Origin of the sequence: Pseudomonas caspiana, from assembly GCF_002158995.1 — a bacterium.
In the GTDB taxonomy this organism is placed as follows: domain Bacteria; phylum Pseudomonadota; class Gammaproteobacteria; order Pseudomonadales; family Pseudomonadaceae; genus Aquipseudomonas; species Aquipseudomonas caspiana.
Genome location: NZ_LOHF01000001.1, coordinates 326,370 through 384,040, shown reverse-complemented (window position 1 = coordinate 384,040; position 57,671 = coordinate 326,370). Strand labels below are relative to the sequence as shown.

53 protein-coding genes and 2 pseudogenes (1 of these 55 only partly in view) are annotated in these 57,671 nt (G+C 54.5%); 19 read left to right on the top strand and 36 right to left on the bottom strand.

Annotation, left to right across the window (positions count from 1 at the left end; all coding sequences use genetic code 11):
* The 5 genes from AUC60_RS01705 to AUC60_RS01685 all read left to right on the top strand — a co-directional run.
* Nucleotides 1–807 carry the 3' portion of a hydroxypyruvate isomerase family protein gene (locus tag AUC60_RS01705; RefSeq protein ID WP_087264347.1) on the top strand. Its footprint begins 15 nt before the window's first position, so only the last 807 of its 822 coding nucleotides appear in the window; its start codon lies beyond the left edge, outside the window; its stop codon occupies nucleotides 805–807.
* 2 nt (nucleotides 808–809) lie between these two features.
* A complete protein-coding gene (locus AUC60_RS01700) occupies nucleotides 810–1,817 on the top strand; it encodes an SMP-30/gluconolactonase/LRE family protein (protein WP_087264345.1) in 1,008 nt (335 codons plus the stop codon).
* 47 nt (nucleotides 1,818–1,864) lie between these two features.
* Nucleotides 1,865–3,196: an MFS transporter gene (locus tag AUC60_RS01695; protein ID WP_087264343.1), complete on the top strand. Its 1,332-nt coding sequence runs from the start codon at nucleotides 1,865–1,867 to the stop codon at nucleotides 3,194–3,196.
* Nucleotides 3,197–3,390: 194 nt separating this feature from the next.
* The gene (locus AUC60_RS01690; RefSeq protein WP_087264341.1) at nucleotides 3,391–4,698 is read left to right on the top strand and encodes an MFS transporter; all 1,308 of its coding nucleotides are present in this window, start codon (nucleotides 3,391–3,393) and stop codon (nucleotides 4,696–4,698) included.
* 132 nt (nucleotides 4,699–4,830) lie between these two features.
* Complete coding sequence (locus AUC60_RS01685; RefSeq protein WP_087264339.1) at nucleotides 4,831–5,358, top strand: cupin domain-containing protein; 528 nt, start codon at nucleotides 4,831–4,833, stop codon at nucleotides 5,356–5,358.
* 326 nt (nucleotides 5,359–5,684) lie between these two features.
* Here AUC60_RS01685 and AUC60_RS01680 read toward each other — a convergent pair.
* Both AUC60_RS01680 and AUC60_RS01675 read right to left on the bottom strand, forming a co-directional pair.
* A pseudogene (locus AUC60_RS01680) lies at nucleotides 5,685–6,884 on the bottom strand (MFS transporter); the annotation flags it as partial.
* 174 nt (nucleotides 6,885–7,058) lie between these two features.
* A complete protein-coding gene (locus AUC60_RS01675) occupies nucleotides 7,059–7,265 on the bottom strand; it encodes an RraA family protein (protein ID WP_087264337.1) in 207 nt (68 codons plus the stop codon).
* A gap of 75 nt (nucleotides 7,266–7,340) precedes the next feature.
* Between AUC60_RS01675 and AUC60_RS01670 the strand changes: the two genes are divergently transcribed.
* The 3 genes from AUC60_RS01670 (at nucleotide 7,341) to AUC60_RS01655 (ending at nucleotide 9,333) form a co-directional block, all read left to right on the top strand.
* The gene (locus tag AUC60_RS01670) at nucleotides 7,341–7,793 is read left to right on the top strand and encodes a hypothetical protein (RefSeq protein WP_087264335.1); all 453 of its coding nucleotides are present in this window, start codon (nucleotides 7,341–7,343) and stop codon (nucleotides 7,791–7,793) included.
* A 524-nt stretch (nucleotides 7,794–8,317) separates the two neighbouring features.
* Entirely contained in the window at nucleotides 8,318–8,593 is a 276-nt protein-coding gene (locus AUC60_RS01660) for a hypothetical protein (protein WP_087264331.1), read from the top strand.
* Entirely contained in the window at nucleotides 8,590–9,333 is a 744-nt protein-coding gene (locus AUC60_RS01655) for a Fic/DOC family protein (RefSeq protein ID WP_087264330.1), read from the top strand. The genes AUC60_RS01660 and AUC60_RS01655 overlap by 4 nt, the downstream gene beginning before the upstream one ends.
* A 419-nt stretch (nucleotides 9,334–9,752) precedes the next feature.
* Here AUC60_RS01655 and AUC60_RS01650 read toward each other — a convergent pair whose 3' ends face one another.
* The 4 genes from AUC60_RS01650 to AUC60_RS01630 form a co-directional block, all read right to left on the bottom strand.
* Nucleotides 9,753–10,397 (bottom strand): HAD family hydrolase, encoded by a 645-nt coding sequence (locus tag AUC60_RS01650; RefSeq protein ID WP_087264328.1) that lies wholly within the window; start codon nucleotides 10,395–10,397, stop codon nucleotides 9,753–9,755.
* A gap of 98 nt (nucleotides 10,398–10,495) precedes the next feature.
* Entirely contained in the window at nucleotides 10,496–10,885 is a 390-nt protein-coding gene (locus AUC60_RS01645) for a DUF6957 family protein (RefSeq protein WP_087264327.1), read from the bottom strand.
* Between the two features lie 191 nt (nucleotides 10,886–11,076).
* Entirely contained in the window at nucleotides 11,077–11,361 is a 285-nt protein-coding gene (locus AUC60_RS01640) for a hypothetical protein (RefSeq protein WP_238599495.1), read from the bottom strand.
* Between the two features lie 333 nt (nucleotides 11,362–11,694).
* Nucleotides 11,695–12,423 carry a metallophosphoesterase gene (locus tag AUC60_RS01630; protein WP_087264323.1) on the bottom strand — a complete coding sequence of 243 codons (729 nt, stop codon included), beginning with the start codon at nucleotides 12,421–12,423 and terminating at the stop codon, nucleotides 11,695–11,697.
* 401 nt (nucleotides 12,424–12,824) lie between these two features.
* Here AUC60_RS01630 and AUC60_RS01625 point away from each other — a divergent pair, with 401 nt between their 5' ends.
* Entirely contained in the window at nucleotides 12,825–13,283 is a 459-nt protein-coding gene (locus AUC60_RS01625) for a helix-turn-helix domain-containing protein (RefSeq protein WP_144443200.1), read from the top strand.
* A 116-nt stretch (nucleotides 13,284–13,399) separates the two neighbouring features.
* On the opposite strand, the gene AUC60_RS01620 is transcribed toward AUC60_RS01625, so the two are convergent.
* Nucleotides 13,400–13,684, bottom strand: coding sequence for a hypothetical protein (locus AUC60_RS01620; RefSeq protein ID WP_087264319.1), 285 nt, complete (start codon nucleotides 13,682–13,684; stop codon nucleotides 13,400–13,402).
* A gap of 345 nt (nucleotides 13,685–14,029) precedes the next feature.
* Nucleotides 14,030–14,344 carry a cupin domain-containing protein gene (locus AUC60_RS01610; RefSeq protein ID WP_158099089.1) on the bottom strand — a complete coding sequence of 105 codons (315 nt, stop codon included), beginning with the start codon at nucleotides 14,342–14,344 and terminating at the stop codon, nucleotides 14,030–14,032.
* 342 nt (nucleotides 14,345–14,686) lie between these two features.
* Here AUC60_RS01610 and AUC60_RS01605 point away from each other — a divergent pair, with 342 nt between their 5' ends.
* Together AUC60_RS01605 and AUC60_RS01600 are read left to right on the top strand one after the other, a co-directional pair.
* The gene (locus tag AUC60_RS01605; protein WP_087264314.1) at nucleotides 14,687–15,142 is read left to right on the top strand and encodes a MarR family winged helix-turn-helix transcriptional regulator; all 456 of its coding nucleotides are present in this window, start codon (nucleotides 14,687–14,689) and stop codon (nucleotides 15,140–15,142) included.
* Between the two features lie 684 nt (nucleotides 15,143–15,826).
* Entirely contained in the window at nucleotides 15,827–16,195 is a 369-nt protein-coding gene (locus AUC60_RS01600; RefSeq protein ID WP_238599494.1) for a DUF7693 family protein, read from the top strand.
* A gap of 193 nt (nucleotides 16,196–16,388) precedes the next feature.
* Here the strand turns inward: AUC60_RS01600 and AUC60_RS01595 are convergent, their stop codons facing one another.
* From AUC60_RS01595 to AUC60_RS01555, 9 genes are all read right to left on the bottom strand, one after another.
* Nucleotides 16,389–17,486, bottom strand: a complete 1,098-nt coding sequence (locus tag AUC60_RS01595) for a YiiX/YebB-like N1pC/P60 family cysteine hydrolase (protein ID WP_158099088.1) — start codon at nucleotides 17,484–17,486, stop codon at nucleotides 16,389–16,391.
* Between the two features lie 66 nt (nucleotides 17,487–17,552).
* Nucleotides 17,553–18,026 (bottom strand): hypothetical protein, encoded by a 474-nt coding sequence (locus AUC60_RS01590; RefSeq protein ID WP_238599493.1) that lies wholly within the window; start codon nucleotides 18,024–18,026, stop codon nucleotides 17,553–17,555.
* A gap of 424 nt (nucleotides 18,027–18,450) precedes the next feature.
* Complete coding sequence (locus tag AUC60_RS01585; RefSeq protein ID WP_087264310.1) at nucleotides 18,451–18,963, bottom strand: hypothetical protein; 513 nt, start codon at nucleotides 18,961–18,963, stop codon at nucleotides 18,451–18,453.
* A gap of 59 nt (nucleotides 18,964–19,022) precedes the next feature.
* Complete coding sequence (locus AUC60_RS27525; protein ID WP_144443198.1) at nucleotides 19,023–20,084, bottom strand: TniQ family protein; 1,062 nt, start codon at nucleotides 20,082–20,084, stop codon at nucleotides 19,023–19,025.
* Nucleotides 20,085–20,101: 17 nt separating this feature from the next.
* Nucleotides 20,102–20,833 carry a P-loop NTPase family protein gene (locus tag AUC60_RS01575; protein ID WP_087264307.1) on the bottom strand — a complete coding sequence of 244 codons (732 nt, stop codon included), beginning with the start codon at nucleotides 20,831–20,833 and terminating at the stop codon, nucleotides 20,102–20,104.
* Entirely contained in the window at nucleotides 20,830–21,702 is an 873-nt protein-coding gene (locus AUC60_RS01570) for a TniB family NTP-binding protein (protein ID WP_087264491.1), read from the bottom strand. The genes AUC60_RS01575 and AUC60_RS01570 overlap by 4 nt, the downstream gene beginning before the upstream one ends.
* A gap of 2 nt (nucleotides 21,703–21,704) precedes the next feature.
* Complete coding sequence (locus tag AUC60_RS01565; protein WP_087264305.1) at nucleotides 21,705–23,534, bottom strand: Mu transposase C-terminal domain-containing protein; 1,830 nt, start codon at nucleotides 23,532–23,534, stop codon at nucleotides 21,705–21,707.
* Nucleotides 23,535–24,714: 1,180 nt separating this feature from the next.
* Nucleotides 24,715–26,115: an MFS transporter gene (locus AUC60_RS01560; protein WP_087264303.1), complete on the bottom strand. Its 1,401-nt coding sequence runs from the start codon at nucleotides 26,113–26,115 to the stop codon at nucleotides 24,715–24,717.
* 526 nt (nucleotides 26,116–26,641) lie between these two features.
* Nucleotides 26,642–27,391, bottom strand: a complete 750-nt coding sequence (locus AUC60_RS01555) for an SDR family NAD(P)-dependent oxidoreductase (protein WP_087264301.1) — start codon at nucleotides 27,389–27,391, stop codon at nucleotides 26,642–26,644.
* A 97-nt stretch (nucleotides 27,392–27,488) separates the two neighbouring features.
* On the opposite strand from AUC60_RS01555, the gene AUC60_RS01550 reads away from it, so the two are divergent.
* A complete protein-coding gene (locus AUC60_RS01550) occupies nucleotides 27,489–27,863 on the top strand; it encodes a winged helix-turn-helix transcriptional regulator (protein WP_087264299.1) in 375 nt (124 codons plus the stop codon).
* 187 nt (nucleotides 27,864–28,050) lie between these two features.
* Here AUC60_RS01550 and AUC60_RS01545 read toward each other — a convergent pair whose 3' ends face one another.
* The 9 genes from AUC60_RS01545 to AUC60_RS01505 form a co-directional block, all read right to left on the bottom strand.
* Entirely contained in the window at nucleotides 28,051–29,676 is a 1,626-nt protein-coding gene (locus tag AUC60_RS01545) for a methyl-accepting chemotaxis protein (protein WP_087264298.1), read from the bottom strand.
* Nucleotides 29,677–30,066: 390 nt separating this feature from the next.
* Nucleotides 30,067–31,218 (bottom strand): acetylornithine deacetylase, encoded by a 1,152-nt coding sequence (gene argE / locus AUC60_RS01540; RefSeq protein ID WP_087264296.1) that lies wholly within the window; start codon nucleotides 31,216–31,218, stop codon nucleotides 30,067–30,069.
* A complete protein-coding gene (locus AUC60_RS01535; protein WP_087264294.1) occupies nucleotides 31,215–31,892 on the bottom strand; it encodes a DUF1028 domain-containing protein in 678 nt (225 codons plus the stop codon). The genes argE and AUC60_RS01535 overlap by 4 nt, the downstream gene beginning before the upstream one ends.
* Nucleotides 31,893–31,903: 11 nt before the next feature.
* A complete protein-coding gene (locus tag AUC60_RS01530; RefSeq protein WP_087264292.1) occupies nucleotides 31,904–32,320 on the bottom strand; it encodes a RidA family protein in 417 nt (138 codons plus the stop codon).
* 52 nt (nucleotides 32,321–32,372) lie between these two features.
* The gene (locus AUC60_RS01525; protein ID WP_087264290.1) at nucleotides 32,373–33,668 is read right to left on the bottom strand and encodes a flavin-containing monooxygenase; all 1,296 of its coding nucleotides are present in this window, start codon (nucleotides 33,666–33,668) and stop codon (nucleotides 32,373–32,375) included.
* Nucleotides 33,669–33,794: 126 nt separating this feature from the next.
* On the bottom strand, nucleotides 33,795–34,526 hold the full coding sequence (locus tag AUC60_RS01520) for a class II aldolase and adducin N-terminal domain-containing protein (protein WP_087264288.1): 732 nt from the start codon (nucleotides 34,524–34,526) through the stop codon (nucleotides 33,795–33,797).
* An 82-nt stretch (nucleotides 34,527–34,608) separates the two neighbouring features.
* Nucleotides 34,609–35,442, bottom strand: coding sequence for an ABC transporter substrate-binding protein (locus AUC60_RS01515; protein ID WP_087264286.1), 834 nt, complete (start codon nucleotides 35,440–35,442; stop codon nucleotides 34,609–34,611).
* 49 nt (nucleotides 35,443–35,491) lie between these two features.
* Nucleotides 35,492–36,364: a phytanoyl-CoA dioxygenase family protein gene (locus AUC60_RS01510; protein WP_087264284.1), complete on the bottom strand. Its 873-nt coding sequence runs from the start codon at nucleotides 36,362–36,364 to the stop codon at nucleotides 35,492–35,494.
* A 33-nt stretch (nucleotides 36,365–36,397) separates the two neighbouring features.
* A complete protein-coding gene (locus tag AUC60_RS01505) occupies nucleotides 36,398–37,918 on the bottom strand; it encodes an amino acid ABC transporter permease/ATP-binding protein (RefSeq protein ID WP_087264283.1) in 1,521 nt (506 codons plus the stop codon).
* A gap of 540 nt (nucleotides 37,919–38,458) precedes the next feature.
* Between AUC60_RS01505 and AUC60_RS01500 the strand changes: the two genes are divergently transcribed.
* Complete coding sequence (locus tag AUC60_RS01500; RefSeq protein ID WP_238599502.1) at nucleotides 38,459–39,361, top strand: LysR family transcriptional regulator; 903 nt, start codon at nucleotides 38,459–38,461, stop codon at nucleotides 39,359–39,361.
* 112 nt (nucleotides 39,362–39,473) lie between these two features.
* Here AUC60_RS01500 and AUC60_RS28375 read toward each other — a convergent pair whose 3' ends face one another.
* Nucleotides 39,474–40,202 carry a methyl-accepting chemotaxis protein gene (locus AUC60_RS28375; protein ID WP_420800717.1) on the bottom strand — a complete coding sequence of 243 codons (729 nt, stop codon included), beginning with the start codon at nucleotides 40,200–40,202 and terminating at the stop codon, nucleotides 39,474–39,476.
* A gap of 129 nt (nucleotides 40,203–40,331) precedes the next feature.
* Nucleotides 40,332–41,099, bottom strand: a pseudogene (locus tag AUC60_RS28370) (MCP four helix bundle domain-containing protein); the annotation flags it as partial.
* 755 nt (nucleotides 41,100–41,854) lie between these two features.
* Between AUC60_RS28370 and AUC60_RS01490 the strand changes: the two are divergent.
* A complete protein-coding gene (locus AUC60_RS01490; RefSeq protein ID WP_087264280.1) occupies nucleotides 41,855–42,532 on the top strand; it encodes a DUF3313 domain-containing protein in 678 nt (225 codons plus the stop codon).
* 160 nt (nucleotides 42,533–42,692) lie between these two features.
* Here AUC60_RS01490 and AUC60_RS01485 read toward each other — a convergent pair whose 3' ends face one another.
* Together AUC60_RS01485 and AUC60_RS01480 are read right to left on the bottom strand one after the other, a co-directional pair.
* Nucleotides 42,693–43,637 (bottom strand): LysR family transcriptional regulator, encoded by a 945-nt coding sequence (locus tag AUC60_RS01485; protein WP_087264278.1) that lies wholly within the window; start codon nucleotides 43,635–43,637, stop codon nucleotides 42,693–42,695.
* A 181-nt stretch (nucleotides 43,638–43,818) separates the two neighbouring features.
* The gene (locus AUC60_RS01480; RefSeq protein ID WP_238599492.1) at nucleotides 43,819–44,508 is read right to left on the bottom strand and encodes a GntR family transcriptional regulator; all 690 of its coding nucleotides are present in this window, start codon (nucleotides 44,506–44,508) and stop codon (nucleotides 43,819–43,821) included.
* A 322-nt stretch (nucleotides 44,509–44,830) separates the two neighbouring features.
* Between AUC60_RS01480 and AUC60_RS01475 the strand changes: the two genes are divergently transcribed.
* The 3 genes from AUC60_RS01475 to AUC60_RS01465 all read left to right on the top strand — a co-directional run bounded on the left by AUC60_RS01475 (nucleotide 44,831) and on the right by AUC60_RS01465 (nucleotide 48,286).
* Nucleotides 44,831–45,508: a DUF2848 domain-containing protein gene (locus AUC60_RS01475; RefSeq protein ID WP_087264274.1), complete on the top strand. Its 678-nt coding sequence runs from the start codon at nucleotides 44,831–44,833 to the stop codon at nucleotides 45,506–45,508.
* A 5-nt stretch (nucleotides 45,509–45,513) separates the two neighbouring features.
* Nucleotides 45,514–46,854: an amidase gene (locus AUC60_RS01470; RefSeq protein WP_087264272.1), complete on the top strand. Its 1,341-nt coding sequence runs from the start codon at nucleotides 45,514–45,516 to the stop codon at nucleotides 46,852–46,854.
* 100 nt (nucleotides 46,855–46,954) lie between these two features.
* The gene (locus AUC60_RS01465) at nucleotides 46,955–48,286 is read left to right on the top strand and encodes an MFS transporter (RefSeq protein WP_087264271.1); all 1,332 of its coding nucleotides are present in this window, start codon (nucleotides 46,955–46,957) and stop codon (nucleotides 48,284–48,286) included.
* A 461-nt stretch (nucleotides 48,287–48,747) separates the two neighbouring features.
* Here AUC60_RS01465 and AUC60_RS01460 read toward each other — a convergent pair whose 3' ends face one another.
* Complete coding sequence (locus tag AUC60_RS01460) at nucleotides 48,748–50,085, bottom strand: MFS transporter (RefSeq protein ID WP_087264269.1); 1,338 nt, start codon at nucleotides 50,083–50,085, stop codon at nucleotides 48,748–48,750.
* Between the two features lie 177 nt (nucleotides 50,086–50,262).
* Entirely contained in the window at nucleotides 50,263–51,168 is a 906-nt protein-coding gene (locus AUC60_RS01455) for a LysR family transcriptional regulator (protein ID WP_087264268.1), read from the bottom strand.
* A gap of 87 nt (nucleotides 51,169–51,255) precedes the next feature.
* Between AUC60_RS01455 and AUC60_RS01450 the strand changes: the two genes are divergently transcribed.
* Nucleotides 51,256–51,651 carry a carboxymuconolactone decarboxylase family protein gene (locus AUC60_RS01450; RefSeq protein WP_087264266.1) on the top strand — a complete coding sequence of 132 codons (396 nt, stop codon included), beginning with the start codon at nucleotides 51,256–51,258 and terminating at the stop codon, nucleotides 51,649–51,651.
* Nucleotides 51,652–51,739: 88 nt separating this feature from the next.
* Here the strand turns inward: AUC60_RS01450 and AUC60_RS01445 are convergent, their stop codons facing one another.
* The gene (locus AUC60_RS01445; protein WP_087264265.1) at nucleotides 51,740–53,047 is read right to left on the bottom strand and encodes a dicarboxylate/amino acid:cation symporter; all 1,308 of its coding nucleotides are present in this window, start codon (nucleotides 53,045–53,047) and stop codon (nucleotides 51,740–51,742) included.
* 93 nt (nucleotides 53,048–53,140) lie between these two features.
* Nucleotides 53,141–54,196 (bottom strand): tartrate dehydrogenase, encoded by a 1,056-nt coding sequence (locus AUC60_RS01440; protein WP_087264264.1) that lies wholly within the window; start codon nucleotides 54,194–54,196, stop codon nucleotides 53,141–53,143.
* Nucleotides 54,197–54,333: 137 nt separating this feature from the next.
* On the opposite strand from AUC60_RS01440, the gene AUC60_RS01435 reads away from it, so the two are divergent.
* On the top strand, nucleotides 54,334–55,242 hold the full coding sequence (locus AUC60_RS01435) for a LysR family transcriptional regulator (protein ID WP_087264262.1): 909 nt from the start codon (nucleotides 54,334–54,336) through the stop codon (nucleotides 55,240–55,242).
* Here AUC60_RS01435 and AUC60_RS01430 read toward each other — a convergent pair.
* Together AUC60_RS01430 and AUC60_RS01425 are read right to left on the bottom strand one after the other, a co-directional pair.
* Complete coding sequence (locus AUC60_RS01430) at nucleotides 55,239–56,381, bottom strand: glycerate kinase (RefSeq protein ID WP_087264260.1); 1,143 nt, start codon at nucleotides 56,379–56,381, stop codon at nucleotides 55,239–55,241. The two genes, AUC60_RS01435 and AUC60_RS01430, sit on opposite strands and share 4 nt — an antisense overlap.
* 111 nt (nucleotides 56,382–56,492) lie before the next feature.
* Nucleotides 56,493–57,593, bottom strand: coding sequence for a sugar diacid recognition domain-containing protein (locus tag AUC60_RS01425; RefSeq protein ID WP_087264258.1), 1,101 nt, complete (start codon nucleotides 57,591–57,593; stop codon nucleotides 56,493–56,495).
* Nucleotides 57,594–57,671 lie beyond the last annotated feature (78 nt).

Genomic DNA, 57,671 nt, shown 5'->3' with positions numbered 1-57,671 from the left:
CAACTGAGACTCTCAGCAAACCTGTCAATTTTGTTCCAGGATTTGGAGCTCGAAAAACGTTTTGGCGCCGCCGCCAACCTGGGATTTGAGGCCATCGAGTTATGGTTTCCCTACGAACTGCCTTTGCATCGGGTAGGTGAGTTGATCGAACAGCATTCGCTGATATGCGTTGGCCTGAACACACCTGCTGGCGATGTAGATGCTGGTGAATGGGGATTAGCCGTAGATCCAAAGCGGCGGGGAGCTTTCCAAGACAGCGTAGGAAAGGCGCTTGAATACGCAGAAGTGATGCGCTGCCCTCAAATCCATGTGATGGCGGGCCATGTCCTGGCTGAAGTCACGAAGGAGAAAGCGTGGGCGTGCTACATCGAAAACATCGCGTTTGCGGCCCATGCGGCTGCAGCCATTGAAAAAACAGTGATGATTGAGCCACTGAATATCCTCGACCGACCAACCTACTTGCTCAATACCCAAGCCCAGGCACGTGAGGTAATTGAGAGGCTTGGGTTACCAAACATCAAGATCATGTTGGATCTCTTCCATCTCCAACGCGGTGAAGGAAATCTGATCGAGAACATGCTGCTGAGCCTGCCTTACGCGGCGCATGTACAGATCGCAGATAACCCAGGGAGGCATGAGCCTGGCACGGGGGAAATCAACTTCGATGCAGTGTTCAAGGCGCTGCTCAGTGCGGGCTATCGGGGTTGGATAGGGTGCGAATACTCCCCTACTGCCTCAACTCAAGGGAGCCTGGCTTGGTCGACGCATAGCGGCCAACTGAAGTCCCTGAAGTCTGCGGGAGAATGAACATGCAGTATCCGATGAGTAAAGAGTTCGCGGTTTCATTCGAGGATCTGCAGACCGTCGCGGACGGACTGAACCGGCCTGAGTGCTTGCTCGCCCTAGATAACGGCACTCTGATTGCGGCCCATGGAGGCGCCGGTTACTCCGTAATCTCCGGCCAAGGCAAAGTCGAGCATGTACTGATCAAAAGCCATGCTGAGCGAACCTTCCTCCCGAACGGCATTGCTTTGGCCGAAACGGGTGAAATTATGTTTGCCGATTTGGGGAAGGATGAGGGAGGTCTCTTTGCCATCTCCCACAACGGTGAGGTGAAGCCTGTACTCACACTTTTGAATGGCCAACCTCTCCCACCAAGTAACTACTTGGTGAATGATGCTGACGGGCGGCTGTGGTTCACAGTCAGCACAAGACTGAAACCACGTACAGCTGCGTGGAATCATCGAGTAGCCGATGGTTACATTGGAGTCATTGACACTCTCGGTGCACGCATCGTAGCCGACGGAATCGGCTACACCAATGAGATTGCCTTCTCACCGTGCGGCCAATGGATGTACGTCAATGAGACGTATAACCAGAAAACCAGTCGATTCCCTTTGTACAACGGCGGTCGACTAGGGCCTAAGGAAGTCGTGATCCAGTTTGATGGTGCAGATTTTCCGGACGGACTCACCTTCGATGAGTGTGGCGGGCTGTGGATCACCTGCATTGGTAGCAACCGGCTCCTGGTGCTACGCCCCGATGACGGGTCACTGCAAGTGATTCTAGAGGACACTGACCAAGACTACGTTCGGAGGCTAGCTGCAAAAGTGCTGGAAGGCACCTTGGGCGCCGTGGACATGAGCACCGCCGGCAGATCTCGACTGGGGAACATATCCAGCCTCGCGTTCGGCGGGCCAGATCGAAAGACTGCTTACTTAGGATGCCTGCTGAATAGATCAGTCAAAGCATTTACTTCCCCAGTCGCCGGACTTGCCCCCATTCACTGGAAAAGACGAATAAACACAGGCTGTTGACTCACATTTTTGAGCGTAACAATAAAAATTAGACGCGGAGATACATCATGCAAGAGCCAAGTGTTTCCTCAGAAGAGAAACGTCCAGTATCAGCTGCAGTGGGAAGGACTCTTTCCAAAGGAGGACGAAGCCGTTGGAGTCGGGTAGGCGTTCTGATTTTCATTAGCTACTTCATCGCCTTTGCTGATCGGTCGAACATCGGAGTAGCTGCCCCACAAATGGCACATGACTTAGACCTAAGTATTCGCCTAGTCGGTGCACTATTGTCTGCTTTTTTCTGTGGTTACATTCTCACACAAATACCAGGGGGATGGCTTGCCCAGAGAGTCGGCCCGGTGAAGGTGGTTGCAGGTGCCATGATTTTGACCGGAATCAGCGCGTGTCTGACCGGGCTGGTAACAAAATATGAAGCGCTGATTGCAGTCCGCGTGCTGATGGGTATCGCTGAGGGCGTGATCTGGCCCTCATTCGCGGTACTTTTTATACGGTGGTTCCCTGGAAATGAGAGAGGGCGAGCAGTCAGTGTTGCTCAATATGCGCTGCCAATGTCGTCTGTATTCATTGCGCCACTATCTGGATGGATGGTGGATACTATGAGCTGGCAACATATGTTCGTATTACAAGGAATACCTGCCATCGCTATCGGTGTAATTTTCATGCTGCTAGTCACGGACGATCCTGCATTTGATAAGCGTATCGGAGAAGAAGAACGCGCCTATATTCTGAAAACTCGCGATCAAGGCACCAGTAACAATGCTCGCTTTGTGGATGTATTAAAGCGCCCCACGGTCTGGCTGTTGGGGCTTGCCTCCCATTGCTGGATCATGGGCATTTTTAGCTTTGGTCTTTGGATGCCTTCGTTGATCAAGCAATACACAGCTCATGGCTACTCGACGGCTGGTATCTTGACTGCTATTCCATTCATCTTCGGCGCGATAGCTATGTACTTGAACGCAAGGTTTTCAGACAAGACCCGTCATTCCAAAGGTTGGTTCGTAGCGATACCCATTACGATTGCGGGGCTGGCGTTGTTCGCCCAGCATTATGGCCCTGATACGCTTGGATGGGCATTGCTTACATTCTCTATCGCGGGAGCGGGGCTGTATTCAGGTGCAGGGACTTGGTGGAATTGGGCCATTAGCATGTTTCCCAAAAATCAAGCAGGCCCCGCCATTGGTTTGATGAACATATTCGCAAGTCTGGGTGGCATTATCGGCCCGTTCGCCGTGGCTATCCTTGCTGAAGGAGGGTCTCCAGCCAGCAGCTTTTACCTGTTGGGCTACTCACTGTTTATTGCGACGGGACTTATTCTGGTGCTGATCAAGTCGAATACGACTTCGGATGTCGCCCGTGTACATCCAGCACATCAAATAAACTAAGAACCGGACACGAACTGTCGAAAGTAAATTAAACAACAGCAACAGGCATCGTTCTATCCGAATAACCACGCATAAGTCTTATTGCAAAATGGCGCAAGCATGCACCTATTTGCCATAAGCCTCCGTGCGCGGTGTGCGCGCAAATTCAGGCAATATTATTGCAGCCTAAATACGTACCCTGCAGGAGTCAGCACATGACTAAGCAATGGAAAATAAGAAATCGTACGCTTTTGATACTTTGGCTAATATACATAGTGGCCTTTCTTGATCGAGCTAACTTTAGCGTGGCGGCACCATACATAGCGAAAGAACTAGGCTTGAGTGCCGGCCAGATCGGCCTCGTAATGAGTGCCTTCATATTTGGTTACGGTTGGTTCCAAGTTATTGGCGGACTTTTAGCTGATCGGATTGGTTCGCGAAAAACCATGTTAATAGCGTTAACCTGGTGGACAGTCTTCACTGCGGCTACCGGCATGGCAACAGGTCTTGTCAGTATGGTCATCGTGCGATTCCTATTCGGTGTCGGCGAAGCATTTCAACCTCCCGCTGCTTTCAAAGCTGTATCAGTATGGTTTCCGAAATCGGAACGGTTGCGAGCTACGTCCTTTATGTCTGGGGCGACCGCACTCGCTCCGGCAGTTACACCATTGATAGTCGTCTGGTTTGTACAGAGCTTTGGTTGGCGCACGATGTTTTATGCATTCGCAATACCGGGAATTCTGGTTGCGATTTTGGTGTACAGGCATCTGTATTCACGTCCCAGCGAGCATCCTGATATCACCCAAGCTGAACAGAATGAGATCCTGGAGGGGCAACCTGCCAGCAATCAGACCGATAAGCTAACCCTCCTTCAAGCGTTCAAAGTTCCAAAGCTGCTAATACTTTGCATTATATATCTAGTTTACGATATTACTTACTGGGGCTTTTTCTCCTGGATGCCATCCTATCTGGTGGACGTTCGACATTTCGCGATGGTCAAAATGGGAATCTATGCATCCCTACCATTCCTCGCTGGCTTTGTTGGGTTGATGCTGGCGAACACTATTGGCACGAAAATCTTCGGTGGTAATAAGTCGCGTTTTCTCAGCGCTATTTGGGTTATCGGCGCTGCCTCTTTGTTCGCGGCATTTCAAGTGGATAGCGCTGAAGCATGTATTGCATTAATGGCCTTGACGGCGGGGTTCGGGATTTTTATGGCTCAAGGGCCATTCTGGGCGCTGGTAACCGAAAGTATGCCTAGCCAGGCAATGGGAGTCCTTAGCGCAGTTATCAATGGTGCAGGGAAGATTGGTGGATCTATCGCTCCGCTCGCAATTGGGCTGTCGATCAGCGCCACAGGTGGGAGCTATCAGTCGGCCTTTACCCTAATGGCTGGCTGCCTCTTGGTCTGCGCAGTCCTAGTGCTGTTTACGCAAGAAAAATCAAAAACGGCTAACAGTGACTCATATTCAGAAAACTCACCTAGTGCCAAAGCGATGACTAAACCCGTATCAGCACCTTAATAGCATTTTATATTCCGTTAAATGCGCTAGCGCTGAAGACGTGATTTACGCCTGATCTTGCGCCGAGATAACCCAGGCTGGGCGTGGGATCCTGCAGCTTCAGACAAAAACAACAAAAAGGAGTAACATTCTATGCGTTTCGGTACCTTACTTTTTACCGCCTTGATGATCCAAGCTCCGGCTCATGCAGCCAATATGAGTCTTGATACAATGACATCTGCGATGTCCTCAAATAGCTCAGCTGCCGAGCGAGCCGAGTCAGCAAAACACCAGGAGGCCACGTTGCCAGTTCAGATCCTTCCAGCAGCCAAAGCAGTCGTCTTACGTAATCCAGGAAAGGACTCTGTACAACTACTGTCAGTAGATAACTCACCAGAGTCCCAGGTCACCATAACTTCAGTGACCATGGCCCCTGGAGCAATCTCTGAGCGGCATTCCCACCCTATCTCCGAGCAGATCTGGATCGTACAGAAAGGAACGGGCACCTTGCTTCTTGAGAATGACACAAGCCAAGAAATTCACGTAGGGGACGTAGTCAGGACACCACCCAAGACCATCCATGGCGTCAAAAACACTGGCAGCGAAAGCTTAGAGTACATCAGCATCACAACTCCACCAGAAGATATGACACACTTCTACGGGGAAAAAATTAAAAAATAACCGTCATTTTTCTTGATCGTTATAATTTATGGTGCAGCCACTGGTTAATCAGTGGCAAACCATTCATCAATGGAAATCATGACCATTTGGCTCAGAAGAAAACTTGTTAAAAACAGAACCACCTACATAGAAAATCCAGCTCTGGTGCAGCTTTTTTGTGCCAGCGTTTTGATCAAATACTTGTTAGAAACCCTCAGACATTCAAACCAAGTATTTGATCGGATAGGTGCTCTCCGGCAGGAGGTCACTGCCAAAGGCCAACACCTCCACGCGGGTGTTGGCTTTTGTTTTTTTAAGGGGCCACCCCATTGGTCTTGTACCTATGGCTACGCGACTGACCGCTCATTCAAATCGGCATTCGCAGGCTCGATCTCGACCATCTGGTCGAAGGTACTGCGGTTCATAAGGAGGATGATACCGACGATGGCCAAGACTACCCCTTCAACAACCAATGTATTCCTAGTTCCCATGAGGCTCGCCAGTCCCCCTGCGATCCCCCCATCAACTGCTTCGAAACCAAATCGAATGGCGATGTAGAAAGCCACGATCCGCCCTCTGAATTCGTCGCTCGCCAGACTCTGCAGTGAGATATTGGAGCTGACGTTGGAGGCGCTGATCCCAAATCCAACTACAGCTAACGACACCATGCAAAGAGTGATGTTTTCCGTAAGCGCACTCCCCACCAACCCTAATGCACTGGCGAGAATGCATCCAAGAATGATGTCTTTCAAATGCTTCGTACCCTTCTGCAGGGACAGCGCGATGGTGGCTGCGAATGCGCCTACACCTGCCGCCCCCCAAAGCCAACCGAGTGTCCGCGCGTCACCAGAGAACACATTTTTGGCAAGTATCGGGAGCAAGGTCGCGTAGCTAGACGCAGTAACGTTTGTTGCGATGGCGCTGATCATCAGCATGTGAATTGCAGGATTGGCCAAACTGTAGGTAATGCCTTCGTGGAAAGCTGCACCCAGTGGTTTTTTGCTTTTAACGCTAGGCCGGCCCGGCACCTTATAAAGCACCCAGATCGGTGCCAAAAAAAGCCAAGCTATTGATCAGGAAGCAGATTGCCTCGCCAGTACTAGCATTCAGCAACCCCGCGAGCGGAGGGCCTGCGAAACGTGATGCGTTGAGCAACATCGCATTCAACGCAAGGCCATTGGGAAGATCTCGCCGATCGCGGATGAAATTGCTGATCATCGCTTGGCGCAACGGGTTTTCTAATGAGTTGAATACGCCCAGCAATAACGACATGCCGATAATGATTTCGGCTGTGATCAGGTGCGTGGCGGTGAGGATAGCCAGAATGAATGATTGGGCCCCGAGCAACGCCATGATCACCATCAACAACTTGCGTTTGTCATGTTTATCCGCCCAGGCTCCAGCCAAAGGCCCAAGAAGAACCTGAGGGATGAGAGCGCAAAAAGTGGTCAGCCCCAGAAGGGATGCTGACCCTGTAAGGTGATAGACCAGCCAGGCGAGCGCCACTTGCTGAATCCACTTGCCCAAATGCGAAAATGCCTGAGCAATGTAATAATAACGAAATTCCCGATGGGCCAGCACTCGCACTGGAGCTGGCCAGGATCTCGCGACCTCGGTGTTTAAATTAACATCCTCGGGGTGCTGCTCTACTTCACGGCGACGAGAGCAGAGCAGCATTCACTACGAATAGGGTGCACTGGCTCAGTGCCGTGTTCGTTCGGTTATTGTCCTGGGATCGGGCAGTTTTTGGCCTTTAGCGAAGCGAGCACCCAACGCCGATCATTGGTGCCTTCTGCAATAGCTTGTAGCTGCGCCTGCTCAGCGTCGTATTTGGATTTTGCCTTGCCATATACCTCTTCAACGTCTGCGAAAGGAACGCAGACCAGACCATCATCATCTCCCATCAACAGGTCACCGTCTTCCCACATCAGGCGGACAGCGGCTCTGAATGGAACTGCTACATCTCGGTAGGGCTGGCTACCGATGAGCAGAAGGCACCTCTTGTGGATGAGATCACCCGGGCAGGATCTCCACTCAACCGCAAATATTTCCTCGGCGCCGAAAACCTGGAGCTTTGGATCGACAACGAACTGGCGGGGCTCTGTCGCTGCAGGCTTTCAGCACCTGATGAAGAGGAGGCCCTGACTGCTGGAGAGCCGTTCATGGCATGGGTTTACCTGGATGCTGTCTTCATCCGTCCCACCTACCACTCCTTGGGCTTTGGCGAGCGCTTGAGTGAGCAATGTGTTGAGGTCGTGACCAGCAGCCTTTTGGTGCATCTCAGAGAACGCTACTCACGCTACCCCTCCATCCAGGTGGTACTGAATGCCGACTTCGAGTCAGAGCAAGGAGAGCGGTTTTTCGATCAGATGACGGACAGCCTGCAGATGAACATGGAGGTCATCGCTCAGATGTTGAAGGTTCCGATTAAGGTTTCCACGGATGCGGGGTATTAAGTCCCAAGCCAACCGCGCTTTGTTCTCAGGTCACCAACCGATGGCCCCGTCCTTGCCGTACAAACTCAACGAGCCGAGGATGGCGCGCGATATCAATGACATAAAACACTGTTGATTCATACAGCACCAGGGGATAACCTTAACGGAGTACAAATGTTCTCCAGGTATCCTACGATGGATGATGACCTCATAGACGACGACGGCGTCGAACTTGGACTGCCATCCCCGCTCGAAATGGCGCGCCACAAGTGCACGATCCTGCACAGCGAGCTGAGACAGGTTTGGTCAGAGCTCAGGCGATCTCGCTCAAACGTAGCGAAGCTGGTGCAAATAAACTCGCTACTTGCATCCGACCTAGAGGCGGTCAGACGTGAGTGTGACAAAGCCCGCTGGGAGCTTTCAGATATGCAAGGTCGAACAGGCAATTAGATGCGTTCTGCGGCCGAGACGCGTTAGGAGCGTAGTGGCACCAAAAATCTCGGAGTGATGTAGAATGACGTTGTACCGAGTGAGAGGGCCGCTTAATGACTCAATCAGCCACCAAAAGCGTTGCCAGTGAAGTCCGCCATTTGGCTAAGGTTCACAAGGTAACCGCGAAGCGAGATAGCGTCAGCCGTATGGCTACGTGCATCACCTCCCTGTCCGGCGACAGTGTTGCTCTGGATACGGTCGAGCAGTTGCTCGTGAATTTGAAGCGAAAAGGCGTTATGAGCACCTCTGATCTGCTTGCGATGCAGGTGCGATACCTGAAGGAAAAAGGCGCTAGCAAATCCAAATCGAAGAAGAAGCTCCAAGCGTGAGCTTCGACCCCTTTGGTGATTTCGAGACTGCCGGTTATCTCCGCAACCACTTCCAGCTGACCGACCTCAACACTGTAAAGCGTCTAGAGCATGCCTCGTTTGAAGCCAACATTGAACAGGCGCTCGCTTATCTGGCTGGTCTCGATAACATCGATTACCCATCCATCCTCGATGTTCATCGAGTGCTCTTCCAGGAAATCTATCCTTGGGCTGGTCAAGATCGCATGCAGGTAACGCCTGACCTGCGAATCAGCAAAGGCCGAAAAGGTACGCCAGGCTACACCGAATTTGCTGATGCTGTAGACATCGTCCGCGCCGCCGAATACGCAATTTCCTCCGCGAACAAGCACGCTCGGTTCAGAGACAGACCTGGTGAGGTTATGGGCCTGCTTGCCCTAGCTCACCCCTTCCTAGATGGGAACGGCAGAACGATCCTTTTGATCTTCACAGAGCTCTGCTATCGGGCTGGTTTTAGCATTGACTGGAGTCAGACGACCAAAGACGGCTATCTGGCGGCTCTCAGCGCAGAAATCCTCGAACCAAACCATCGCCCACTGGATGAGTACCTGCGGCCTTACGTCGTCGCTGCCGCCAAGCGCAAAGACTGGCCTGCTCTCATAGGGGGCATTCAGGGCCTGGACGGGCTCGACAGCGAAGATCTGGACTACCAAAAACTGGATGGCACGCAGCCTCAACCGCAGTACAAAGGCTATCTAGCGGAACGAACCTCAACGCCCTAGCGGTGCTCAAGGAGGTCACTGGGAGCATTGCAGCATTCGTAAGTCAGGCAACCATGGGCTTCTGCCCCGTGCACGAAGCCCGCTTTCTGGTAAATCAATTTGGCGGGGCTATAAGGCTCAACACTCAAAGTTCCAGCCTGAAAGCCTTCTCGCACTGCCATATGAGCCACTGCCCGTGAACTCTAAGGATGCACCAGGGTGGTGAACAGTTGGCCTGTCGGCGGTTGTAATAGCGCTCAACCGACGTGCCTATCACCTGACCTTCCAGCCCAGCCATACGGACGATGGAGGCAGTTAGTGGCTGATTTGGGTTGAAGACCGCCACTCGTAACTGGTCGCACGTTTGCGTGCCCAACCAAGATTGCCGCAGGCCTGCTGAAAATGGGTTCGCTTTGATCTAGAAAGTCGTATCGCGCCGCTCACCTGCGCTCAATCACCAGCCGCGCAAAGTGTTCGAGATCCCGAAACTGACCACGCCCCGTGCGATCTAGGTGATGACCCAGAATGCCCACTGCTCGCGGGCCGTCTCTATCGCAACTCGGCGAGTCTCCGATCATCCACACGCGCCCCCGTCCGCCGCTGAAAAGGTGCCCGGGCTCCACCCCAATTTGGTTGCAAATCGAATGGTAGATGGCTGGGTCTGGCTTCATTACACCAAGCTCAAAACTGTAAGCGTAACCGTCGAGTTGCGGAAAGAGGTCTCGGACAACAGGGCCGTAAGGAGGGGCAAGATTTGAACAAAGCCCGACTTTCACGCCTGCCTGTTGGAGAAGCTTGATAGCCGCTTTGGCATCGGGGAATGCCTGGATTGACGCGAGCTCACGATTCAATGCGCTATCGAGTTCTAGGCGCTTGCTACGAGACAGGACAACGCCCAGGTGCGAAGCAATTTCATCGAACGAATGGTTCGTCGTCATCGCAATTCGGATGCTGTCAGACGCCAGCATCAAGCCTTGACGACGTCCTTCTCGAAGCAGCTCACGATATGGATTTGTCCGCTGGGTAATGCGCAGTACAGTCCCGAACGCGTCGAAAATAACGCCATCAACCGCTGGGCTGGTCATTGGAAAAGTCTCCACTTAATCTGCTGTCTCAACGTCATACCCATGCCCGCGCTTTGCGTTAGCGAGGCATCAATGTATGGCCGGCCGCAGCTAGTCATTCAAAACATCCGTACCAGAGTCGAAAGAGACATCGATGTCTTTCGGCCATTGCCTAGGAGCACATACAGCTTGCTCCCAGTTAGAAAAAACATGCCGTCCGAGAATTGCATCAGCGGCGTCGACCGGAACCAGTGAGAAATGTCATTGGTTGTGCTATCGAATAGCACCCGAAAAGCGAGCAGCATTGTTGGCTTCTTCCCCTGCGTAGCCAGCTCATCGATTACAAGATCAGGCGCATCGAAGTCCACCCATACCCACTCGTCCAAGATGCAAAAACTGATACCGGGAAAGCGCTCCTCCGTGACCGCAATCGCTTCCTCCAGCCCAAGCTGAGCACCGCACATCACTTCGCTAGGGCCGATCATTTGCCTGAAGTCAAAGTCCTGCATGAAGCAACATCTCCTAGGTTGGCCGGGATCGCGTTTCTGTGCTGAAGTCGTGGCCAGAGGTAGGCAACGGCCTCACTACTGAACAGTGCAGCCATGCCCCCCTCGTCCGTGTTTTTATGGATTCGATAGGGCGTAATCAGACCTCTCAACGTTTTACAGCCTGTCCCAAAGCCTATGAGCTACTGGCTTCATCAATCACTGCTAACTACAAAGAGGCTGCCTCCCAAAAGCGTCTGAACGTCAGCTCCCGTCGCCGAGACGAGTGCGTAACGACTCCCCGAAAATGTCGAAGCGATGGTGTAACCCGAACATTCAGAAAACTCGACGACAGTGGACGTGCGAATGAGTCGCCAGTCCGCGAACTGCCCGAGCGAGTCATTGAAAATGTTACCGACCAAGCTGAATCCCTCGATCTCTGGCAGGTAAAGAATCGCGGTGATCGGTAGCTCAAACTTGACCTGGGTGGCTTCTATCACAGGGCTCGGCACCTCATCTCGATAGCTCACACTTCCGTCCCGTCCGACCTACTCGCGGCGATAACGTAATAATCGCTCCCGCATAATGTCTGGAGCAGAACAAAGCTCTCTCGACGCTCAACGGCTCTCACCGGTGGCGTGGCGACCGTTGACCCATCGTCAATACAGCCTGAAAGGTCAAAGTACGCGGTGGCTGCGAAGCGGTTTCCCACTCGGACAGCATCGACCAGATAGGCGTCAATCGCCACACCCCATTGCTCGTTACTCGCCGCAACAACAGCTGGAGGTATTGAGCCAGCTTCCTGCACGACCTTTTCGCCAAATTTGGACACATCAAACCTCCAAAATTTTTGTGGGCTCGAACCCGGTTTCTTCACCCGGGTAGCCTCTCGGATTGGAGATCACTCGACAATTTCCGAAGGCCGCGTCGATCGATTTGTGGGTGTGTCCAAAAATCCAAGCATCCGCCTGATCAACCAAGCTGTGCCAATTGTTGTAGTAAGCCGCGCTGATGTGCCCATCGTATTCGTCCCCTGCCGCTTCACGCAGCGGGCAGTGATGACTTACGACTACGGTTTTGCCGTCAAAAGGCTTTGCGAGCTCTTGGGTGAAAAATGCTTTCGTCGCGTGATTTCTCTCAATAATGTCCACGGGCCTCAAACGTCGATATCCGCTACCTGCGCGTATCTGTCGAAAATCGTTCATGTCACGCGCGCAAACATTCGACGCGGCGACTACGTCCCCGGTGCTCGCAAAGTCAGTCCACGCAGTCGCCACGAGGAACCGGACATCGCCGGCTATAAAGACTTCATTCTCAAGGACGTGCACGTGGCTGGCGGCAGCCGCTTTCATTTTTTCGAATGTGCGGTCAATGTGGCCTTTGTAATATTCATGGTTGCCACCGCAGTAGATCACCTCAGATTTGAACGTCTCGTTCGCCCAGCCGACACCTCTGGCCAACACATCAATATCGCCCGCCAGCACCACCAAGTCGACATCCACTGGTGGAGGAGAAAAACGATCAAATTCGTTATGCAAATCTGAGTAAATCAATACTTTCATCAATGTCTCCGCAGCACAGGCCGTGCGCTGGGCTCACTTGTTTAAGAGTCCGGGGACGCTCGGTGCCCAGGACATGTCATTCAATCAATTTGAGGTGGGCCAGCCCGATAGCAATTTGGATAACTGCCTTTATCAAACAGGTTTGCTGTGAATCAAGCGGCCTCTCCCCCTCTCGCCAGGCAGCTTGACGAAGCGTTCCTGGCTATCCTCGGTTTAGGGCTATATTGATTGCGTGAGCCGACTCTCATCAGCTAGCCCCCACGAATCACGCCCCATCGCAACGTGATCAGCGGAGTGTCCGCCACAAAAATCATCCGCATCCGCCAGTTGAAATGAATATATAGGTTTGAATGGCGTTAGGCAAACGCGGCATACCCTTTCGTTTTGAACGGATGGGGAAAATGTCTTTACGCACAGCTCTTGCGTCAGCGCTGCAGCTGCTCCGTCGCGCTCGTGGGATGTCTCAATCAGCCTTCGGTGCCAGCGTCACCCAGTCCCACATCAGCTTGCTCGAATCTGCAGGTACATCAGTCAGCACCGACACTCTGCACGACCTCTGCAAAGCCCTCGAAATGCATCCTGTAGCATTCATGACGCTTGTGTATTCGGCTCATTCGCAATTGACTCCCGCCGAAGTCCTGGCCCTGGCTAAAGAAGAGCTCGTCCAGCAGGGACTCATTGACCAGGTCATCGAAAGCGCACCTCAGAACCACCCCCACCCACGCGTGTCGAGCGCCGCCAAAGCGCGGGAGGCTGTCCATGAGTTAAAGGAGGCCGGCCACACCCAAGCAGAGATCGCGAGACGCCTGAACATGGCTGAGTCAAGTGTTCGACGGCATTGGCATCGCATAGAAGATTGATTGATGAGACCTTCGGGTACGGGGCGTACTCGTTATCAGACTCGCAACATCCCCCAAATTGAAACTCGACGATGCCAGGGGCTCGACCTAGCCCGCTGGTGGCGATATCGCTACCACTACCCTTTGCGCTTGGGATCCACGCCTAAACCACTGGGAGGAAGGCTTCCCCAGATGGCGACGACTACCTCCCGAGGGCTGGCAACATTCAGCTCTTGCTCCTCTTCAGACGCTGGGTATAGCGGATTAACTTTGAGTGCTTCGGCGCCTTGGTAATCGCCCCAGGATGCACCGTCAGTCAACATCACCTGAGCTTGCACAGCTTTGACTTTTTGGTACTGACCATCGTACTCGACAGTCGGGTCGAATGCGGACAGTAGTTCAATCATCTCGCGAACATTCATCGAAATCTCCTCTACGACTGGGGCGGCAAGGGCTCAGGGGCCGCCAAAAGCGCGCACTTCACACACGTCCTGCCAGGTCAGAATAGCGAAGATCCAAACTCCGCAACCGGCTCCGGCAGCAAATCTTGAGGATGATCTCCGTCTACGGTCGCCAAACCACTGCTGCCCTTAACGATCTCATGCCGAGCGGCCTGGCATTCGCAATGGGAAAAGGCGATTGCTCCGAACAAAACCGCACTAATGGAACCATGCAGGTACATCGCATAAGATGTTATCTCATGCGGTGTATCTGCCTTGCAAGGTCACTTCTCCGTCACGATTTGCCTCCTTCCCACATGAAAATCCCTACTCAAGGATTAACGAACCGCCTTGATGGGAGAGGAAGAACGTCGAATCCTCCAATGCCACGGCATCATGCTCTTCGCCAGGCCCGAGCTTCAGATAATCCCCCGCCGACAACACCAGATCACCGAACCGGATACGGCCCGAGAGCATGAGAATTTCCTCTCGGCCTTCATGATCGTGCCGTGGGAAACGAGCGCCAGCTGAGAATTTAACGATATCCGAACCATCGCCGTTCTCGCCCCAGATGCTGAGGAAGCTGACACCAGGGTGTTCAGTGCTTTCAAAATTACGTTTGGACTCAGTCAGATGGATCATAGACATACCTCTAATGGATTGGATTATCGGACTTTTTCATCTCATGCGCTTGAATCGCATGCGATTTAAATCTGATTTATCCCTGTCGATGTGTCAAGGACAGTTTTAGGATCTTCCTTTGAGATATCTCCTAGGAGGCTTATCCGAAAAGGCCGCGCTGACCTATGCCTCACGATTTAGTTGCATAGCAGGTAAGGCCAGCTGGAGAGACTGTGTCGAGCGATGGGGTAGCCTTGGTCAAAGCGCCTCCCTTCCTGCGCAAGGAGCAACGCTTCCGATTAGATCGCATGCGGTGTACAGTATCGGTTAGCAAATCGATCACTTCACATCGAGAGGATTCACATGAAAGCAAAGAAAAAGGCCGGCCCACCTGTCCAAAGCCTCTCCGATTTTCTTTGTTTTTCGGTGTACTCCACCAACCTGGCGTTCGGAAAAATCTACAAGCCCGTGTTGGATAAACTCGGTCTGACATATACCCAGTACATAACGATCGTCGCTCTCTGGGAGCACGACGCACTGACTGTCAGCGCGCTAGGTGAAAGACTATTTCTGGAATCGAACACACTCACGCCTATCCTGAAAAAGCTGGAAGTGGCCGGCTATGTGACACGTCGACGAGACTTAGAGGATGAGCGGAGTGTTCTCGTCAGCCTCACCAGCCAAGGGCGATCATTACGCGAAGCCTGCCCTGAACTCAGCATCACTGAGGCAACAGGACTGGCGGATGAGGAGTTCATTCAATTGCAGCGGTCGATCAGCAAACTGCGCGACAGCATGAATCGCTTTAGGGCTGACTGATACACAGTCCCTGGTAGTCAGGGCGCGGCGGCTGCGCACGTCAGCCCTGGACACAGCACTCCATCCCAAAGCTGTGCGATCGCGAAGATCCGCCTCCAGCCTCGGAAACCCCTCATCCTCCTGATCAACCTGTGCCTTTCCCTAGTCGCCAAAACGAATGGAGGTCATGGTGAAGCGTACATCGCCCTACTCGGAGGATAGGCTTTCGTTGCGCTCACCCGGCAAGCGGAGCGCACAGGCGTGAGGATGGAAGCCCGTATGGCCAAGCTTGGTTCACGACAGCCGGCCCGCTAAGGGCACGCGAGGAAATCTCTTGCCGAAAGCTAGGTTGCCGCCCCCCAAACCAATATGGCCACCTAAGCTTGTCCGCGTGGGCTCAACCGCCCAGGACGCACCTTAAACATCCCCTGCGGGCCCGACCCGATAATGCGTACATGCCTTCCTGAGGCCCAAGCTCGCCTTCAAACCCAAACCGTAACGTACTTGGAACAGTAGCTCCCCGGTTCGGACTTCGAACGTCATGCAGTATTGATTGGCCTTTCCTGCGCTTTAGGCACTGAAGAGAACAACGCCTGACAACTACTGAGGATTGCCCTCAGCGCCTTCCATTGCACCTGATTCAGTGATACCACGACGGTGGGATGGTAATCTCAAAAACGGACGCTATTGGAGCAGGTGGAAGGCATGGGCAGCGATTCGCTTTCAGACAAAGGATGGGTAGATACCCTCATCGACCCAGTACCAGCAAACACTCTTCCAGTGCGAGAGGTGTATCAGATCCTGAAGGATGTCGCCTTGGGCACGCGGGTCATGACGCGAATCGGCCGTCAGACCTGGGACGAGGTCTACGCGAGCCATTTTGAGGTGGAGGTCGATGGTTGGCGACTGTCGATTTACAACGATTGTGATTCACTTGATTACGTTGAAACGTGCATCGCTCCTGACAGTCGCCGGTGGAGTTTCGACAGCAGCCAGCGATTTGGTACAGACCCCGTTGAGCTCATGTCGACCTGGGAGCATCAGACATTCGAGCGACTTCTAAAATCTCTTTAACAACCCAACCGTGGATTACGCCCGGGGACACTTAAGGCATTCGCTGCAGACCAAGCGCTATACCCCCTCCCCCCTACCTCTGCGAAGGATGAGTGAGCGGGAAATTCGGACGTGCTGAGCTATCTGGCTGGTCAGCTCCCGCCTTGATGTGCGCGGAGATGAAACCGGCGCTCGCGGAGAGCATTGTGAAGGCTTATTGCGACTGTTTGGCAAAAACCTCATCCGCCGAATCCATGGAACTCCGAATGCTATGCATGAGCTGGCGAGCCTCGTCTGTCCACTCGTTCATACCCACGACTTCGCAAACTACGGCGAGAGTGGAAAGCGTTTTCCATGACTCGCCCAGGATGTTTCGATAGAGGAGCAGATGCTCCAGCGTGAATCCTAGGTGGGACAGGTAAAAATTATTGATGCATACCCATACGTTTTCAGACTGGTGAGAGATGAGGGTGTACTCTTTCTGGAGTTCTTGTGCGATGAAATCCTCACGATCCAACGCCATGCCGAGCCTTTCGGCAAATAAAGCTGCATCGTAGCGATGAGGGTTCGCCTGAGCATCATGGTCATAGAACGTGAGGTAATCGTTCTGATGAAGCATCTCGACGATGACGCCATCAAGCTCGGGGTGGGCTAACAACAAGCCATTCACATCACTAATTGACTGTATATCAAAGCTGCCCCTAAGCGCTGAATCTGACTCCACCAGACTCCTGACTAGCCCAAGCCACTCAAACGTATCAACCGCATTTTTGTTGATAGGATCAAAGCTCTGGGCAAAAGCAATCTCGCCCGCGTCGGCTGGTCGAACCAGCCCTTTGACTTGCTCAAACGCGCTACAACGAGCGAGCTTTTGGGGCGTGCAGTAATGTGGCGATTTCAAATTAATGAAGTCGTACTCAATCTGCGCATAAGCCAATGCCACCAGCCTCGAACAGAATTGCCGCTTGGTGGATTCCATCTTCATTAGGCGTCGGGGCGCGACCATCATGGCTTCGTCCAAGGCATACAAAGTCCCTACCTGCGACCGGGCATAACGACATATGACGTCCAGTTGCTCGTCGCTTAGCGGCACCCTACTCCTGTAGACCGCACAGTGGCTGGGTTTGTCGAAAATGAGCCGTTGGACACTTTTCGAGAACACCCCGGGTCTGACTGCCTCGATCAATGTTCCGCCTATCCACAAGGCGGCATGGGAGTACTTGGAGAGGGTTGAAAGGCGCACTCCTTTACTCACGACCTCGCTCTCAGCGGTGAGAATGATGTCCCCGCGCTGCAGGAGTGATCGCTCCAAGATGTATTTCCTTTCAGTTTTCACCATCACCTACCCCGCCCGCCTTTTGCCTTTGAATTCTGGAATCTATGCGTTTTGAACGTTCTCGCGGGGATGCTTAAGCTGGAGGTGCTCGCGCGGGACAGTGGTCACACCCTGGTCTGTGAGCAAGACGTAGATGTGATGCCCACGAACTTCTCGCATGTAGCTCAACAGCTGACCTTCTTTCAACGTAGGTTGAGCAGGATCATCGATCAGCAGGATCGAGTCCTCAAACCAACCCTCTGGGTGCTCATATCCAGGCACGGTTTTGGGCGTTCGTGGCTCGTCGGCAGTGCTGGAAGCGAAGCTGTCCCTCGAACCAAACCAGCTTCGATCTCGCTCTGGGGCTTCGTACTGCACATCATAGCTACCCATAGTTCCTGCCTGATGACCAGCCATACTCTTGTCGTAGTCAACGAGCCCGTGACTGTTGTGTTTCAACTCCGCCAGTGCCAACTCAAGCAGGCTAGAGATACCAGAGGCCTTATCTGCCTCTACTGTGATGGTTAGCTTTGCCATGGGGTCATCCCTATTGAATTATTTCGCGCGGGTTCTGGCGTACAAACGTCCTAAGTCATCCGAACCCATTTCCTGTGCGGATCAAGCCAGAGTAATGGCTACCGGCCATGCATTCAATGCAGGATGGCCTCACTGCCCGCAGCGAGAAACTCATCGAGGCCATTGGCCTCCCCCAATTCACTTTAGGACTACCCGCCCACGAGCCGCCCCGGCCGTTGTCTGACCTCTCCAGTATGTGCTTGAGAGTTTTTGGGCGATGCCCGCTCCTGAAGCGGAGCGCGCAGGTGCGAGGATAGAAGTCATCAGGCCAAGGCGGCCACAGACGGCTAAGATTCGTTAACAACAGCCGACCCGAAAGGGCACGCAAATAACCCCTTGCCATGCCCTTCCCTGCTTTCTTGAACGCGTTAGAACAAGGGGCAACTCAAGCGAGATGCAACGCTCGTAGTCGCGCCTGGCGGCGGCTGAACGGATAGGTAACGGCCAGAAACGCCAACATGCCGACCACATCGGCAACAAAATTCCCATACGCCTGACTAAATGGGATGCCGTTAGTAATGGGGTCGATCCACATCTCGTTAGCCATCGAGGCTGCCAAGATGAAGCAGACCCCAACGAAAGGTTTCCAACTCACACCCTCACGGAAGTCACGTGCGATCGAGCGTCCCATGGCGCGGATCAACGCCAATGGCCAGAAAAACCAGCGCGTGGCCGAAAATCGAGCAACCGTCTGGGTCAAGGCAAGTCGCTTGATGTCCGAACGCTCGAACGAGAAATAGCTCATGAAGAACGGGAAGGTAAATCCAAATAGCGCGTGACAGACGTTGTAGTTCCAAGCGATGACATCAAATACACGACCTTGGATTATGAGAAACGTAAAGCTGATCACGACGCCAACAACCAAGGGGACGACAACACCACTTTTTTTCAACCGCATAGCTTTCTCCGTAATACCGTCATTGGCCTTTGTAAACGTTTTATCGACTACCAATAAAACTAGCGCTTTCTCTTCGCTGCGTTTAAAGGACTGGATGTAGATGCATTCAACGAGGTTAAGAAAATAGACACCCTATTAAATGGAGTATAATGTAGCGTGGATAGCTTGTGGCGCACGGCTGACACCTCATCCATCTCCAAAGTTGAAATTAATAACCGCGCAAATTGTTCGGGTCTCGACGGCAGCGTTCTACGTATTTTATAGTCGAATCTACTCAAATAATCAATCTCAGACGAACATACTATACCGATAAGCCATCCAATCAAAAGCAAAGCCCCCATCCGCTGCGATGGTTCACTATCATTTAATCCTAGTTCAATACGTTGATCGAGATTGAGATTCTCCTTGAGTAGTGGCGGCTGCGCTTGATGGAATCCAGCGGCTGCTATCCCACCCGCTGCAAAAGATGTCCGCTTTGCAAGCAAAACTCCGTAAAGAGCCTGAACCCCTTTCGTAAAAGGGTGTTCCACATCCAACGCATTAATCCACTTCTGAACACGTAATATGATCCCGGCTAGTCGTCGGTCAAATAACGAATCCTCCATCTTGCGCTCACGCGCTGAATGAATATAAGCATCCCATATTCGCCTATCAGGTGATTGAAGATATCTAACCTTTGAAAAAAGCTTTTTATGCTCAACACAATAAGAATTTGTTGTATAGCACCAGTCTTTACGCCAAACAGGAAATCCATAATCGGCCATGCTTTGGACTATACAAGCAGAACAGTATGCATGCCGAAAGTGGATATTGATCAAATTAGGTTGACTCGCAGAGAAAAAGCTAAAAAGCACCTTCTCATCTAAGCCGTAAAGTGACGATATCAATGCGCCAAGTTTTGAACCGCTATCAAATTCAACATCTGCATATGCTGGCAGAGGCCAGGATTGTATTGTTCCAGCATACCGAGTGTCATCGACGTTAAACGCCAGATTAATTTCCGCACGAAACAGATGGGGGCTGCGTAGTTTATTTTGAACTAGGCCTCTGACCACCCATGAATATAGTGTCTCCCCGACAAGGAAGCGTGGAGGTGTGCCTGATGAAAAATCGTCAAACAATCTAGCGCCTCACTTTCCTAAAACTTCCAGATGTGACGCAAGCAATCGCGGGACAGGAGCGAGCAAGACTTAAGGCCAGGATTCCTAGCCAATGTTTGTAAAATATGAATGATAGCTCCACTGGCCCCATGCGATCTCACCAATAGCTCCTTGGCAAAATCATCGTTAGCGAGCTGAAAGCGCTTAAAGCCACAGGAAACTCCTGTTTGTATCATGAAGTCCCTGTATTTCTGATCATCCTGCCAGACTCCAATATTTATGTAACAGATCTGATCACCACCAACACCCTTAAGTGCTTTGTCCAAAATACCCAAATTGGCAACAAATAATACTTTTGTACTTGGAAATCTGTCCATGACCTGCTCCATCAGCCTCATGGAGGCTTTAAACTGCACTGCACCCCCACCGAAGTGGATGCCGGCATCGTCGAACACGAGCCGAAACTCCCGGCCACAAATCATATCCTCAAGGGCGTCCTCTATCCACCGAAACTTAAAAAAATGACTATTCAGTGGCAGCTTCAACGCCGAAGCGAAAGATGCATAAATATCACTGTATAACTTAGTGAACGCACCGGGTACGTAAACGGAAAAATATTTCGTTCTGTCCTGTTCTACGATAGACTTCCTCGCAATCGTGGTTTTTCCAGTCCTAGAATCACCACCTAGAACAGTAAACTTATTCCGAACCAAACTATATTCCAATGCCTGTTTGGCTTGAAACTGCTTAGGGCACGAGAGATATTTCATTCAGTAAAACCCGGCCGGCGTATGCGGGTGTTCCATTTAGACTGCTTTGCAGCTTGAAGACTTTCAAGCGTAATCTTCTCATCCCCCCAAATTACGCCCAAGCAGGCAGCGGCACGGAGAGTGCTACAAATATTGCCGATCACACCAGCGGTGTTGGAATAAATAAAATCGGCGATAGGCTTAGATGAAAGATGTGACCGCTGGGCAAGAGGCATGATTTCTTCCCAAGTATCCAAAAAATTCAGGAATTCTGCATCCGTCCTAGCCCATGGAGTTAGCTCATAAAGCTCAAACCTTCGGACATATTGGGCATCCAAAGCGAGTGCGTTCAGTGCCTCCTCGATTCCGAATGCAAAGAAGCTCAGGTAGGCCGGCGGGCCGCACAAACCACGTAGGAGGGAGAGAAATGTGTCTTGCTCACCCTTCGGCAAGCCTTTGATAGCATCGTGAAACTCGTCCATAAACACGCCACGAATATCGTTGGCAATGCAGTATTCTGCCACCATGGAAATTGGAATTCCGGCTCTGCCAGGATCCATGCCTAAAGCCGTAAGAAGCTTAACCATTGGCTTCGTCTTTTCAGTATCCTTGACAAACGTCACATACCTAATTTTATGGCGCCATGGTTCGTTCATACCTCTTACCGCGTTGCAAATGGTGGTTTTGCCGTGATTAGATGCGGCTGAAACCACAAGACACGGAGCCTCCATGCTGCCTCGGACTATGCTAAGCATGTTATTCACGATATTAGAAACGGTTAGTAAATGCTCAGTGTCAACCTTAATATCTTGCCGGATAATCTGGCACCGCTCTTCATCTGACAAAGCCAATGCATAACGCCGACTCTCATGCAAATGTTCGCCATCCATAATCAGTCCCCCCACGACAATTTTTTACGAGTTTGATCTGCGCTGGGCTCTTTACAAGGCCCCGAAAGTAAGTGCTGCTCTGCGCCGTATGATAGAACCGACATTGTTTCAGCGGTAGTCGATTTCTTGGCGACCTCTTGGCGAATACGTTTGGTCTCAGATACAGAGACGTCAATCACCTCATAATTTTTTAAGCGAACTTCATGCAGACTCTCATCAACTAACGTACCTGGTCGCCGATCACGGCGTCGCCCAAGAGCCCAGTATTCACTCAGAGAGAAATGAGTTCTCGTAAGGTCAGAATAGGGAACCTCATGATATCGCCCTTCGTGTCGCAACCATATTTTCGACAAATTTAATGGATTATATTTAAAGGAAAGCCGCTTACCTACATATCTCCGCAATATGTCGGAGGAATAGAATGCCCTACTAAACTCTACACCTTTAGGCTGTACGGTTCTGATGATACTAGGGAAAAAATCGAAGGCGAACGTTTTGAAGTTGCCTGCCATGGGGGGAACATAGTCTGGGCCCTTTTTCGCCATCTCTGCATCCCAGACCTCAAATGGAGCGAGCCTGTTCAACCCCTCGTGCGACCGTCCGTGGTAGACAGCCACCTCGCCCGCAAACCACTCACAGAATGCTGAAAAAGTCATACCAGAGTGCTTCGCCGCGTCGTAGTCCCCTTTTGCTAATACATTAGAGTATGTTGTACCAGGCAGAAGATGTACCTTACCCATCAGGGTACCGATGATTCGTTCGACGTGACCTCCGTAGTGTTTCTTCCCAATGGGGCGCAACAGGGGTTCGATTTTGTAGTACTGAAGCGTCGCTTCAAGCTCTGGACTCGTAAATTCGGCAGCATTGTCCATCCCTAATGCTTTAGGCGTTCCCCAAAACCTGTGCCGGGTGTTTAAACCGCCCCCTAGTGTTATAGGGAATTCTTGCTTCGGGAAGCACGCTGATAGCATGGCCATCGCTACACTTAGCGCACTGGGTGGGTGGAGCGCGAGATAGTAACCCAAGAGGACGCGACTTTTAAGGTCAATCACAACGGTGAGCCAGGGTCGCATAAGTGCTCTTCCTTGAGCATCGACGATGATTATATCTACACGCGTGTGATCAATTTGTACCATCGTCAGTATGGTATCAACATCAATCATCCCTGGCTTCAATTCAAATTTCTGCAGCATGGCCTCCCTGCCGTGCTTTAATGAATAGACTGCTTTTACCCCAAAAGAATCGAGGCGAGATTTCACCGCATTGACGCTAGGGGTCTTCACACCCGTGACATGGCAGAGAGAATCAACATACTCCCAAAGAGCCGTGAAATTTTCCAGCCTTTTTGTTTTATCTTTGAGGCGCTTGGTTATTGCCTTCTCTATTATCTTTTCTTGGATATCGGAAAGCAATCTGGAGTTCTTCTTCCGTCCTCGGACATTCCTAATCAAAGATACGGCACCAAGTTCCGGGTCATACCTTTTCAGTAGCCGCCTTGCAGTCGTCTCGGACGACCCGAACTTTTCAACCAGTTGTGGCCGAGAGATCTTACCGTTCAAGTAGTCATTGATATTCGTAGCGCGCTCAGAAGCAATTGCCAACTCCTTTGGGTTAACATCGGTTTGCTCCATCCACACCAAGCGACGGTCATTGTACAGGTCATGTTTGGCCTGATCGGTCTCGACCAGTGTCACCTGCGTGAAAAGCACGTCAAACGTGTGTGGGGTTTCGAGGCTCTGGAGAGTCACAGTACCGTCAGTCGCACATTCAACGACTCGATATACCTTCTCTTCAAAGCTAACCAAGCTTCCTTCGACGATGGGTTGGAGCATATGGATTCGACCTTGGTGTTGTTTAAAAAATCCACAAAAGCTTACCTCTAAAAATGCCCCTCCTGGCAACCGCCATAGAACCGTCGCTCTGCACTTACGATTTAACAAATAATTGATTGAATCTCTTGAGCAAAAAACAAGCCAGCTGATATTTCCCCTTGAATATGCTGACCAATTATTTTTCTTTGTTAGTGTTTATAATTTTTCAAAAGTGGATATCAATTATCGTGTTAATCGAATTTCGTTCGATTTCACTCATGTACAATGGTAGTTGACGTGAAACTAAATCAGCTTAACTGCGTGCTTTAACCACACTGCATGTGTTTACCCAAAAGCTACACATTTTTTCATTAGCTAAGCGCGACAGAAAAATGACAGTGATCGCGATTACCGCCACTGAATTCCAGCCATCCTACGAATAATTGGATTTTAGCTATATATTGGATTTCCTGTATCGAGCTCTGAACGGGGCTCTAATCTCCATTTTTTAGCTCCATGGAACGGTCAAGAACCGCTGTACACCTGCCATTAGGCAAGCCTAGCTTGAGCTCAACCCCGCCATAACGGGTTTACCATGGTGCCGATTAACCTCCGGCGCAAATCTCCTAAACGGAGGGCATTTAAATGACTCCCGTTATCAAGCTCGCCTTCATACTGCCGGTTTTTTCTCCACTGCGTCCTCCGGATATCACATCAAAACGCCTGTCTCACTCTTGGGCGAGCGGACACTCGTGGCGTCCGAAAATGGGTCGATCCTAAACTTCAATAAATGCTCGAATCTACCAGACACAGACGGCCTAACTTTTAAAAAAAGCAACATCAAATCAATGACTTGACGACGAAGCGACGAATGTTTTAACAAGCTGCGTCCGGTTGAACCTTCGTTTTACTAGGTGATGGGGTTTTCTTTTGGAAATGGCTATATCCACTTTGGCGGGTGAGTTTTCAGCCATCTTTAGAAGTCAAAATCGCTGAGAGCCCCGGATTGCGCGGGCTTCAGCGTTTGGCCATTTTTAAAGGAGGGCCACAGCTGAAAACCTGATGCCAGCCAATCGCGATCCAACCTGCCTGGTCGGCCCTGGTCGGCGTGCTAAATGATGAAAGCACGCGGTCGCAGTTCTTCGATGGCAATCTCTCAAAGACTATCGACCGCACGCCATGTCCTGCTTGTGTCGAAGGTTTACAAATCAGTGATCTCTTTGTGTCGCGGTACCAATGCCTTCATCACACTCCAGGCCACCAGATAAGCCAGTGCACAGATGGAAAACATGATCATGTAGCCGGTGTGAATATCGTTGACGGCTTTGTAGTAATCAAAAACCCATCCGCCGACCTTGGTCATGACGACGCCACCCAATCCACCCGCCATGCCACCGATACCGACCACCGAGGCAATGGATTTCTGGGGAAACATGTCGGACACCGTGGTGAAGATATTGCATGACCAAGCCTGGTGCGCTGATGCCCCGATACCTATCAGCAAGACGGGTATCCAGAAACTGATATAGCCCAACGGCTGCGCCAGCAGCACGAGCAGCGGGAAAAGCGCGATCACGAACATGGCTTTCATGCGACCGTCGTAAGGTTTATCCCCGCGTGACATGAAATAGCTGGGGAACCAGCCTCCTCCGATACTGCCCACCATGGTCATGCTGTAGAGCACGGCCAGCGGTAAAACAATTGCCTGACCTTTCATGCCGTACTGGGCGCCAAGGTAAGTCGGCAACCAGAACAGAAAGAACCACCACACACCGTCAGTCATGAACTTGCCGAAAGCAAACGCCCAGGTTTGACGGTAGGTCAGCAATTTGAACCACGACACTTTTTTGCCTGTATCCACCGCGGTACGGGCGTCTGCGGGCACAACCACATCACTGCGGATGTACGCCAATTCCTCAGGCGTCAGTCGGGTCTGATTCTCCGGCTTTTCATACAGGAAAATCCATGCACCGAGCCAGACGAAGCCCAGCATCCCGATAACTATGAATGCTGCCTCCCAGCCCCACGCAGCCGCGATCAGCGGAACAGAAATCGGCGCCAGAATCGCGCCCACGTTGGCACCCGAGTTGAAAATACCCGTCGCGAAAGAGCGCTCTTTTTTCGGGAAGTATTCAGCTGTGGCCTTGATCGCAATCGGGAAGTTACCCGACTCACCAATCGCCAGTACTGCACGTGCCAGCATGAACCCTGCAATGGATACCGGAATAACAGCGAGGCCCAACGCGCCGGATATAGAGGCTATTCCCTCACCCAGCGGCACTGCAAAGGCATGCATGACCGCACCTGTCGACCACACACCGATTGCGACCATGAAGGCTGCTTTGGTGCCGATCTTGTCGACGAAGCGACCCGCGAAAAGCATGGAAATCGCATAGACGAACTGGAAGACCGAGGCGATGTTGGCGTAGTCCGTATTGCTCCAGCCAAACTGGGTTGAAAGGCCCGGCGCCAATAGGCTAAGAACCTGACGATCCAGATAGTTGACCGTCGTCGCAAAGAACAACAGCGCGCAGATCGTCCATCGATATTTGCCTATGGCGTGGCTAACGCTTTGCGCGTGTACCGCTTCATTAACGTTCATAGCATCACTTTATTATTGGATTATGCTGATGGTTCTCTCGACAACATTTCGAGAGCGCAGGTGTACGCCCTCCACGCCTGATGGCTGGAGTCGGATTTAAAACTGAGGTTATCGGGTGTTCTGAGGGTTCGGCAGCGCCGGGCTTGATTGCGCCCGTGGGCGTGCAATAAAACCTGAACCTGCAACGACGGCAATCAGCGAGATATTCAAGCGATCTGGGTTCATGATGGACGACACTCTGTTTTTATTTTTAGCTTTGGTCGACGACAATTCGTCTGTCGTCGTACAACATCTGCTTTATAGCGAGCGCAACATCTCAATGTCAATCTGAAACATCTAGAAAAGTAATTTTTTTCACGCGGATGCCACAGCTCTGACCCAGACCGTCGTCGAGTAGCCCAAAAAATGTGCCTGCGCACCGCGAATTATCTGGCTGGATGAGATGCCCGGTACCGCCACCAAAGTGAGCGTTTGAGCTGGTGGGTCGTTATCCAGCCAGATTCAATTGGCAGAACCTCTGCTCAGCTCAAACCTGAGCAAATCCCCCATCCACGAACATTTCGCTACCGGTCATGAAACTGCTCTCATCGGACGCCAGGAACACAGCTGCTGCGGCAACGTCTTCGGGCTGCCCGATACGGCCAACCGGCAACTGCGCAATCATGCCGTCAACAATGGCCTCTGCCTGGCCAGTGGGCGCCAATGCCAGATCGAGTCCCGGTGTAGAAATCGGTCCAGGCGAAATCACGTTGACGCGAATCCCCGTACCTTTAAGGTCCAGCGCCCAGCTTCTGGCGAAATTACGGAGTGCAGCCTTGGTTGCGCTGTAAACGCTGAATGCCGGTGTGCCCATGGTTCCTGTTGTCGAACCGGTCAGGATGACCGAGCCGCCTGCGCTCATCAGCGGCAACGCCTTCTGCACAGTAAACAGCGTGCCTTTGACGTTGATGCCAAACGTGCGATCAAACGATTCCTCGGTGATCGATCCAAGTGGCTCGAAATCGCCTAACCCCGCGTTTGCGAACAGTACGTCAATCCGGCCCAAGTTAGTTTTGACCTCGGCGTAGACGCGATCGAGGTCGTTCAGATTCGATATGTCAGCCTGAATCGCTATCGCGTTATGGCCGATCAGTTGCAACGCCGTATCCAGCTGCTCCTGCCGTCGACCCACGATGACGACCTGTGCACCCTCCTCTGCGAAACGAATTGCGCTGGCAAGGCCGATACCACTATTGCCGCCAGTAATTACTGCTACTTTCCCGTTGAGCCTGCTCATGATGGAGCCCTCAGAATGTGAGGACTTACTGTAGATCGACGCTATTTATTTGAATAGTATGCACCTTTTGGTAAGTACCAGCGGAGCGACCACAATAATGGCGAACAACACATTTAAATGCGGGCTCGAAGCAGCCCTCGCGGTGCTTGGCGGCAAATGGAAGCCGCTGGTTCTTTATAATCTGACGCGGAATGTTCACCGCTATGGCGAATTGAAACGTGCGATTGGTGGCGTAACCGATAAGGTCCTGATCCAGCAGCTCAAGGAGTTGGAGCGCGATGAAATCGTTGCCCGCATCGACTATCAGGAGATACCGCCGAAGGTCGAATATTCGCTGACACCTTTCGGGCAGTCACTGGCCACAGCGCTGGGAGCGCTCTGCGTGTGGGGAACGGAGCATATGGAAACCGTGGAGCGCATCAGCGAACGGCGTACGTCCGCCCTCGCCCAGCCCTTAAGCCCTGTCCACTGATATCGGTGCATTAACGCGAAAGCGCGGTGCCAAGGATGCCCGGCACCGCACCTGTCATACACAATGCAACTTGTCGGCGATGCGTAATTCCTGGCTAGCAGGCCCTACGTCTCGCCAACAAGTTAGTTCCTACAGGCCTATGTTGGCAGTGCGACAGCGCAGTACCCGCGACCCGGGCTATCTTTCATCAAATTACAAAACGCGCCACCATGCCGTTCAGGTCCACTGCCAGTCTCGACAGCTCATGACTGGCGGCACTGGTCTGATTAGCACCCGCAGCTGATTGAGTGGCCAGGTCGCGGATGTTGACCAGATTGCGATCCACTTCACGAGAAACCTGAGCCTGTTCTTCAGAGGCGCTGGCAATCACCAGGTTGCGCTCATTGATTTGCGAAATGGCTTCGGTGATTTGCTCAAGAGCATCTCCGGCAGCGCGGGCCAGTTCCAGAGTGGTTTGCGTGCGGCTAGTGTTCAATGCCATCGACTGAACGGCATTACCGGTTCCACTCTGAATGCCAGCGACCATCTGTTCAATCTCGCGTGTCGATTGCGCAGTGCGGTGTGCCAAAGCCCGTACTTCATCAGCGACTACAGCAAAACCACGACCTGCTTCTCCAGCCCTCGCCGCTTCGATAGCCGCGTTCAATGCCAGGAGGTTGGTTTGTTCGGCGATCGAACGAATGACATCCAGCACCTTGCCGATGTCCCGGCCCTGCTCCGCCAGGCCTTCGACCAGAATCGAGGTGGTTTGTACGTCTTGAGTCATGTTCTGAATCGCTTGTACAGTCTGCACGACTTTGTCTCGGCCCTGACGTGCGGTGTCGGTGGACTGCTCAGAAGCCTGGGATGTCGAAACCGCGTTACGGGCAACCTCCTCCACAGCCGCCGTCATTTCATTTACCGCGGTGGCAGCCTGTTCAATTTCGTCGTTCTGTTGTTGCAATCCACGCGACGACTCTTCAGTGACAGCGCTCAACTCTTCAGCTGCGGAGGCCAGTTGCGTGGCCGATCCTGAGATCAACTCGATAGTTTTACGAAGGTTCTGCTGCATGATGACCAGTGCTTCAAGCAAGCGTGCCGGTTCGTCCTTGCCATCCACTTCAATATGTTTGGTCAGGTTGCCCGCAGCGATCTCCTGGGCAGCACTCACGGCTCGAGACAAAGGCGCCACAATACTGCGCGTCAGTAACCAGGCCAGTAATACCGTCATTAACGAAGCAATAACGGCAACAGCAATAATAGCAACCGTGGCGCCGTCATACTGCTGGCCGGCCAACTTGGATCCAGCAATAGCACTGGCCCTGTTGATATTAACGAGGTCCTTGAGTTGCTTGGTCATCAAGTCGGAAGTTTGTCTCATGCTGGTGTTGATCATGGCACGAGTTTCTTCAACCTTATTATCACGCGACAGTTGCACCGCCTGATTAAGCAACCCCAGATACTGACCTAATGTTGCGTCAAACTGTTGAAAAGTAGCCCTTTCTTCAGCCTCGGCTGGCAATGCACTGTAAGCAGACTTCGCAGTCTGTAATTCACTGACGATCTCCGCAATCCGCTGATCACTCTCCTGTAGCATTTCCGGCTCGCGATTGACCAGTATGCGCAGTGAAAACACTCTCAGGCGGAGCACGGATTCATTGACGTTGCCTATCAGCGTAATACTGGGCAACGTATTGGTCTCCATGTCCACCGTGGCTTGGCGAATCAAGCTCATGCGGTTTAACGCGAAGAACCCCAGCGCTATAACCAAGAGAGCAATGAACGCAAAACCAAGAAACGCCCGGGGAGCGATATTCATGTTTCTTATAGACATAGACGAAATCTCGTTGGAGTAACAGCAATAGCGCTCCATGCTCTAACTGTGACAAGGCGACCTACTCGAATCCATGACGAACCGGTAGCGACTTAGCCTTTACACACCTTGTTACACCTATCGGCGGAGATTTCGTATAAGTTGAGGAGAATTTAAAATTTATTTTCTGACGTCAATAGACTGGCTGCCACCCACGTCGAAAACTCCAAAAGATGTACAGCGACTTGTGTTTATGTGCTGTGTTACTGCTAATTAATTAATACGTTGGGCTCTAGTGCAAGCTAGTACATAACCAGCGCTTAACCAGCGCAAAGTTAGTGCAAAAACACCTTCCAGAATGGGTGTGATCCGTGGCTTGCGCTGTGAGCACTGAGCGGATCGCTTGAAAGGTTAGCGCAGTACAAACGCCAACACCTGTCTCAGCATCTGATCACACGCCTCAAGCTGTTCGATGCTGATGAACTCATCCGGTTTGTGTCCCTGCGCCATGCTGCCGGGGCCGCAGACCACTGCCGGAATTCCTGATTGATCGAACAACCCGCCCTCAGTGCCGAAGGCAACGGTTGCGAATGCCCGAGAACCACAGAACTGCGCGATCAACTCTGCGGCCTGGCTGTGCATCGAAGTATCCAGGCCGGGGTAACTCGACAACTCGGTAAAGCGAATGTCACCCAACCCGCTGACGGCCTGCATCGCGGGTAGCAGGTTATGTTGTGCGTACGCCTGCATGGCAGTGATAACGTCGTGCGGATCCTGTACCGGCAGCGAGCGCACTTCAAAGTCAAAACGACAATGTTCGGGAACAATGTTTAACGCTGTTCCACCGCCGATCACGCCAACCTGTACGGTTGAAAACGGTGGATCAAAACGCGCATCCTGCAGCTCTTCAGCCTGCAATGCTTTCCCAAGACGGCCCAGCTCACTGATCAACTGCGCCGCGTACTCAATGGCGTTGACGCCACTGGGCGAGTGGGCCGAATGGCAAGCCAGGCCATGCACATCACAACGCATGGCTACTTTGCCCTTGTGTCCAAGCACCGGCTTTAACTCCGTGGGTTCACCGATCACACAGAGCAGCGGCTTCACTGGCCTTGAACCCAGCACTTCCAGCAATGAACGAACGCCCAGGCATCCCACTTCTTCATCGTAGGAAAGAGCAATGTGCACTGGCATGCGCAGCGTGTTCTGCGTCAACTGCGGAACAATCGCCAGAACACACGCTATGTAGCCTTTCATGTCGGCGGTGCCACGGCCGTATAGCCGACCCTCCTCCTCGCTCAACTCGAACGGCGGAAAAGTCCAGGCCTGGCCGTCTACCGGCACTACATCCGTATGGCCAGACAGGACGATGCCAGGAACTTGCGCCGGACCGATGGTCGCGAACAGATTGGCCTTGGTCTTTTGCGCGTTGTAGATCAGTTCACAGGAAACGCCATGGCTATCGAGGTAACCACGCACAAAATCGATCAGCGCCAGATTCGATTCTCGGCTGGTCGTGTCGAATGCGACCAATCGAGCCAATAACTCACGACTGTCGCTCATCGATCATCTCCCGGTACGCCGTAACCTGGTGCTCCGGCGGGATTCAGGGCGCGGTCCAGATAATCCTGCATTTGCGGCTGATAAGCCTGCCACAGGTCTTCCAATACATTGATCGGGTCGTGCTCGGCCCAATCGACACGCAAATCAACGATAGGCCAAGGCACATCAGCCACGACTTTCAGCGCTGCGGAATGTACCGGTCCGGCTTCTCCGCCCGCTGTCTGTCCCGCGCGCATGGCTTGCAACAGACGCTCAGCCAGGTGCCCTGAGGCCTGCTCAAAAGCCTGCACCATGACGTTGATCACATCAGGATTAGCCAGCATATTGCCGGCCGCCACGCACTGCTCACCGCTGACGGCCTTGTTGAGCCCGAGCGTTTCGCTGCCGCTGAAATGCGCGACACGGCCCAAGTGATCAATTGCTGTGATTTGCCGATATTCCATGAACGATTGGTCTACCAACAACCGCTCCAATGCTTGAGCAGATGACGCGCCCTGCGCCATCAAATCCAGCGTTTGCAAGCCCAAGGCTGGCAGTGTGATGTTTTGCGAAGACACAGCGCCAACACCGGCGCGCAGCCAGGGGCAACGGGCGCCCACGGCAATGCTTGATGAGCTGATGGCAATACCCAACTGGCCAGTTTCGGCGCAACGTGCAGCAATGGAAAAGGTCATGACGAGAGTCCTTATTCGGGAATAACAGCGATCACATCAATTTCCATCAGCCACTGCGGCTGGCCCAGTGCAGATACCACCAGCCCGGTGGAAATGGGGAAAACACCTTTAAGCCACTTGCCCACTTCGTGATAAACCGGCTCGCGATAACGTGGATCAATGATGTAGGTCGTGGTCTTGACGATGTGCGACAGGTCGCTGCCTGCCTCTTCCAGCAACTGTTTGACGTTCTTCATCGCCTGATGTGCTTGAGCTGCGGGGTCGCCGAGGCCGATCAGGTTGCCATCGAAGTCGGTGCCGACCTGGCCGCGCACATACACAGTATTGCCGGCACGCACCGCCTGGCAGAGGTCGTTGTCCAGGCTCTGGTTGGGGTAGGTATCTTTGGTGTTGAACATGCGAATACGCGTGTGGGTCGGGGTAGCCATGGAAAACTCCTGTGAACACTGGGGGGCGCGACCTGCGCCCAATTAACGACGCTCAACCTTTAACGTTGCGCAACCGAACTGTGGGGGCAACACGCTTGCCTTGGTCATACGAGCGATACTTGTGCTGTGTGGCGATTTGATCAGCGACATGTTTGGCGTCATGCCACACGCCCCAGATGAATGCCGAGCCGCGTCGCGACAGCCAGGGTAGACCTACGAAATACAGACCTTGCTCGCTGGACACCCCGCGCTGATGCATCGGCTTGCCCTTGACGTCGAACGCATCGACCTGCAGCCAGCTGTAGTCCTGGGAATAACCTGTGGCCCAGATGATGGAGCTGACACCGGCTGCGCTCAGATCCAGCTCGCGCAACGGGCTAGTGATGCACGGAGCATCAGCCACGCGTTCACGAGCAGAGGGCTCCAGTGGTAGATCCAGACCATTGCGTCTGGCGTAAGCATCGGCGGCATCCAGCAATGACAGGTAGTTCTCGTCACCCCGATCAAGGTTTTTGCCGAGGTCATTCTGGAAGCGCACCTTGCCCTCGGCGAAGCTTTCAGTCAGGCCGACCAGCGTCATGCCCGCTTGAGCAAGGCGGCGAAAATCAACGGTTTGGCCGCCTCTCGCGCCGCTGACGGCAATCGTGACGTGCTCTTTTCCGGGCTGCACGGTTTCGCTGTCCCACAGCCCGAGGACGCCAAGCCACCAGCAGAAATCACGGCCGCGGTAGGCTCGCGGTGGACGATCATGAGGCCCCACTGACAGGTAGACCTGGCGACCGGAACGCTGCAGCTCATCGGCGATTTGTACACCGGACGAACCCGCCCCGACCACCAGCACGGCGCCGTCAGGCAATTGCTGAGGGTTGAAGTACTGCGCCGAGTGGATCTGGTGCAGCGCGTCATCCTTGGGCGCAATCGGTGGAATGACGGGCTTCTGAAACGGCCCGGTCGCAGACACAAGATGATTGACAATGTAAGTACCCGCGCTGGTCTCCACAGTGAAACCGGCACGCTCCACGTTGCGGGTCACACGCTTGACCTCGACGCCGGTCTTGATCGGCGCGTTGAATTTGCGTGCGTAGCGTTCGAAGTAGTCGGCGACCTGTTCTTTGCCGGCAAACCCGTCCGGGTCCATGTCGAATTCGAGGCCCGGAAACCGGTCATGCCAGGCGGGCCCATTGGCGACCAGCGAATCCCAGCGGCCGCTGCGCCACGCTTCGGCAACGCGGTGTTTTTCCAGTACCAGATGGGCAATGCCCAGTCGGCTCAGGTGTTCACTCATGGCGACACCGGCCTGCCCTGCCCCTACGACGAGCGTGTCAATTTCTGTGATGTGTTCGGTCATCCTGGCATCCTTCAACACGCCCTTTGTGACGGGTTGACGCAGTAAAAATAACGAAAATGTCAGCGTGCAGGCGCGATAAGCCCTACGGCATCCGCAGACGCGTATACAGTCAGTGAAATGTTTGGGTCAGTCGGCCAGTGAAGGATCCGCCTGAAGCATCAGCCACTTCATTTCTTCGAAATGCTGCTGCGAAAAATCGGTGATCTTTTCCCAGTCCCGAGCTGTCTTTTCTGCGACATCGTCCGGCAGCGTCTTCAATGGCTGACCTGTGGACCAGGCCGTGACCAGGATCTGGCAGGCCCTTTCCAGGGTCCAGATGTCATCGAACGCCTCACCTATCGTCGGCGCAGTGACCATCACGCCATGGTTACCCATTAACAGACGGCTTTTCCCATCCAGCAGCCCGACCAGGCGAGCACCTTCGGCGGTGGTGTCGGCCATACCGCCGTAAAGCTCGTCTATCGCCACCCGGTTGAAGTAGCGCGCCGTGTTCTGATCGATTGCCGGAATGTGCGGCTTCGCCAGGCACGCTACCGCAGTGGTGTAAACGGGATGCAGATGCAGCACCACACGGGCTTCAGGCAGACGCTGGTGCATCTGTCCATGAATGGACCAGGCTGTCGCGTCTACACCCGGTCGCTGCGCGGCGTCTTGATCATCGGCATCGAGCAGCAGCAGATCACTGGCACGCAAGCGCGAGAAATGCTTCCACTTTGGATTCAGCAGAAACTGCTTTCCGTCAGATGAAACGGCCGCACTGAAATGGTTGGCCACCGCCTCATGCATGCCCAGGTGAGCAATGATGCGGAAGGTCGCCGCCAGATCCAGACGCGTCTGCTCCTCGAAGTTAAGGGCCATGTCGAAAATCCTCCTGCCAAACAAAGGCAAAATTCCAGGTTGAAACCAGTCAGCGTTTACTGCGCGTCTGCAAACGTGCCAATCAGGGCTTGGGCATCAGCGCTGCAATGTCATCCGCCGTCGGCGCCTGGAACTTGTACTTGTCCAGCAAAGCCTTGTATTCAGGTGTTTTGCTGTACTTCTCAAGCCCTTCAACCAACGCATTACGGACGACATCGTTGCCTTTCTTCACGCCGAAGCCGTTAAGCACCGGATAGATCAACGTCTCGGATGAAATCACTACCCGGTTACCGAGCTTTTCAACCACGCCCCGCGCCACAGCAGCGTCGGTGATCTGAGCTTCGACTGCGTGAGCCAGCATCGCTTGAGTGGTTTGCGGATCAGTACCGTATTCACTGATCGCGATGGGCGGCAGGCCGTTCTTTACGCAGTAGTCAGTGGACAGTTTCTGCAGTTGTTGCAGCCAGGAAGTGGCGGCCATGGAGCCGATCTTGTGGCCACAGAAATCTTCCGGAGTCTTTGGCTGATACGCGCTGCCCTTGACTGCCAGAATCGACTCCCCGCTTTTCAGGTAAGGGATCATGTCGATGACTTTCAGGCGTTCGGCGGTGATGTACATCGACGAGTTGGTGATATCAAACCGGCCGCCTTGCAGCCCGCCGATCAGGTTGGGAAAACGGGTGTCGAGATTCTCGGCCTTCATCCCCATGACCTTCGCCAGACCATCCAGAAACTCGATGTCGAAGCCGGCCGGACGGTTGTTGTCCATGTACTCATACGGATAGAACGTCATGTCGGAACCGGCAATGATCTTGCCTGGCTGCTGGAAAGCCGAAGCCATCGATGAAGCCATGGCAACCGCAGCGCCTAGTACAACCATCGCAGCGGGACGAACGAACAGACGGGTCAGCTTCATAAGTATTCCTCGTGGAGTCAGTAAGGTTCAGGCAGTGGCTATTCAGGTATCAGGCAGTGGCCAGGTCGTTTCCGGCCTGTTGTACAAAAAACGAAGCGCCCTTGGGTTTCTGCGGCAGACGGATCTGGTTCGCGGTGCTGCGCACCAGGCCGCTTTCGTGTCCCGCCACCATCAAGCTGGTGTGTTCGCTGGGCAGCGGGTTTTCGCCAAAGGGCAACGCGTCTTCGGCGGCGTACACGCTGATGAACAATGTGCGCGGCAACTCGGTTTCATTCGGGCTTGAGGCGTGCAGCAAGCGGGTGTGCATGAAGCACACGGAGCCCGAAGGCCCATAACAGGCCACCGGTTGCTGGCAATGCTCTTCAACAACCGCGTCTTCCACTGCCCCCGTGAAACGTCCGTTCTGCCAATGTGACCAAAGCTCGCCCTTATGGCTGCCCGGCACGACATTCAGCGGGCCATTTTCGGGAGTCACGTCACTGACCATCAGTAGCGCTGTCACCAGGTCGTCGTTGCTGTGCGGCGTGAACAGAAAGTCCTGATGCCACTTCACCTGGGTGGCCGTGTGCGGCAATTTTGAGTTGATCTTGCTGTGATGAAAGCGCGTGCCGTTGCCTCCGATCAACTGCGCAGCAATGGCCGCCATGCGCGACTGGAAGGCAGTCTGTTGGTAAGCCGGTGAGATTTCCGTCGGCGAGGTCACGCGCCGCAACGACGGATGATCCGGGCGATGGTCGCTTTCAAGATCGAAACGCGGCCGACCGTCCAGCGTCTGCCCCCACGCACGGTCTTGGGTGCGGCTGTCTTCCACCCACTGGTCGAAGTCATGCTGCAACGCCGCCACTTCGTCGGCTGCCAGCACGCCCTCAACGACCAGAAAACCCTGCGCGTGAAACTGGTCGATCTGCCATTGCTCGATCATGTTCTTCTCCCCTGCAAACAAAACGTTAAGGTTTCAAGCCAACGAAACATCTTTCAGAAAAGCTTCCACTCGCGGGTGCTGTCCATCGCGCAGGGCCTGCGGGCTGTCGTCGCAGACCACCCGGCCTTTCTCCATGAATACGATTCGGTCAGAGACCTTGAAGGCGAAGTTCATCTCATGGGTCACGATGACCATGGTGATGCCCTCCTTCGCCAGGGTTTCGATCACCTGCAGCACCTCGTTGACCTTCTCTGGATCGAGTGCTGATGTCGGCTCATCGAACAGCATGATTTGCGGACGCATCATCAACGCACGGGCAATCGCTACACGCTGCTGTTGCCCGCCGGACAACTGATGCGGGTATTTCCAGGCGTGCTCGAGCATGCCGACCTTGTGCAGCAACTCATACGCTTGCTGCTTCAACTCCTGCGCTGAAGCCAGGCGGTGATAACGCGGAGCCAGCAGCAAGTTATTGAGCACAGTCAGGTGCGGAAACAGATTGAAGCTCTGGAACACCATGCCGATGTTCAGACGATGCTCTGTATGCTCGACGTAGCGCGGCGGTTGCGCACCTTGACGGACGAGGTGAATAAACGGCTGGCCATTGATCCTGATATCACCGTTATCGATCTGCTCAAGGCCATTGAGCAGACGGATCAAAGTAGTCTTGCCCGAGCCGGAAGGCCCGATCACCGACACCACTTCGCCCGGATGAATCTGCAGGCTGACGGCGCCCAGCACTTCAATGTCGTTGTAGGCCTTGTGTAATTTGGTGGCCTGAAGTGCCGGGCCTGTGAAGTCGGAGACAGGACGATCAATTACCGCACGCTCCCGAGTGGCGAGTTGGAGCATTTCAGCGTCAGGCTCACGCACCACTTTGCGTTGAGTGACATCCAGATAACGCTCCAGCCGCTTGAGCAGGAAGTCGAACACGGTAACGATCAGCACGTAGTAAAACGCCACCGCCGCCATGGTCTCCATGACCAGAAAGTTCTGCGAATACAGGCGCTGACCCACCATCAGAATCTCGGTCAGCGAGATCACCGACACCAGCGAGCTGAGCTTGACGATTGAAATGTATTCGTTGGTCAGCGACGGCAACGCCACGCGCAGCGCCTGTGGAATCACAATGCGCCACTGCGTACCGACAAAGCGTAATCCCAATGCTCTGGCTGCTTCGCTTTGCCCTTTGGCAATCGACAACAGCCCGCCGCGATGGATTTCCGCGACATAAGCGGTTTCGCACAACACCAGGGCGATCAACCCGGCCCAGAACGGGTTGGCCAGCACCGCGGACGTGGCGGGCAGCGCCTGTGGCAAGTTGTAGACGAATATCAGCAACACCAGCAAAGGCAGGCTGCGGAACAACCAGATATAGCCCCGAGCAGGCAAGTTGATCAGCGGGCTGGAAGATTGTTTGGCCAGCGCTACGACGAAACCCAGAACAATGCTGATCAGCCAGGTCAATGTACTGAGCTGTATGACGGTCCACGTTGCCATCCAGAACTCGGTATCGCTGAACAGACCAAACATGTATTTCCAGTCAAACGTCATCGTCGTCGGCTCGCTCGTCTAAGTACTCGGCTAAGTACAATGGCGGGTTATATCCAACGCAAGTTGAATATTGAGCGCTGCCCCGCTCTCCCTTCTGAGGCCATCATGAGCGAAGTTTCGCCAAACGACCCAATAGTAAGTTTTTGCTCATAGCGTAGGAAAATCCTAAGCAGAACCGGCGCGATATATGCTCAATGCAACAGCACAACGAAACTATTCACCCTGCGCTGAATATGCCGCACATTATTAGGGCGGTAACTGTTTTACCCGCTTTGATTTGCTCACTTTCAGTGCAAACCCCAGATTCTGTGGGCCGTACAGAGCAATGGATTAGTTGAGGCGCCGCGCGTTTAGCACTGATTAAAGGATTACCTGGCAGCCGAATAACCGAATCAGCACGAATCGTAGCGCTTGGCACGCTCTTCGCTGAGCATAGGCAAAAGCTATTCAGGCACTTCCATTAATGGCCGATTGTTGGCGGGGTACGCGGTGACGCATTTCACATTGAAACAGCTCAAGTACTTTGTCACTGCCGTTGAAATGGACAGTATTGCCGAGGCTTCACGACAGCTGCATATCTCGCAGCCATCTATTTCCGTGGCGATAAAAAATCTGGAAGAGGCTTTCAATCAGCCACTGTTTGTACGTCACCACGCACAAGGGGTGTCCCTGACTTCCGGCGGGGGGAAAGTGTACGAAAAGGCCAAAGAGTTACTGAGACTTTCCGAAGAACTGGAACAGGACTCTCGCGCAGAGAGCAAAAATGTATCCGGCACTATCGCACTGGGCTGTTTTGAATCAGCCGCACCGCTGTATATGCCCAGGCTTGTTGCCGGTTTTAAACAACTCTATCCCGACGTGACTATTCAGCTCTGCGACGGGGAGCAACACGAATTGATGCATGGGCTGCACCGCGGTCGCTTCGATCTGGCGTTTCTTTACGATCTTGAACTGGGTGCGACGATCCACAAAGAAGCCTTGAATGCACCGCACAAGCCTTATGCACTGCTGCCAGCAGCGCATCCTCTTGCCCAGCGGCAAACAGTGACACTGCGCGAGTTGAGTCAGGAACCCATGATCCTGCTGGACGCCGTGCCCAGCAGAACCTACTTCATGGATATTTTTACCGAGAAAGGCTACGCGCCGGTGGTGGCTTACAGCTCACCCTCGATTGAAATGGTGCGCTGCATGGTCGGCCAGGGCCTGGGGTTTTCGGTACTGGTCACACGGCCTTGCACCAACATAACCTACGACGGCGAGCTACTGGCGCAGCTTGATATCGAAGATGACATGCCCGCTTCGACCCTGGTAATGGCGTATTTACGTAATAACCAGCCCACTCGCGCAACCCGGTTATTCATGGATTACTGCCGCACCGTCGAGCTCGCTCCACCTTCGAGCCTGAAGGCGGAAGCGACGATCAAACAAAGCCTGACTATCTGAATGAACGCGCTTTTCTGTAGGAGCTGCCGAAGTCTGCGAAGCATTAAGGCTGATACACCGCCATCGCTGCCTCGCGTGACTCGAGAGCGCCAGCTTTACGGATCACAGCGACTTAAAGCTGAAACTTCTGCAACGACACCCGTAATTCACTCGCAAGTTGCGCAAGCGCCACACTTGCGCCGATGGTCTGTTCCGAGCGAACAGCGGACTGCGCGGACAGATCACGAATGCGCACCAGGTTGTGATCAACTTCCCGAGCGACTTGAGCCTGTTCTTCCGAGGCGCTGGCAATTACCAGATTGCGCTCATCAATGCCAGCCACCGACGATGCGATCAACGCTAGCGCCTGGCTTGCGGACTCCGCCTGGTTGCGTGTGTGGGCCGCTTGCTCGGTGCTAGAAGACAGCGCGGTTACGGTGTCCGCTGTACCCTGCTGGATTTTCCCGATCATCGTTTCGATCTCCCGTGTCGACTCACCCGTACGGTGCGCCAGTGCCCTGACCTCATCAGCCACCACCGCGAAGCCACGACCGGCTTCCCCTGCCCTCGCGGCCTCGATCGCTGCGTTAAGCGCCAGCAGGTTGGTTTGCTCAGAGACTGCGCGGATGACTTCCAATACCCGGCTGATATCTTTGGTGTGAGACGACAGCAGTTGTGCCTGCGTTGAGGCGCTGGCAACGTACTCGGCAAGCTCGGAAACGGATTTGACCGTTCTGTTGAGTTCCTCTTGCCCTTCACGTGCAGCTTGTGTCGAGGAGCGTGACTCCTCGGAAGTCGCCACTGCATTTCGCGCAACTTCTTCAACGGCCTGACTCATCTCTGTCACAGCAGTGGCGGCCATCTCGATTTCGCCGTTCTGCACATTGAGATCCGCGTTGCTGTCGCGCATCAGGGCATCCATCTCCTCCGCCGCCGAGCCGAGTTGGTCTGAAGCACCACCCACTTGGGCCAGCGTGGACTGCAAGCTGGATCTCATCCGCTCCATCGACTGCAGCAACTTTGCCGCTTCGTCCGTGCCGGTAATATCTTGCGCCTGACTGCGCAGGTCCCCGGAAGACACTTTTTCAGACGCGCTGAGCGCCTGGCTGATAGGCCCGGCAATACTGACGGTCAGACGCCAGGCAAGCAAAACCGTCGCCAGCACTGCAAACGCAAGCACCCACCAGATCACTAGTTCAGCATTATCGTAAGCATCACTTGCGCGATCGCTGGCAGTCGACTTCTCGTTGTCGTTGAACTCCTCCAATTGCTTCAGATAATGGTTAATCTCTTTAGCAGTAGTCGCCATCCCCACCATCACCAGACTACGGGCGGCCTCTTGCTGATGGTTCTTCAATAATTCGAAGGCACGTCCCGCAGTTGCGCTGTATTGTCCAAATGACGCGGCGATACCATCAATAAGGTCGGCTTCGTTTTTTGAACCGATCAATGGACGATACGCGGCGATCGCTCCATTGAACGCTTCGAGCTGCGATTGCAGATTGTTATACGCGGTTTGCAATTGCTGCTCATCGCTGGACACCAGTTTCACGGCCTCTACCCGCGTATTGGAAAATGCCAGTGCTATGTCGTCGCCCAACGCGATACCAGGCAGCGAACTGTTTTCAATAATCAGTCCTTCGTTACGGACGCTTGCCATTTGGTGAAGACTGAAAAGACCCAGTCCTCCCACAATCAGCACGATCAAAGCGAAACAGGTAATGACACGACTGGCGATTTTCAATTGTCTCAAAAGCATGTGTAGCTACCCCGTCAGCTATGAAGGAAGCGGATGCCGCTTCGCCCGAAAATGTCGCGCGTATAAATGCGTGCGGGGCAAAACACCGCAGATCAAATGAGTTAACTCTTCGGCCAATAAAGGCCTTTGATAAAAAATAAAGTTAATCGGTACAGGAAAAATTTCAGTATTCACCTGAGTTGGCCCGACCCTGCATCGGGCAATCAAATGGAATATGTACTCGGCAGCGTGAGCCTGGCGCAACGGCAGACTTTTCAGTTCTTTTTTAAAACCCGAGGAAAAACACTTTAAAAATTAGCTGACGAACCGGGCATCAGTACGATCGCTGTCTGTTGACTAATACCAGCCGGGCATTCAAATAAATTGCGCATGATAAGAGTGCGCAAGTTTAAACAGTGTTCTTCAGTATCGGTCCTCGAACGTTACGTTACTTCTTATCCTGAGACACCATCTGCTTATCCCCGCCAGAGTTTTTATATAAACAGAGGACATCGCCTGAGCTTTTGCCGCATCACGGCGGTCGCGTGCGGGTGGAGTCTTTGGTCACGCCGTCTATAGTCATACAGGTCATCGTTCGTCCACCCCCCCCGGAAATGACGGCACTCGCTGCCGCCCACACAGGGTGTCGGATGGCATGGAACCGTTGGCACAGCTCGCTTGGCTTCGTGCTCGGGCATGGCAATATCGGCTTTCGCACACGCCACTGGAGTACGAGATCACGCTCTTGATCGTGAACAACAAAAGGACGAGTTGCGATGAAAACGCCGAAGCTCAACACAATGCTTTGCTGCGCCATCCTGGGTCTGGTCGGCTGCGCCAGTTCACAGGTCGACCCAAGCCAATACTCGGGTTTCCTCAAGGATTACAGTTTGCTCAAGCCCGAAAAAAGTGCGACTGGCGCGCCGGTCATGCGCTGGATTGATCCAGACATCAAACTGAATCAGTACACCCATGTGTACATCGAACCTAGCCAGTTTTACCCTCAGCCGCAGCCGACCGCCGTGATTTCGGCCCAAGCGTTGCAATCAATCACCCGGTATTTCGATGCGGCTCTCAAACGTGAACTTGGCAAGGACATGCCGTTAGCTCAGGGGCCAGGCCCGAATACCATCGTCGTACGTCCGGCGATTACCGCAGTGTCGACCAGCACTGAGGGGCTGAGGCCTTACGAAGTTGTCCCGATTGCACTCGTGGCAGCAGCAGTAAACACAGCGGCCGGTGGCCGTGACCAGAACGTGGAAATCGCCACCGAAGCGGCTTTTCTCGACGGACAAAGCAAAAAGGTCCTGGCCCAGGTGGTGCGCAAAGGCAGTGGCAAACCGCTGGAAAACAATAAGACCCAATTGACCGTGGATGACGTCAAGCCGGTCCTGGATGGCTGGGCCAATGACATGCGCCTCAGTTACGCAAAACTTCGGGAGGGTAAGAAGTAGAGCGTCACTCGTCAGGCTGCAGACACGGGGATCTGTTGGGACGAGTGGGCAGCCATTCGACTTGCCCGCGAAAGGCGAAAAAACGTGGTGGTGTCAGATACCGCATCGTCTGATCCGCGGGCAAGCTTCGCGCCAGCGGAATCGATGTTAATCAGATGGTTCAAGGTGTTTTTCTGCTGCTATCGGGACGGCTGAGAATCACCATTTGCGGCCCCATCTGGCGGGCATATTGCTCCAGCGTATGGCTGGCGATGCTGACTACTTGCTCAGTCAACTCCAGACCCACTCCGGCGCGCCAGCAGGCGATGATGTCCAGCGCTTGAGGTCGGGCGACGTTCTCTAGAATGAACAACTTGCCATCGGCCAGCTCTTTGCTGACCAGTGCGGTCGGCAACGCGCCAATACCAAAGCCATCGCAAACCAACTGGGTCATGGCGGCGACAGAGTTGACACAACTGATGCGTGGGCTTTCGACACCGCCCGCATGCAGCAGATTGAGAATGTCCTGATGCGGACGGGAGTTACGCGAATACGTGATGATGCGTTCCCCTGCCAGCTCCTCAATAGATGCATACCTGCGCTCATAGATCGACCCGGCCGGGACAATCCACTCAATCGGCAGTACCGCCAAATGCTGGTTGCGCACCGAGTCACTGCGAACCATATCGGTCTGCACGATCAGATCGAGATAACCCTTCTGCAGCTGGTCGCAGAGGTTGAGCGATGTATCGACCGTGAGTTCGATTTCAACCGCGGGATAGCACTCCATCAAGGTTGATACAAATGGGCTCAACCATGTATGGATCACGGTGTCCATGACGCCCAGGCGCATACATCCCTTGAGGTCGCTGGTGGCGCTGATGGATTGCTGAAGCGCGTGCAGGGTATCGATCATTTGCTCGGCATAATCAAGTACCCGCTCCCCCTCAGGCGTCAGCGATACCCGTTTGGAGTCGCGAAGAAACAGCTTTGCGCCTAGCTCCTCCTCCAAAGCGGCAATGCGGTTGGATATGGAGGCTTGAGTGGTGAACATTTTTTCGGCGGTCAGGCGAAAGCTTTTCAGCCTGGCGACCCATACAAATGTTTCCAGAAACTTCATGTTCATGCACAACTGCCCGTACAAAAATAGTTGATCAACTCACGCAGAGGGCGTCAGCAAGCAGGTTGCATACGCAAGTAACACGCCAGAGTGTTCGACATCTCATAGGAGGCACCCTGATCGGAACGCCGAGTGCATTGGCGTCCCACGGGATTTGCAGGTTCTAAAACGACGGGACCGATGGCAACTAGAGGGTACGCATGATGGCCCGGCGGAAGTCATCGATATGGTGATGGATAGCCTTGATAGCGGCCTCGCTGTCGCGATTTTCCATTGCAGTGAGGATCTGCAAATGCTCGTCATAGATGCGTTCACTGTGGTGCATTTCAGACAACGTCAGAAACCAGAAACGCGCCTGTTTTTCATGCAGCGTGCGTAGCAGTTCAGCCAATACCCGATTGCGCGCCGCAGCGGAAATAGCCAGGTGAAACTGCAAGTCGACTTCCATCAGCCCCTTCACGTCGCGCCGCTCCAGCAACGGTTGAGTGCGGCCGATGATTTCACGCATGCGTACGAAGTCTTCCTCCTGAGCGCGCTCTACTGCCAGCTTCACGCACAACTCCTCGTTGGTTCGACGCACTTCGATCATGTCGAGGATGTCGTTGAGCGAAATGGGCGTCACCATCACGCCCTTGCGCGGCAGGATCGTCACCATGCCTTCCATTTCCAGGCGGTGCAACGCTTGATGCACAGGTGTTCGCCCAAGCCCCAGCAACTGCGTCAGTTGCGCCTCGTTAATGGCTTCGCCTGGGCGCAGGTGACAGGAAATGATCCGTTGCTTGATCTGCAGGTACGCCAGTTCACGCAGGCTGGCTCCGCCTTTCACGGCGGATTTTTCTGCCGGATCGGCGCTGGGCAGGTCAGTTGAATCGAGCAATACGAAAATCCTCAATGGCGTTGCTGATATATCACTGTATTTCATCTCATCCCGATTGTCGCTTCCACTGCCTCTCAAACCGGTAACAGAAACGCGCCATTAGCATGCACAGCCTGCGCAAAAGTGGTGCGCTTTGGTAACACGGTCCGTTTTTGGCCTGATCCCCATACAACAGATAAAGCCCATAACCATTTGATAAATAGAGTTATTAATCCTCCAGACAAGTGGCTGGCATACCAATTGCGTATTGATAATCCTGTGATATATCAGTGTAACTTCAGATCGCACTGGTGTTCTTTCCATCTTTAACGAGGGCAACACCTTGACTCAGCTTAATCTTCAGGTCGCCAACCACGGCGAAGTCACCGTAGACATCGATCACTTGATCATCGCGGGCTGGGCTGGCCGTAACAGCGAGGCTGTGGAGCACCATATTGCGGAACTGGAAGCCCTCGGCGTTCGCCGCCCCACGCAAATCCCGTGCTTCTATCGCGTAGCTGCCAGCTTGCTTAACCCGTCCGAAACTATCCAGGTTCCGGGCAAAGACTCTTCAGGGGAAACTGAATTCGTACTGATCCCTAGCAGCGTGGGCCTGCTGGTCGGCCTGGGCTCGGACCACACCGACCGCAAGGTTGAAGCGTTCGATGTGACGGTTTCCAAGCAAATGTGCGACAAGCCGATTGCCGCCACTGCCTGGCGTTTCGATGAGGTGCAGGGTCATTGGGATCAACTGATCATGCGCACCTGGCGTACACGTGACGGTGCTCGCACGCTTTACCAGGAAGGCCCGGTCACCAGCCTGCTGGCACCCGACACCTTGCTGAGCAAACTCAACGATACGGCGAGCCTGGCGCAAGGCACTGCGATGTTCTGCGGCACACAACCGGTGATCGGTGAGTTGGGTTATGGCGAAGCGTTCGAAATGGAGCTGTTTGACCCTGTACTTGATCGCAGCCTGCGCCACGCCTACAGCGTCGAACCGTTGCCTGTCGCGGAGTAATGCAGATGAAGCCAATCAGAGAACTGGCTGAGGACCTTGCCAAGGGCGTTACTACCAGCGAGGCCTTGGTCAGCGCGGCGCTGGACCGAATCAATGCGCACCGCGCCCAAGGCGGCAGCGCTTACCTGTCAGTGGATGCTGAAAGCGCGCTGCAAGCGGCGCGAGCCAGTGATATGGCGCGCGCTGCGGGCTATGTGCCCTCCCCGCTGGCCGGTCTGCCGGTTTCGATCAAAGACCTGTTCGATGTGAACGGGCAGGTCACCGCGGCGGGCTCCAAAGTACTTGCCGATGCTCCCCCGGCGGTCAGCGATGCGCCTGTCGTCCAGCGCTTGAGAGCAGCTGGGGCTATCCTGCTGGGTCGCACCAACATGAGCGAGTTTGCGTTTTCCGGCCTTGGTCTGAACCCGCATTTTGGCTCTCCCACCAGCCCGGTCGCCGCTGGGCGTATAGCTGGCGGATCCAGTTCCGGTGCCGCAGTCAGCGTGGCTGAAGGCATGGCGGTAGCCGGGCTGGGTACTGACACGGGTGGTTCACTGCGAATCCCCGCAGCGTTCTGCTCGCTGGTGGGCTTCAAGCCCAGCGCCAGTCGTGTCTCCACCCGAGGGGCATTTCCTCTTGCCACAAGCCTGGACTCGATTGGCGCGCTTACCGCCACTGTCGACGACAGCATCTTGCTGGACAGCGTCCTGTCAGGCGACACACTTGATACCCGCGCGGCTTCGCTACAAGGCCTGCGTCTGGCCGTCACTCGTGATTTTGTCATGGACAATGTCGACGCCACGGTGGCCGCCGCCTTCGAGCGCAGCTTGCAACGCCTGAGTGATGCAGGGGCAGCGATTCGCTGGTTCGACTTCCCCGAGTTGCACAACTTGCCGAAGATCAATGCCGCAGGTGGCCTGACGGCCGCCGAGGCGTGGTACTTGCATCAGGGGTGGCTCAGCGGGGATCGTGCTGCCGATTACGACCCACGCGTCGCACAGCGCATTCGTCGGGGTGAAGCCTTGAGTGCTGCCGATTACCTGCATTTGCTCACGCAACGGCAGGCGATGATTGCGCTGGCGGGCGAGCGTTTGGCAGATGCTGATGCCTGGCTGATGCCAAGTGTTGCTGTCGTACCACCGGAATTGGCCCCCTTGGAGCAAGATGATGCGCACTTCTTCGCCACCAACGGCCTGGTGTTGCGCAACACCAGCGTGATCAATTTCCTCGACGGCTGTGCGATCGGTCTGCCCTGCCATGTGCCCGGCGAGCTGCCGGTGGGTTTGTCCATTGCGGGCCTGAATGGTCAGGACGCCCGGGTGCTGCAAATCGCCCGCAGTGTCGAAGCCCTGCTGCGTACCCCGTAACCCTGAGCGTGATTGTCGTTGCGCTCGTGGCCTTTGCCGCGAGCGAACCGGTATGGCGGCCCTCTTCAGGCTGCCATCTCTTGATCGATGGAGATGCAACATGAACCACAATCCCGCCCTGAATAGCAGCGCTGCTGACGTCGCGCCCGATCAGGCCGCAACCGCCGCGACCTACCGCAAGATTGCCTGGCGCCTGCTGCCGTTTCTGGTTTTCCTGTTCGTACTGGCCTGGATCGACCGGGTCAACGTCGGCTTTGCCAAACTGGCGATGCTTGATGACCTGGGTTTTAGCGAGGCCGTTTATGGACTCGGAGCCGGTATATTTTTCATCGGTTACTTCCTGTTCGAAGTACCCAGCAACCTGCTGCTGGAAAAAATCGGTGCGCGCCGCACACTGGCCCGGATCACCATCCTGTGGGGCCTGACGTCGATGGCGATGGCCTACGTCTCCAGCCCGATGTCGTTCTACATCCTGCGCTTCCTGCTCGGGGTATTCGAAGCGGGCTTCTTTCCTGGCGTGGTGCTGTACCTCACTTACTGGTTTCCGGCAGCGCAACGGGCACGCATCAACGGCATGTTCATGACCTCGTTCGCCATTGCCGGTGTGGTTGGCGGCCCGATTGCCGGCTTCATCATGAGTCGCATGGTCGGTGTCGGGAGTCTGGCGAACTGGCAATGGTTGTTCATCCTCGAAGGCATCCCTTCGGTGCTGGCCGGTTTTGCCGTACTACGCTATTTGCCGGAAAAACCGGTCAACGCCAAATGGTTGAGCCCTGCTGAACAGCAGATGGTCAGCGCGGTGATTGCCCGCGAAGATGCGGAGCCGGAAAAGCACAGTGACCTCAAAGCACTGGTTCGCAACCCCAAGGTCTGGTTGTGTACGCTGGTGTATTTCTGCATTGTCTCGGGTAACGCGACCATTGCGTTCTGGACGCCCTCGGTGATCAAGTCACTGGGGGTCAATGACACCATGAGTATTGGTTTGCTGGCAGCGATCCCTTTTATCGTCGGCACTCTGGCCATGCTTTGGAACGGCCACCATTCCGATAAAACCGCCGAGCGTCGCATCCACTGCGCAATGGCAGCATTGCTCGCAGGCTTGGGCCTCATCGCGACGGGCCTGTGCCTGGGCAACGCAACCATGGCCTTGATCGCACTGACCATTGCAGCAGCCGGGATTCTGGCGGCATTCCCGGTCTTCTGGTCAATCCCCGGCGCGTTCCTGGCGGGTACCGCGGCAGCGGGCGGCATTGCGCTGATCAATTGCATCGGCAACCTGGCTGGCTTCATCGCCCCTTACATGATCGGCTGGCTGCGCACCTTGACCGGCAGCCTTGCGGCTGGCCTGTACTTCGTAGCGGCGCTGGAGATTCTCGCAGCAGTATTGGTGTTCTGCCTGTTCAAGGATGTGAAAGTCAGCCGTACGAAATGACCTGTGGGAGCCGGGCTTGCCCGCGATGCATGAGACGCAATCGGAAGCCATTCCGCGTTATCGTTTATCGTCGGAATGCCCCCCGGACCAAGCCCGCCGCCCACAGGGTTGAGTTGATCTGTTGCGCGTAACTGCCCACAAAAAAGCCCCCAAACCATCCGGTTGGGGGCTTTCTCTTTGCTGATCCCGCTGTAACCTATTTCTCCAACGGCTTGCCCGCTGTTTCCCTGGCGCAGATCAGCGGAGCTAAGCCGCCGCGGATTGATCTGTGGGAGCCGGGCTTGCCCGCGATGCATGAGACGCAACCAGAAGCCATTGCGCGTTATCGTTTATCGTCGGAATGCCGCCCGGACCAAGCCCGGTTCCCACAGGGTTGAGTTGATCTGTTGCGCGTAATTGCCCACAAAAAAGCCCCCAAACCATCCGGTTGGGGGCTTTCTCTTTACTGATCCAGCTATAACCTATTTCTCCAACGGCTTGCCCGCTGTTTCCCTGGCGCAGATCAGTGCGATCAACGTGATGCCCAACGCTGCACACACGTACAGCGAAACGGCCAGTGTCGAGTTATAAGACTTGTACAAGCTGGCAATGATCAGCGGCGCGAAGCCGCCGCCGATGATACCGGCCAGTGTGTAGGCCAGCGACGAGCCGGCATAACGTACCCGCGTCGGGAACTGCTCAGTGACGAAGGCCGCTTGCGGACCGTACATCGCAGCGTGAATCACCAGGCCCACGACCACTGCGACACAGATCGACAGTGGCTGAGCCGTATCCATAAGCTTGAAGAACACAAACGCCCAGGCCATCGCACACAACGCGCCACCGATGTATACCGGTCTGCGGCCGATCTTGTCCGAGAGAATGCCGAACAGCGGCACGCAGATCGCGTTCAACCCGGCACCAATCATCGTCGCGGTGAGCGCCAGAGGTCGCGGCAAGTGCAAAACCGTCGTCACGTACGTCAGCGTGAACACCACGACCAGCGCATAAAGAACATCCGAGCCCACACGTGCGCCACCGGCCAGCAGCAGTCGACGCCAGTGGTTGCTGAAGACTTCTTTGATCGGTGTTTTTGCGGTTGCGTTGTGGGCTTCGATTTCCTTGAAAACCGGCGTCTCTTCCACTCCGCGGCGTAACCAGAGACCGAAGATCACCAGCGCGACGCTGGACAGGAACGGGATGCGCCAGCCCCACGACTGGAAGTCTTCCGGGCTCAGCCCCCATGAAACCAGCGCAATAAAGCCGGTGCCGAGCAAGGTGCCACACGACGGACCGACTTGTGTGAATGAAGCGTTGCGACCCCGTTGGTGCTGCGCACCGTGTTCCATGGAGAGCAATACAGCCCCCGCCCATTCACCACCAATGGCAGCGCCTTGGACGAAGCGCAACGCGACCAGCAAGATCGGACTCCAGATCCCCCACGCCGCATAAGTAGGCAGCAGGCCCATCAGCCCTGTGGCCACACCCATCAGTACCAGCGTAGTGACCAGCACAAAACGACGACCGAGCTTGTCGCCCAGATGGCCAAAAACGATGCCACCCAGAGGCCGGGAGATGTAGCCAACGGCATAGGTCGAGAACGCGAGAATGGTGCCGGTCAGCGGGTCGAACGACGGGAAGAAAATCGCATTGAAGACCAACGCCGCCATCAGGTTATAGACCGTGAAGTCATACCACTCCAGCGTCGTACCAATGGTACTGGCAGCCGCCAGGCGACTCATTTTTTTGCCCGAGGCGACCGGTGCCGAGGAGCCAGGCGTGGAGTCGGACAGCGCCTGCGTGTTTTGCGTCGTACTCATCATATTCTCCATTGATCAACAATGAAGAAATGATCTGTCGGCACGTTAATGCCTGACAAACGGGTTTTTTACACGGCAACGATCAGTTTTTCTTGTGGAAAACACGCTGCGCACCAATCAAGTGCCGTGAATGAACCACGCTGGCGCAATCTGCGCAAATGCCAGGGAAAATAAGGCTTATTGTGACTGGATCTTGATGCGCACAAGGTCCAGAAAACAATCCAGAACTGCAGAGGAATTGCTGTCGGACCACGCCATTGCGATCCCGCTTGAGAGCTGGCTCGCTTCATCCCTGAGCTGACGATAGACAACCCCGTGCCGCGTGACATTTTTGAGTGACGCCGAGACAAACGCCATACCCTGCCCCTCAGCAATCAAGCCCAGCAATATGTGATGGTCGTCGGGTTCAGGCACCGTACGAGGCCTGAAGTTATGACGCTCAAAGATTGCCTGGCAATGGTCATAAAATCCCGGGTTCAGCCGCCGCTCGAATCGGAATATCGCTTCGTTTTTCAGGTCAGCAAAGCCTAGCTTGCGCTTACGCGCGATGGAGTGACTGGCTGGCAGAGCGATCAGTACCGGCTCCTCCAGGAGCGTTTCGACCTTCAGCCCTTTGGCCTCGGTATGCAGGCCGATAAAAGCCACATCCATCGTGCCGTTCTTGATGTCCCGCACGAGGCTGATCGAGTGCTTACCGGTAGTCTTGATCATCAAACCCGGATGGCGCAGCCGTAAGAGCCCCGACACATCGGGAATTACGCTGCGATCAAACACCGTCGTGTATCCCACGCGCAATTGACCGCTCTCCTCCTCGCGCATTGCCTGTGCAATTGCTACGGCCTTGGCCGCTTGTGCCAGTGTTCGCTTGACCTCAGGCAAAAATGCCAGGCCCGCCGCGGTAAGCGTTACCCCTGCTTTCGTCCGCAAAAAAAGTTCGACGCCAAGTTGATTTTCCAACTGACGGATTTGCCTGCTCAGTGGCGGCTGGGAAATGTGCAAGCGCGTTGCTGCGCGCCCAAAGTTGAGTTCCTCGCTGAGTGCAAGGAAGTAACGGAACTGTCGCAGATCAATGGCTTCGTTCATACCGAAAAGGTATCACCCAAAAGGTATTGGATCAAAGCACAACGGCAGTCCTAAGGTGGGTTACACACCTAAGTGGAGCAGGGATTTATGGAAAACGAACGGTATGCCAGAGGCCTGGCAAAGCTCAGAGAGATCGATGGCCAAGCGGGCGAAAACGTTATTGAAAGCCTGAAAGACATCGCACCTGATTTCGCACGGTTACTCATAGAGTTCCCGTTTGGCGATATCTATTCAAGACCGGGTCTGGAACTCAAAAGCAGAGAGCTCGCAGTCGTCGCGGCGCTCACCGCAATGGGCAACGCCGCACCGCAACTCAAGGTGCATATCCACGGTGCGCTCAATGTTGGGTGTAAGGAGCAGGAGATTATCGAAGTTATTATGCAGATGGCTGTATATGCCGGCTTCCCTGCTGCGCTGAACGGGTTGTTTGCTGCCAGGGAAGTGTTTTCACAACACGACCGCGGCGGATCGCCTCGCGCATAGAACCTGTAGGAGCTCGCGGTGCTCGTGAGCTCCTACAGGTCCTAGCTTGTTTGGCGAAAGCGCGGTGTCATGGACTCCAGGGCTGGGTTTAACTTGAGAGGATCGGTGCAGCGTCGGACTCAGCCTTGGCCGGCAACACCGGCTCGGTTTCACCATCGAGCGCCTTGTGCATCTTGACGGTATCCAGCGCCCCCACCCATTTGGCGATGGCCATGGTGCCGACGCCATTACCGATGGTGTTGGTGATCGCCCGCGCTTCGGACATGAAGCGGTCGACACCCAACAGCAAGACCATCCCCGCCACCGGAATGGTGCCCAACGAGGAAAGCGTTGCGGCAAGGATGATGAAGCCCGAACCGGTCACGCCCGCCGAACCTTTGGAGGTGAACATCAGCACCGCCAGCACGATCAACTGGTCGGTCAGCGTCAGTGGCGTGTTGGTCGCCTGGGCGATGAAAATGGCCGCAATGGTGTAGTAGATCGCCTGTCCATCCGGGTTGAACGTCAGACTGGACGGGATGATCATGCCTGCCACGGGTTTCGAGACCCCGGCTTTTTCCATCTTGGAGATCATCTGTGGCAGCACTGACTCCGACGAGCTGGTGCCCAGCACAGTGAACAGCTCCTCCTTGATGAACTTGAGGAATTTCCACAGGCTGAAACCGCTGTAGCGACAGATAGGCCCGAGGACAAAGATCACAAAGACGATGCAGGTCAGGTAAACGCAGGCCATTAATTTGCCCAGCGAAAACAGCGAACCGAAGCCGTATTTGCCGATGGTGAACGCAATAGCGCCAAACGCACCGATCGGTGCCAGACGCATGACCATGTTGACGATGCGGAACATGCCCTGCATCAGGCTATCCAGCATGTCGACAAAGGGTTTGCCCCTGGGGCCGACATGAGCCAGTGCCACGCCGAGCAGGATTGAAAACAGCAGGATCTGCAGGACGTTGCCTTTCGCGAACGCGTCGACGATGGTGTCCGGGATGATGTTCATGAAGAAATCCATGAACGTCGTATGCTTGGCCGCCGTGGTGTAGTTGGCCAGACTGGAGGCATCCAGTGTCGCCACATCGATGTTCATGCCTGCGCCGGGCTTGAACACGTCTACCACTACGAGGCCGACGACCAGCGCCAGCGTGGAAACCACTTCGAAATAGATGAGTGCGCGAAAGCCGACGCGCCCCAGCTCTTTCATGTTTTCCATCTTGGCAATGCCCGTCACCACGGTGAGGAAGATCACCGGGGCCAGGAGCATCTTGATCAATTTGATGAACGCGTCGCCCAACGGTTTGAGCGCGGTTCCGGTCTCGGGAACCAGTACGCCAACCAGCGCGCCGAGGATGACGGCGATGAGCACTTGCACGTATAGCTTGCCAAATATTCTTTTCATGACAGGGCCCTGATTTTTATTGTTGTCAGGAAATGCCGAGAAGCCAGCTCCAGTGAGCAGCCCCTCGGCGTTGTGCCGCAGTACTACTTTGAATCAGCGGTTGATCAGCGCGATCACCGCGTCGGTGATCTGCCGGGTGGTGGCGTTGCCACCCAGATCCGGGGTGTGCAAACCGCTCTCGGTCACGGCTTCGATGGCCGACATCAACTGCCTGGCCGCATCGGCTTCACCCAGGTGCTCGAGCATCATCGCGGCAGTCCAGAACGTGGCGATCGGATTGGCAACCCCTTTGCCGGTGATGTCGAAGGCAGAGCCGTGAATCGGTTCGAACATCGAAGGGAATTTGCGCGATGGGTTGAGGTTGGCGGTGGGTGCAATCCCGAGGCTGCCCGACAAGGCAGCCGCGAGGTCGGACAAAATGTCAGCGTGCAGGTTGGTGGCGACAATCACGTCCAGTGTCGAAGGCTTGAGCACCATTCGCGTGGTCACAGCGTCGACCAGTTCCTTGTCGGTTTTGACGTCCGGGAAGTCCTTGGCAACTTCGTAGAAGATCTCGTCCCACAACACCATGCCGTGGCGCTGGGCGTTGGACTTGGTGACCATGGTCAAGTGTTTACGTGGCCGACTTTGCGCCAGTTCGAACGCAAAGCGGTGAATGCGCTCGACCCCGGCACGGGTAAATACCGAAACCTCAGTGGCAACTTCTTCCGGCAAGCCGCGGTGTACACGACCGCCGTTGCCGGAGTATTCACCTTCGGAGTTTTCACGCACTACCACCCAGTCGATCTGGTCCCCGTTATGCAGCGGGCTTTTCACCCCTGGCAATACACGCGCCGGGCGCACGTTGGCGTACTGATCGAAACCCTGGCAAATCGGCAGACGCAAGCCCCAGAGAGAAATGTGGTCCGGCACATTGAGGGCGCCCACCGCGCCGAAGAAAATCGCATCGAAGGTCTTCAGCTCTTCAAGGCCGCCTTGCGGAATGTAGTAACCGTTTTTCAGGTAGTTGTCCGAGTTCCAGTCGAAGTGTTTGAAGTTCAGCTCAAAACCGGATTTTTTAGACAGGGCTTGCAGCACTTCAACGCCAGCGGCGATGACTTCGACACCGATGCCATCACCTGGAACCGCAGCAATTTTGTATGCGCTCATCGTTAACTCCACTCTCGTCATTTTCTTGTTGTTCCCGTCGAACCGAGCTGTCCAAACGGGGTGTGGTCGGAGTATATGTAGTGAATCAAGAGGCGTGAGTTACTCCAAATCACTACATAAATAACTTTGAGTTACGAATGAGCCAGACGCTGGATTTGTCCTTTTTCTATCTGTTGGCCAATAAAGGCAGCCTCGCGGCGACTGCGCGCGAGCTTGGCGTCACCCCGCCAGCAGTGAGTAAACGCCTGACCGCGCTAGAGGCGCGGCTGGGCATTCGCCTGGTTAATCGCACCACGCGTTCGATGAGCCTGACGTCCGAAGGCGAGCTGTATTTCTCCCATGCGGCGCGGATCCTCACCCAGATTGATGATCTCGAACAATTGATGAGCAGCAGCCGTGCGACGCCCAAAGGGCTGATTCGGGTGAACGCGTCGCTGGGGTTCGGTCGCCGTCATGTGGGCCCTGCCCTTGCGGCGTTCTTCGCGCACTATCCAGAAGTCGAAATCCAGCTGGAGATCAGTGACCATCCGCTGGATTTGGCGGCGCATGGTTTCGATTTGGGGATTCGTTTCGGAACACTGCCGGACGCCGCCTTTCATGCGCGAAAGATTGCCTCCAACCGTCGTTTGCTCTGCGCGTCACCGCTGTATCTGGAGAAATACGGCACACCGCAGAAACTCAGTGAGCTGCAGCACCACAACTGCATTTTTATTCGCCAGAATGAATCACCTTATGGTGTCTGGAGCTTCACCAACGGTGGTCGCACAGACAACGTCAAGGTGCATGGCGCACTGGGCTGTAACGATGGTGAGGTCGCCCTGAACTGGGCGCTGGAGGGTTTCGGCATTTTGCTCAGGGCTGAATGGGACATCGCCCGCTATGTGCGCAGTGGCCGATTGCGTCTGGTGCTGGAGGACCAGACGCCGACCCGTGCTGACGTGTACGCGGTTTACCCGCAGCAATTGCATTTGTCAGCACGGGTGCGCAGCCTGATCGACTTTCTGATCGAGCGTTTCAAGCACATCGATAATGTCGAGGAGAATTAGCCTGTGGTGCGTCCCAGTTGCCAGACCAGGGCAACATCCCTTGCCCGCTCCTGCAATAAACGCGGTGCGTCCTGACAGGCTTCTGCCAGGCTCATCGGACCGGAAACCACCGAAAACGCGGCGGCAATGCCGTGCTGATACAGCGTTTCATAGCCTTCGCCCAAGGTGCCCGCGAGTATAACCACCGGCACGCCATGCTTCTGGGCGACGCGGGCGACGCCCATGGGGGTTTTGCCTCTCAGGGTCTGGAAGTCGCAACTGCCCTCCCCGCTGATCACCAGGTCAGCGTCCCGGACTTTTTCCGCAAGGCCGACCAGTTCAGCCACCACTTCAACACCTGGTCGAAACCCTGCCCTCAGGAATGCTTTCGCGGCAAAGCCCATGCCGCCGGCGGCACCCGCGCCGGGTTCGTCTCGCACATCGCGTTCGAGCACGGCAGCACAACAATCGGCATAGCGCGCCAGTGCGTGATCCAGCGATTGTATTTGCTCAGGGCTCGCGCCCTTTTGTCGGCCAAAGGTAAAGGAGGCGCCGTGCGGCCCGCACAGCGGATTATCAACATCGGCGGCGATTTCAAAGCTGACGGACTGCAAACGTGGATCCATACCACTCAGGTCGATACGCGCAAGATCGGCCAGTGCGAGACCTCCGGGAGCCAACGGTTTTTCTTGCGCATCATAAAACCGCACGCCCAATGCAGTGAGCATGCCCGCACCGCCGTCGTTGGTTGCGCTGCCGCCGATGGTCAATACGACTTTCTCAGCACCTGCATTCAGGGCCTCGACAATCAATTGGCCGGTGCCGACAGTAGACGTGATGCAGGCGTTGCGCTGCGCTACCGCAACCAGTTGCAGGCCGCTGGCTTCAGCCATTTCGATGATTGCAGTGCGCGACTCGGGCAACCAACCCCATTGGGCGGTAACGTCAGTGCCCAGTGGGCCGGTGACAATGTGCTGACGTCGTTCACCGTCGAGCACTGCCAGGATCGCATCCACGGTGCCCTCACCACCGTCGGCCATGGGGCATTGAACCAGTTCTGCGCAAGGGAAAACTTCAGCCAGGCCCAGAGCAATAGCTTGAGCGACATCGGCAGCACTCAGGCTGTCTTTAAACGAATCAGGTGCTATGACGATCTTCATTGACGCTCTCCGGCGATCTATTTGTTGTGCCTTCAGGCTGACACCTTACCCATTGGGTGCGCTTTAGTCTTTTGCACAACATTAGATTTATTAAATTGTTCTCCCGCACAATTAATCGGTTTCAGGCAGTAATTGCACGCTGAGGTATAACGTAATCAGGTCATCCAGCCGGTCCAGATCAAGCCCGGTGATTTCGGCGATCCGGTCCATCCGGTAACGCAGACTGTTGCGGTGCACACCCAACGCCGCGGCGCACTGCTGAACTTGCCCACTGTGTTCACACCAGCTGCGCAGAGTCTGCAGCAATTGACCATTGCTGTCCTTGACCCGCACCTTCTCGATAATCGCCAGCAATTCCTCCGTCGCGCCCTCGTCGCGATGTGCCCATAACATCACCGGCAGGCGATAACGCGTCAGCGATAAAACGCTCTCGTGCGTCTTCACCGCCAGACCGTAAGCGGCCAACGTCTTCACGCGGGCACAGACGTTGCGCAGTTGCGCGATGTTATGTGCAGGCACCCCAAAGGCCAGACGCTCTATCGCCCAGCCCTGCGCCTGCATTTTTTGTAGAAGTTTGTCAGGGTCGAACACCGCTGTTGAGGGATAGCACCACAGCAGGGTTTTGTCAGAAAAGCTCAGGCACCAACTGTCTGGCGTTCGTCCGTGCAGCCATTCACATACCGCTGCCATCGTTTGATCCGAGGTGAGTTCAATCCAGACCGGGGTGCGCGAGAGCTGAGGCTTCAGACCCAGACGCTGCGCTTCATCAAGGAGCCTGGCCGGGTCGCCGCTTTCACTCAGCAGCAATGACAGCAGTTCATCAATGCGCAGTTTGCGCCACTGACGCTCGTCCTCTCGTTGACGCTGCGCGACGAGCATTTCAGCGGTCATGCGCAGCAACTGCGCGTAAGTCTCCAGCGCTTGCGGATCACCGCTCAGGCCCAGTACACCAATCAAACGCCCGTCATGCATGAGCGGCACGTTGATGCCCGGCTGCGCACCCTTGAGGCTCGACGCAGCTGGCGCGTCGATGAGCACCACTCGCTGAGTGGCCAGAACCTGCTGGGCGCCCTCATGACGGGTGTTGATGCGCCGGGCTTCGCCGCTGCCAAGGATCAAGCCCTGGCTGTCCATCACGTTCACGTTGCAGGGCAGGATGGCCATCGCGCGGTCGACAATTTCCTGTGCCAGCGCGTAGTCCAGTTCAAACATGCTCTTGTCCTTGAAATGCACGGGCCGGATGAATCCCGCTGACCATCATGAAGGGCCGGTCACCGTTTTTACAAGTCA

Coding starts and splice junctions, on each gene's coding strand:
- AUC60_RS01565 (WP_087264305.1), bottom strand. CDS start 23,534: ATGCTCCAACCCATCGTCGAAGGAAGCTTGGTTAGCTTTGAAGAGAAG.
- AUC60_RS01445 (WP_087264265.1), bottom strand. CDS start 53,047: ATGAAAAGAATATTTGGCAAGCTATACGTGCAAGTGCTCATCGCCGTC.
- AUC60_RS01605 (WP_087264314.1), top strand. CDS start 14,687: ATGAAAGCAAAGAAAAAGGCCGGCCCACCTGTCCAAAGCCTCTCCGAT.
- AUC60_RS01645 (WP_087264327.1), bottom strand. CDS start 10,885: ATGCAGGACTTTGACTTCAGGCAAATGATCGGCCCTAGCGAAGTGATG.
- AUC60_RS01555 (WP_087264301.1), bottom strand. CDS start 27,391: ATGAGCAGGCTCAACGGGAAAGTAGCAGTAATTACTGGCGGCAATAGT.
- argE (WP_087264296.1), bottom strand. CDS start 31,218: ATGAGCGACAGTCGTGAGTTATTGGCTCGATTGGTCGCATTCGACACG.
- AUC60_RS01515 (WP_087264286.1), bottom strand. CDS start 35,442: ATGAAGCTGACCCGTCTGTTCGTTCGTCCCGCTGCGATGGTTGTACTA.
- AUC60_RS01575 (WP_087264307.1), bottom strand. CDS start 20,833: ATGAAATATCTCTCGTGCCCTAAGCAGTTTCAAGCCAAACAGGCATTG.
- AUC60_RS01455 (WP_087264268.1), bottom strand. CDS start 51,168: ATGAACGAAGCCATTGATCTGCGACAGTTCCGTTACTTCCTTGCACTC.
- AUC60_RS01550 (WP_087264299.1), top strand. CDS start 27,489: ATGGCGAACAACACATTTAAATGCGGGCTCGAAGCAGCCCTCGCGGTG.
- AUC60_RS01695 (WP_087264343.1), top strand. CDS start 1,865: ATGCAAGAGCCAAGTGTTTCCTCAGAAGAGAAACGTCCAGTATCAGCT.
- AUC60_RS01620 (WP_087264319.1), bottom strand. CDS start 13,684: ATGAATGTTCGCGAGATGATTGAACTACTGTCCGCATTCGACCCGACT.
- AUC60_RS01425 (WP_087264258.1), bottom strand. CDS start 57,593: ATGTTTGAACTGGACTACGCGCTGGCACAGGAAATTGTCGACCGCGCG.
- AUC60_RS01590 (WP_238599493.1), bottom strand. CDS start 18,026: ATGGCAAAGCTAACCATCACAGTAGAGGCAGATAAGGCCTCTGGTATC.
- AUC60_RS01625 (WP_144443200.1), top strand. CDS start 12,825: ATGTCTTTACGCACAGCTCTTGCGTCAGCGCTGCAGCTGCTCCGTCGC.
- AUC60_RS01650 (WP_087264328.1), bottom strand. CDS start 10,397: ATGACCAGCCCAGCGGTTGATGGCGTTATTTTCGACGCGTTCGGGACT.
- AUC60_RS01465 (WP_087264271.1), top strand. CDS start 46,955: ATGAACCACAATCCCGCCCTGAATAGCAGCGCTGCTGACGTCGCGCCC.
- AUC60_RS01570 (WP_087264491.1), bottom strand. CDS start 21,702: ATGGATGGCGAACATTTGCATGAGAGTCGGCGTTATGCATTGGCTTTG.
- AUC60_RS01520 (WP_087264288.1), bottom strand. CDS start 34,526: ATGGCCCTTAACTTCGAGGAGCAGACGCGTCTGGATCTGGCGGCGACC.
- AUC60_RS01460 (WP_087264269.1), bottom strand. CDS start 50,085: ATGAGTACGACGCAAAACACGCAGGCGCTGTCCGACTCCACGCCTGGC.
- AUC60_RS01585 (WP_087264310.1), bottom strand. CDS start 18,963: ATGCGGTTGAAAAAAAGTGGTGTTGTCGTCCCCTTGGTTGTTGGCGTC.
- AUC60_RS01450 (WP_087264266.1), top strand. CDS start 51,256: ATGGAAAACGAACGGTATGCCAGAGGCCTGGCAAAGCTCAGAGAGATC.
- AUC60_RS01700 (WP_087264345.1), top strand. CDS start 810: ATGCAGTATCCGATGAGTAAAGAGTTCGCGGTTTCATTCGAGGATCTG.
- AUC60_RS01485 (WP_087264278.1), bottom strand. CDS start 43,637: ATGAACATGAAGTTTCTGGAAACATTTGTATGGGTCGCCAGGCTGAAA.
- AUC60_RS01685 (WP_087264339.1), top strand. CDS start 4,831: ATGCGTTTCGGTACCTTACTTTTTACCGCCTTGATGATCCAAGCTCCG.
- AUC60_RS01510 (WP_087264284.1), bottom strand. CDS start 36,364: ATGATCGAGCAATGGCAGATCGACCAGTTTCACGCGCAGGGTTTTCTG.
- AUC60_RS01470 (WP_087264272.1), top strand. CDS start 45,514: ATGAAGCCAATCAGAGAACTGGCTGAGGACCTTGCCAAGGGCGTTACT.
- AUC60_RS28375 (WP_420800717.1), bottom strand. CDS start 40,202: ATGGCCGCCACTGCTGTGACAGAGATGAGTCAGGCCGTTGAAGAAGTT.
- AUC60_RS01440 (WP_087264264.1), bottom strand. CDS start 54,196: ATGAGCGCATACAAAATTGCTGCGGTTCCAGGTGATGGCATCGGTGTC.
- AUC60_RS01535 (WP_087264294.1), bottom strand. CDS start 31,892: ATGACCTTTTCCATTGCTGCACGTTGCGCCGAAACTGGCCAGTTGGGT.
- AUC60_RS01530 (WP_087264292.1), bottom strand. CDS start 32,320: ATGGCTACCCCGACCCACACGCGTATTCGCATGTTCAACACCAAAGAT.
- AUC60_RS01600 (WP_238599494.1), top strand. CDS start 15,827: ATGGGCAGCGATTCGCTTTCAGACAAAGGATGGGTAGATACCCTCATC.
- AUC60_RS01430 (WP_087264260.1), bottom strand. CDS start 56,381: ATGAAGATCGTCATAGCACCTGATTCGTTTAAAGACAGCCTGAGTGCT.
- AUC60_RS01690 (WP_087264341.1), top strand. CDS start 3,391: ATGACTAAGCAATGGAAAATAAGAAATCGTACGCTTTTGATACTTTGG.
- AUC60_RS01660 (WP_087264331.1), top strand. CDS start 8,318: ATGACTCAATCAGCCACCAAAAGCGTTGCCAGTGAAGTCCGCCATTTG.
- AUC60_RS01610 (WP_158099089.1), bottom strand. CDS start 14,344: ATGATCCATCTGACTGAGTCCAAACGTAATTTTGAAAGCACTGAACAC.
- AUC60_RS01500 (WP_238599502.1), top strand. CDS start 38,459: ATGGACAGTATTGCCGAGGCTTCACGACAGCTGCATATCTCGCAGCCA.
- AUC60_RS01490 (WP_087264280.1), top strand. CDS start 41,855: ATGAAAACGCCGAAGCTCAACACAATGCTTTGCTGCGCCATCCTGGGT.
- AUC60_RS01545 (WP_087264298.1), bottom strand. CDS start 29,676: ATGTCTATAAGAAACATGAATATCGCTCCCCGGGCGTTTCTTGGTTTT.
- AUC60_RS01630 (WP_087264323.1), bottom strand. CDS start 12,423: ATGAAAGTATTGATTTACTCAGATTTGCATAACGAATTTGATCGTTTT.
- AUC60_RS01560 (WP_087264303.1), bottom strand. CDS start 26,115: ATGAACGTTAATGAAGCGGTACACGCGCAAAGCGTTAGCCACGCCATA.
- AUC60_RS01505 (WP_087264283.1), bottom strand. CDS start 37,918: ATGACGTTTGACTGGAAATACATGTTTGGTCTGTTCAGCGATACCGAG.
- AUC60_RS01525 (WP_087264290.1), bottom strand. CDS start 33,668: ATGACCGAACACATCACAGAAATTGACACGCTCGTCGTAGGGGCAGGG.
- AUC60_RS01435 (WP_087264262.1), top strand. CDS start 54,334: ATGAGCCAGACGCTGGATTTGTCCTTTTTCTATCTGTTGGCCAATAAA.
- AUC60_RS01675 (WP_087264337.1), bottom strand. CDS start 7,265: ATGTGGGAAGACGGTGACCTGTTGATGGGAGATGATGATGGTCTGGTC.